A 55,486-nucleotide genomic window follows, 5' to 3' on the forward strand; every position below is an offset into this window, starting at 1 on the left:
GCGCGTCTCGTAGTACAGGGTGGCGCCAGGGACGGCGAGCGTGCTCATGGTGGTTCTCCTTCTCTCGGTGTCAGCCTCTAGTCGGAGCTGACCCGGAGTTCTTGACATCGCCACTTGGTCGTCGGGCCTGAGTCGCTCGGGGCGACTAACCTGGATGGCATGACGGATCCTTCCATTCACCCTGACCGGCCGCCCGAATCGCAGCGCGGGCCCGTCGTGATGCGGCGTAACCAGGTCCAGAACTCCACCTCGGAGCAGCGGCTGCTGGACAGTCGCGGGCCGTCGGACTGGGTCCACACCGACCCGTGGCGGGTGCTGCGGATCCAGTCGGAGTTCGTGGAGGGTTTCGGCATGCTGGCCGAGCTCGGCCCGGCGATCAGCGTGTTCGGCTCGGCACGGACCAAACCGACCGACCCGATGTACGCCGCGGCGGAGGAGACCGGCCGGAAGCTGGTCAACGCCGGCTACGCGGTCATCACCGGCGGCGGTCCGGGCGTGATGGAGGCGGCGAACAAGGGTGCCTCCGAGGCCGGCGGCATCTCGGTCGGCCTCGGCATCGAGCTGCCCTTCGAGAACGGCCTGAACGAGTGGGTCGACATCGGGATGAACTTCCGCTACTTCTTCACCCGCAAGACGATGTTCGTGAAGTACGCGCAGGGGTTTGTGGTGATGCCTGGAGGGTTCGGCACGCTGGACGAGCTGTTCGAGGCGCTCACGCTGGCGCAGACCCGCAAGGTCACGTCGTTCCCGGTGGTGCTGTTCGGGTCGTCGTACTGGGGTGGTCTGGTCGACTGGCTGCGCGAGACGATGCTGGCCGACGGCAAGATCGCGCCGCCGGACCTCGACATGTTCACTGTCACGGATGACGTCGACGAGGCGATCAGCTACATCGTGAAGTCCGGCGAGATGGCCGACGCCGCCGCCGAGGCCGCTGCCGCCGCTGCTGCCGCGGACGTCGCAGAGGGCGACAGCGAGGAAGCGCGAGCCCGGCGCGAGGCCCACCGCCTCGGCTCCGACGGCAGCTGACCCCCGCTCCGCAGGCCGTTCCCACGCTCGGCCGATGGTGCTCACGGACCGCGTGTGGGCCGGTTCCGGAACCGGGTGTGGGGCGGTTCGGCCGCGCCGGTTGTGCGACTGACCGGCCCGGCGTGGCACGATCGGGGCGTGATGTGGTTCTTCGCCCTCGTAATCGTCGTGCTGATCGGTGCTGTCGCCGTGGTCGCCTCCGGGCGCTGGGGTGGCATGGCCGAGGTCTACGACGACCGCCCCGACGTGCTCGTCCCGGCCCGCCGTGCCCTGACCGCCGATGACATCGAGTCTTCGCGCTTCGCGGTCGGCGTTCGCGGTTACCGGATGGACGAGGTCGACACGCTACTCGAACGCGTCGCCCGCGAAGTCGCCGAGCGCGACCGCCGCATCGCCGCCCTCGAACGCGCCCAGACCGTCCCGGCCTTCACCTACGCCGACGAGCCGGTAGCCGAGACCGCCCCGGCCGAGACCCCGCCCGCGGAGGCGGCCGAACCGGCCGAGCCCACGGCACCCCTCCCGACGTACCACGAGACCCCTGAGGTGGCTGAGGCCGCTCAGACGGCCGAGGTTGCCGAGACGCCGTACGAGACGCCGTACGAGGCTGCAGCGGTCGCCGAGGAGGAGCAGGGCCCGGCGACGGTCACACCCGAGGCGGACGACGCTGGCACGGTGTCCACCGAGGTGTACGACGCGGGCAGCATCTTCGCCCCCGAACCGTCCCCGGAGCCCAAGCCGGCGCCCGAGCCCGTCGTGGAGCTCCCGGTCGCGGAGCCCAAGCCGGTCGCGGGGACCAAGCCGGCCGCGGAGCCGGAGACGACAGAGTTCGACGCAATCGGGGAGCCGGATGCGGCCGAGGTCGACGACGCATCCGTGACCCGGCGGCACTGACCCCATGCCGAACTCGCCGGAGCCGAAACCCCCGTGTCACGCGGAGGCTTCCGTCGAGGTCGCCGTCGGTGCGCACAAAGTCTGGAACGCGGTCGTCGATTGGGACATCCAGTCCACCTGGATGCTCTTCACCAAGGTCCGTGGGACCGCGAACGACGGCCAGGGCATCGGCGGCGGGGTCGCGGCCCGCACAAGTGTCGGTCCCTTCGGATTCACTGACAACATGGTCATCACCCACTGGGAACCACCCCTGCGCTGCAGCGTGAAACACCTCGGCAAGCTCGTCCGCGGTACCGGCGACTTCATCGTCACGCCCATGGCCTCCGGCACCCGCTTCACCTGGGCCGAGGACGTCATCCCGCCCTTCGGCAAGTACGGCATCGCCGCCTGGCCGTTCATCCGCCCCTTCTTCGAGCTGATGATGCGAATCTCGCTCTCCCGCCTCGTCTCCGTGGTCACGGCCCGATGACCGTGGCCGGCCCTGACGGTCTGCCGCGCTGCACCTGGGCCTCCTCGTCACCCGACTACGTCGCCTACCACGACAACGAGTGGGGCAAGCCGATCCGCGACGACCAGGGCCTGTACGAACGAGTCAGCCTCGAGTCGTTCCAATCCGGCCTCTCGTGGATCACCATCCTCCGCAAACGCCCCGCCTTCCGTACGGCCTTCGCCAACTTCAACCCACAAGTGGTCGCCGAATACGGCCCAGCGGACTTCGACCGCCTAATGGCCGACGTCGGAATCGTGCGCAACCGAGCCAAGATCAACGCCGCCATCACCAACGCCAAAGCCCTACTGGCCTTGGACCCGGGCGAGTTCACCGAATTGCTCTGGTCTTTCGCCCCACCGGAGCGACCGGCCCCCCTCACCAGCGAGGACATCCCCGCGATCACCCCAGAATCGATCGCGATGTCCAAAACCCTAAAGAAAAACGGCTTCGTCTTCGTAGGCCCAACCACCTGCTACGCCCTGATGCAAGCCACCGGCATGGTCAACGACCACCTAGCCACCTGCATCTCCCGCTAGCCAACCGAGCCCACGGAGCGCCCCCGTGCGCTGCCTGTGGACAGCGAGCCCACGGCGCTGCGAGGCGAGCGTGTGCGGGGAGGTGTTATTTGCCGGTGAACGTCGGGGGTTGTTTGGCTACGAAGGAGGCGACGGCGTTTTGGTGGTCTTGGGTGTCGCCGGTTAGGCGCATCATGTCGCCTTCGAAGGCCAGGGCTTCGTCCAACGTGTGGGTGGCGGAGTAGGCGAGGGAGAGGCGTACGGCGCCGTAGGCGGCGGTCGGGCCGGACGCCAGCTTCCCGGCCAACGCGGCCACCTCGTCAGCGAAATCCGCGGCCGGGACCACTCGCGTCGCCAGGCCGAGCTCAAGCGCCTCGGCGGCAGGCACGGTCCGCGGGAAGTACAGGAGCTCGGTTGCCTTGGCCTGGCCGATCAGACGCGGCAGGGTCCACGAGATGCCCGTGTCGCAAGACAACGCAATCCCAGTGAAGGCCAGGTTGAACCCGGCCGTATCAGCCAAAACCCGGAAGTCGCACGCGAAGGCCAACGACGCGCCGGCCCCGGCGGCCACACCGTTCACCGCGGCGATGACCGGCTTCGGCATCTCCGCCAAAGCCTTCGCGATGGGCGCGAAGTGGTCCGGCACGGTGTTCCAGAGGGCGTCCATGTCGTTAGCCGCCAACAGCTGGATGTGCTCCTTGAGGTCCTGCCCCACGCAGAACGCCCGCCCGGTGCCGGTAAGCACGACACACCGCACCGACTCGTCCTCGGCCGCGAGTTGGACGGCCGCCTTGAGCTGCTCCTTGGTGGGCGTGTTCAGCGAGTTCATCGCGTCCGGCCGGTCCAGGGTGATGGTGCCGATGCCGTCGGCGACCTCGTACCGGACAGTGATGTCACTCATCGTGGCAGATCCTCAGCTCTCAGTGATCGATGGACAGGCAGGCGTCGACGAAACGCCCGGCCGCGGGAAGAAGTCGATTCGCGTGGAAGTCGAAGAACTCCGCCGCGCGTGTCCCGGCCCAATCGGCCGGCAACAGCTCGGGTGGTAGCCCCGGGTCGCGGAAGAGGAATTTACGCCACTCGTGCACCAGCTTCGACCGGGCCGCGAAGGCTTGCTCGTCGTCGGCATCGGGGCCGGCGGCATCGACCAGGGCCTTGGCCTCGTTCAGCCAGGTGTCGTACGACGCGCCGAGGTCGTCGAGTTTCCAGACCCGGCGGGCGAACGCCACGGCATCACCGTCGACGGGCGCGCGGAAGCGGTCCGCTGGCAGGCCTTCGACCTCGAGCACCTGGTCGACCTCGCTGTCGTGGCGCAGGCCGACCCAGGCGCCGTCGGACAGCGGAGCCCAACCCAGGAAGGAGAGTTGCGATTCGAGCTGGTCGAGCCGGCGCCGGTTCGGGATCTCGCGCAGGATGCCGAGGTGCCAGTGCCGATCCCAGTCGCCGTCGCCGGTTCGGTAGATCCGGGCGGCCGCGTCGTCGAGGCGGCGGCGCGCCCGGGCGGTCAGGCCGTATCCCGGCTGGCCGTCGATCCGGACCGGTTCCAGCCAGCCCTGGCGGACCATTCGGGACACGGCGGTACGGACGGCCGGCGGGTGCACTCCCAAGGGCGCGAGCAGCCGGACGAGGGCGGCCACAGGGGCTCGCGCACCACGCGCGCGCAGGTGGTCGCCGTACAGGTCGAAGAGGGCTGAACGGGCGTGCACGTGCCCGAGTCTGCCGTATGGTGCACGGCTCTGGCCCGTGTTCGGGGATAATGGGTGTCGACACACACTGCGATACGCGCCCACGGCGCATCACCGCACGGCGCCTGCACCCGGGAGGCCGAGTGGTGTCGTCGCTTTATGGATGAGGCTCTACCCGATGAAGAAAGGGGTGCGCGCATGGCGGCCATGAAGCCGCGGACGGGCGATGGTCCGCTCGAGGTGACCAAGGAGGGTCGGGGCATCGTGATGCGGGTTCCGCTCGAGGGCGGCGGTCGGCTCGTCGTCGAGTTGAACGCCGATGAGGCGACCGAGCTCGGGAACGCGCTGAAGGCCGTTGTCGGCTGACGCGACCGCGTCGGGGCGCACCCCCTGTACTGGTGACTTTGTTGTACCTGTGAACGTTTCGGCGACCCCGGTGGGTGCTATCCGGCACCTGTCGGGGTCGTTACGGTTGGCTGCACCCGTTTCGTGACAGCTCTGGACATGTGAGGTTTCTGGTGGCTCGTCGTACCCCTGCACGCACCATCGCACCGGCCGGCCCGGTCGTCGTCTGGCAGCCCGGTCTGCCCGTGCACGGCTCCGCGAGCTGGGTGGTCCTGGTCACCGAAGACGGCCTGCCCGATGCGGCGAAGGACGCCGGCGAGCGGCTCGGGGTGGACCTGGAAAGGTTGCTCGAGGCCCTCACCGGGAGCGGTTTCAGCCCGGCCGCCGGACGCACCGCGACGTACCCCTTGCTGGCCGGTGACGCGGCCGAGGTGATGCTGGTCGGAGCGGGCGAAAGCACCCCGCGGGACCTGCGACACGCCGGAGCGGCGATCGCGCGTTTCGGCCGTGGCCGGGATGAGCTGACCACCGTCGTTGCCGAGGGCATCGACGACGCCGGGCTGCAGGCCTTCACCGAGGGTCTCGTGCTCGGTTCGTTCACGTTCCACCGCAAGACCGTGGACCCGGGCAAGCCGATCGTCGAGCGCGTCGTCATCACTGACGGCACGGACAGCACCCGCGACGAGGTGGTCGAGCGCGGCCTGGTGATCGGCCGGACCGGCTGCCTCGCCCGCGAGCTCGCCACCACGCCGTCCAACGAGAAGGACCCGGCCTGGCTGGCCGCGCGGGCCACCGAACTGGCCAAGGCGAACGGCCTCGAGGTCACCGTCTGGGACGAGAAGCAGCTCGCCGCCGACGGTTTCGGCGGCATCCTCGCGGTCGGGCAGGGCTCGATCCGGCCGCCGCGGTTCATCCGGCTCGACTACACCCCGCCCGGCGCGAACAAGAAGACGCCGTACGTCGTGCTCGTCGGCAAGGGCATCACGTATGACACCGGCGGCCTGTCGCTGAAGCCGCGCGAGTCGATGGTCTCGATGAAGCGCGACATGACCGGTGGCGGTTCCGTCATCGCGACGATGGCGGCGCTGCGCGACCTCGGTGCGAAGGTCCGCGTCACCGGCCTGATCTGTGCCGCCGAGAACATGCCGTCCGGTACGGCGTACCGCCCGGACGACATCGTGCGGCACTACGGCGGCCGGACCACCGAGGTGAAGAACACCGACGCCGAAGGCCGGATGGTGCTCGCGGACGGCCTGGCCTACGCCGTCGACGAACTCAAGCCCGACGTACTCGTGGATATCGCCACCCTGACCGGTGCGATCAAGATGGCCCTCGGTTCGATGCTGTACGGCGGTCTGTTCGCGACCGACGACGCGCTCGCGGACAACCTGGTCGAGGCCGGGTTCATCGCCGGCGAGCAGCTCTGGCGGATGCCGTTGCCCGCGGCGTACGAGGACTACATCTCCACCCCGGTCGCCGACGCGGTGAACTCGTCGAAGGGCCCTGGCTCGATCACGGCCGCGCTCTTCCTGAAGAACTTCAGCGGCGGTCTGCCCTGGGCCCACCTCGACCTGTCGAGCATCGCGGAATCGCCGCGCGACGAGTTCGAGTACTCCCTCGGCGCAACCGGCGCGGGCGCCCGCCTACTCACCACCTGGCTCACCTCCGAACACCCCACCGCCGGGATCTGATGCCCGACGACCTGGCCCTGCTCGTCGCCGAAGTGGACCTGATCTGGGGCGTGGCGAACCTCGGCCGCGAGCCCGACGCGCCGTACGTCGTGGTCGCCGACACCGGCGTCGAGCAGCAGCTCGTGGCGAACCCGGACTACCCGGTCGAGCCTGCCGAGCTGGCCGCCATGGTGATGACGAGCAGCCCGGCGTATGCGATCGAACCGCCGCTTGTCTACGAGACGTCCGCCGAGGTGGTGCTCTCGGGCGGTCCGGTCGAGCGTCTCCGCGACCTCAGGCCCGACGAGTGGAAGCCGGAGCACTGGACCAGCCTGCTTGCCGGGCGCCATGGCCCTTGGGCAATGCTGCTGAAGGACGGCCGACTGGTGGCGACCTGCCACGCGGCCCGCTTCCAGGCCACGGCGGCGGAGGCCGGTGTGTGGACGGCCCCGGCCTACCGAGGCCAGGGGTTCGCCGCGGCCGTCACGGCAGCCTGGGCCAAGCACCCGGTCCTCCGCGGGCGGAATCTCTACTACAGCACCACCGAGGACAACATCTCCTCCCAGCGCGTCGCCGCCCGCCTCGGCCTACGCCCGCTCGGCCACCTTCGCAAATACGCTCAGGTTTAGGCGTACTTGGCCCAGACCCGCGCGATCTTGGGGTAGGCGGCGCGGGCGGTTCCACTGTGGTCGACGTCGCCCATCGAGTGGATCCGGACCTCGGCGCCACGGCGGATGAACGTCGTCGCGCAGGCGGTGGCATTGGCCGGTACGACGTCCGCGTCGGCCGTACCGGTGTAGAGGTTGACCGGCACGCGCGGGGTCCAGTCGCGGCAGATCCGATCGGCCTCGCGCAGACCACGCAGGAGCGCGCCGGACGGGTTCACCAGTTTCGCCTTGAACTCCGGCGTGAAGAGCTCGTCCGGCGTCGGCGGGAGGGCTCGAGCGATGTCCTCGACCTCGTGGTAGCCGTCGAACAGGTCCTCGACCCCGTCCACGGTGAAGGCCTCGCGCGGGTCGTCGTACAGGCCGACCGTGCGATCCCACGCCGTCACGAAGTACGCCAGGTAGAGCACCGCGACCTGCGGGTTCACCGAACCGTCGAAGACCGCGGGCATCTCGACGTTCTCGATGTCGAACGGCCCGGCGACGGCCTCCAGCGCGCCCAGCCGGAAGCCCGGAACCTCCTTGTTCTGCAACGCGCGTCCGACGCTGAGGGTCGCCCGGCCGCCCTGCGAGAAGCCGGTGACGAGCACATCCCGCTTCAGCTGTACGCCGTATCGCCGGGCGAAGGTCCTTGCCGCCAGCAACAAGTCGGTCGAGGCCGTGGTCTCGGTCCGGGTATCGAGGTACGGGTGCCGCCCGGGCCCGACGCCAAGCCCGAGGTAATCCGGCGCGACCACCACCAGGCCGGTGCCCGCGAGCATCTGGGCAGCCGCCCGATCCGGCCCGGCCGTCATCGAGGCGACGAACCGCTTCGTGCCGTTGGTGCCGTGCAGGTACTCCGCCACGGTCAGCCTGCCGCGCCGCCCATCCGGCAACGCGACCAGCCCGCTCGCCGTGGTCGGACGGCCCGACGGATCGATGGTGCGATAGACGACCCGGTACGTCGTTACGCCGAACCGGGCATCGGGTGCGTCGGTGAAGCCGTACGCCTTCGCGGCCTCGGTGACGGCGCGCGCCGACAGTTGGTCAAGCTTCACCGCGGAGACGAACTGGCCTCGTATGCCTTGAATCTGGCTGATCGAGACGTCGGCGACCGGTGGAGCCGACGTGGTGGCGAAGGCGGCGAGGGGGCTGAGGGCCAACGTCGCGATCAGCGCGGTGGCGGTGGTCTTGGCGAGGAAATTGGTCATGCCCCAACCCAAGCCGCGCCACGCTTTCGCCGCGATCGGCTCAACTCCCCAACAGTGGTGGGGATAACTCCCTTCCTTCTTTGCGTTCATCGGTCCCAAATCGCCCTCTCAGCCCAGCGGACCTGTGCAGGTCAGCGGCGGGTGAGGGCGATTTGCGACCGATGAACGCAAAGAAGGCGCGCGTCAGCGGAGGGAGTTGTAGAGGGCGACGGTTTGCTCGGCGACGGCCTGCCAGGCGAAGTGGGTGACGGCGCGCTCGCGGCCCGCGCGGCCCATCGCCTCGGCCTTGGCGGGATCGGCTACCAGGGCGTTGATCGCGTCGGCGAGATCCCGCTCGAAGCCGGGGATGTCGTTCTCGTCGTACGTCACCAGCGTGCCGGTCTCGCCGTCCGCGACCACCTCGGGAATACCGCCGACCGCGCTCGCGACCACGGCCGTTTCGCAGGCCATCGCCTCCAGGTTCACGATGCCGAGTGGCTCGTAGACCGACGGGCAGCAAAAGGCCAGCGCGTGCGTGAGCACCTGCCGGACCTCCTCGCGCGGCAGCATCTCCGACACCACGAACACGCCGTCGCGAGTGGCCTTCAGCTCGGCGATCGCGGCGTCGGTCTCGGCCTTCAGGTCTGCGGTGTCGGCCGCGCCCGCCAGCAACACCAGCTGAACCGACGGGTCGAGCCGCAGACCCGCGCGGAGCAGATGCGGCACACCCTTCTGGCGGGTGATCCGCCCGACGAAGGTGACGTACGGCCGGTTGAGGTTGACGCCGAGCCGTTCCAGCACATGGGTCGCCGGATCCGGGTGATAGAACTCCGCGTCGATGCCGTTGTAGATGACCTTGACCTTGTCCGGGTCGATGCCCGGATAGCAGTCGAGCACGTCTTCGCGCATGCCGTTGCTCACCGCGATGACCGCATCGGCCGACTCGTACGCCGTCTGCTCGGCCCACGACGACAACGCGTAACCGCCACCGAGCTGCTCCGCCTTCCACGGCCGGCGCGGCTCGAGCGAATGCGCCGTCACCACGTGCGGTACGCCGTACAGCAGCTTGGCCCAATGGCCGGCCATGTTCGCGTACCAGGTGTGGGAGTGCGCGAGCTCGGTGCCCGCGATCGCGCCGGTCATGTCGAGATCCGTGGACAGCACGCGCAGCGCCGGGTTCGCACCGACCAGGCGCGCGTCGTCCTCGGAGTGCGCGACCGCACCGAGACGTGGTTCACCCATGCAATGCACGTTCACCGTCAAGAGTTTGCGCAACTCGCGCACCAGAAAGTCGACATGCACCCCCGCCCCGCCGTACACGTCCGGTGGGTACTCACGCGTCAGGATCGAGACATGCATAGCCCCGACCCTAACGCCAGCCGCCCGCTCGAGTGTCGCCATCTCGTCCACCAGTCGTCACATCTCAGGTAGCTTTCCGGCATGGGCGCCTGCCCGTCGTCGTGGCGTCAGGTTGTGCGGGTTGGGACCCAGTAGCGGAGTTTGCCGTGCCGGTTGTCCTCGAACTCGCCGCCGCACGCCTCGATCACCTTGCGGGAGGCGTCGTTGTCCTCGTCGCAGGTGACCAGGGCCGGGTCGATGCCGAGTTTGGCCGCGAACGGCAGAGACTGCTCGAGCATCTGGGTGGCGTAGCCCTGGCGTCGGGCGGACGGCCGTACGACGTACCCGATGTGGCCGCCCAGTTCGTGGAGTTGGGGTGTCAGTTCGTGCCGGATCGACAGCCGCCCGAGCCATTCGTCGCCCTCGACGAACCAAAGCGACGTCATCGGCACCAGATGTGGCAGCCGGGCCCGGAACGGATCGGCTTGGGCCTTCAGCTCTTCCACCAGCTGCGCGAATCCCTCCGGCGTACTGACTTGTGAGCGGGGGATTTGCTCCTCGGTGAAGCTGTACGCACCCATCCAGCGCTCGTCCCCGGGCTCCAACTCGTCCCACGCGGCCAGGTACGACCGGTGGACGGCGACGGTGGGAAGAACGAGACGGGCCATCCGCCCATTATGGTGCCCGGGGTTTTCCACAGACACTCTGAAGTGGGTTATGGAATCCGGCTTGCGCGGCTAATGTCTGGGCATGGCGAAGGCACCCAGAGTTCTCGGAATCGTGCTGGCCGGCGGCGAGGGCAAGCGGCTGATGCCGCTGACGGTCGACCGGGCCAAACCTGCTGTGCCCTTCGGAGGTAGTTATCGGCTGATCGACTTCGTCTTGTCGAACCTGGTCAACGCGGGCTATCGCAACCTGTGCGTGCTGACGCAGTACAAGTCGCACTCGCTGGACCGGCACGTCACGCTGACCTGGCGGATGTCGACGTTCCTCGGCAACTTCGTCACCTGTGTGCCGGCGCAGCAGCGGCTCGGCCCGCAGTGGTATCAGGGCAGCGCGGACGCGATCTACCAGTCGATGAACCTGATCAACGACCACAAACCCGACATCATCGTGGTGTTCGGCGCGGATCACGTCTACCGGATGGACGCCTCGCAGATGGTCGCCGCGCATATCGAGCACGGCGCCGGCGTGACCGTGGCCGGGATCCGGGTGCCGCGGGCGACCGCCTCGGAGTTCGGCGTGATCAAGACGGCGGACGACGGCGTGACGATCGCGGAATTCCTCGAAAAGCCTGCCGAACCGCCGGGTCTGCCGGACTCGCCGGACGAGACGTTCGCCTCGATGGGCAACTACGTGTTCAGCGCCGACGTGCTGGTCGACGCCCTGCGCAGGGACGCGGAGAACCCGGCCTCCCGGCATGACATGGGCGGCGACATCGTGCCGATGCTTGTTGCCGAGGGCAAGGCCAATGTGTACGACTTCAAGGACAACGACGTGCCCGGCGCGCTCGACCGGGATCGCTCGTACTGGCGGGACGTCGGTTCGCTCGACTCGTACCACGAGGCGCATATGGATCTGGTCTCGATCCAGCCCGTCTTCAACCTCTACAACTCGGACTGGCCGATTTTCACGTCACATCCGCAGTTGCCGGGTGCGAAGTTCACCGACGACGCGACCGTGGGCGAGTCGATCACCTGCGCGGGCTCGATCATCTCCGGCGCGGTCGTCGACCATTCGGTGCTCGGCGCGAACGTGCTGGTCAGCTCCGGGGCCAGGATCGAGCGCTCGGTGATCATGGACAACTGCCGGATCGGCGCGAACGCGGTGTTGCGGAACGTCATTCTGGACAAGAACATCGTCATCCCCGACGGCTTCCAGATCGGGGTGGATCCCGAGCTGGATCGCGCTCGCGGCTTCGTCGTGAGCGCCGGGGGAGTGACGGTGCTCGGCAAGGACCAAGTCGTCACGCTGGACCCGACATGACCGACGAACCCGGGGCAGCCAAGGACGCCGGCAAAGCCGAAGGCGCCAGCACGACCGAAGGCGTTGGGTCGAGTGAGGCCGAGGCGCGGAAGCTTGACGCGGGCGATCCGGGGCACCGGGAGCTCTTCCACATCCCGGCGGCGGACGGCGGCGATCACCCGGAGGTGGCGTACTTCGCGGGCAACTCGCTGGGGCTCCAGCCGAAGGCCACTCGCGACGAGCTCTTGGCAGACGTCGACGCCTGGGCACGACTCGGCGTGGAGGGACACCTGGAGGCCGCGCGACCCTGGTTGTCGTACCACGAGTTGCTGACCGGATCGGCGGCGCGGCTCGTCGGCGGGCTGCCCAGCGAGACGATCGTGATGAACTCGCTGACGGTCAACCTGCACCTGCTGATGGTGTCGTTCTACCGGCCGTCGGGACTGCGGCGACGGATCCTGATCGAGGACTCCGCCTTCCCGTCCGACAGCTACGCGGTTCGCAGCCAGGTCCGCCTGCACGGGCGCGATCCGGACGACTCGGTGGTGCGGTTGCGTCCGCGCGAGGGCGAGAACACCCTGCGCACCGAGGACGTGATCGATCAGCTGACACCCGATATCGCGTTGGTGCTGCTCGGAGGCGTCAACTACCTCACCGGCGAGCTGATGGACATCCCGGCGATCACCGCCGCGGGCCATGCCGCGGGCGCGATCGTCGGCTGGGATCTGGCCCATGCTGCCGGGAACGTTCCGTTGTCCCTGCACGACTGGAACGTCGACTTCGCCGCGTGGTGCTCCTACAAGTACCTCAACTCCGGTCCGGGTTCCTTGGCTGGAGCGTTCGTCCACGAGCGGCACCTGGCCGATCCGACGTTGCAGCGTTTCGAAGGCTGGTGGAGCACCGAGGCGGCGACCCGGTTCGAGATGGCCGCGGTATCGCGCCCGCCCGCGACCGCCGAGGCGTGGCAGGTCTCGAACCCGCCGATCTTCTCGATGAGCCCGGTCCGTACGTCGCTGGAGCTCTTCGACAAGGTCGGCATGCCCACTCTTCGCGAGCGCAGCGTCCGGCTCACGGCGTACCTCGAGAAGTTGCTCGACGAGATCGTCCCGACCCGGCCGCTCGAGGTCATCACCCCGCGTGCGGCGGACCAGCGCGGTGCGCAACTGTCCCTGCGCATCGGTTCCGGCAAGGCGGGCGAATTGGCCCACAGGTTGCGCCACGAGCATGGCGTGATCGCCGATGCCCGCGAGCCGGACGTGCTCCGACTGGCGCCGGTCCCGCTCTACTCGTCGTACCACGACTGCTGGCGCGCTGCCGTGGCGCTGGCCCAGGCCGTGCCGGAGGACGCATGACCGTCGCGATCGTCGGAGCGGGCCTGGCCGGGAGTCTGCTGACGTGTTTCCTCGCTCGCCGCGGGGTTCCCGTCACGCTGTACGAGCGCCGGCCGGATCCCCGCGAGCAGCAGGCCGAGCGCGGTCGTTCGATCAACCTGGCGATCTCCGAGCGGGGTCTCGACGCGCTGCGGCGGATCGGTCTCGCCGACAAGGTGATGGCTGACGCGTTGCCGATGAAGGGCCGGATGATCCACCCGGTCGAGGGGCCGCTCGACTTCCAGCAGTACAGCGTCTCCGGCGACCGGGCGATCAACTCGATCAGCCGTGGTGCGCTCAACAACGCGCTGCTCGACGCTGCCGCGGCCGCGCCGGGCGTGGAGATCCGCTTCGAGCACCGCCTGGTCGGGCTCGACCCGAAGACGGCCCGGATGACCTTCGAGACACCCGACAGAACGGTCGAGGCGGAGTCCGACGTGGTGCTGGGGACCGACGGCGCGGGCTCGGCGGTTCGTGGCCGGCTGGTCGCGGACCACCTGGTGGACGAAGCGGTCGACTTCCTCGACTACGGCTACAAGGAACTCACGATTCCACCAGCGGCCGGGGCTTTTGCGTTGGACCCGGGCGCCTTGCACATCTGGCCGCGCGGTACGTCGATGATGATCGCCCTGCCGAACCCGGACCGCTCTTTCACCTGCACGCTGTTCTGGCCCAACGGCAGCTTTCCGGCGCTGGACACTCCGGCCGCGATCGAGGACCACTTCCGCACGCACTACCCGGACGTCGTGCCGCTCGCACCCGACCTCGTCGACGACTACCAGCAGAACCCGATCGGCGTGCTCGGCACGGTCCACACCGCGCCTTGGCAGGCCTTCGGGCGGGTCGGGTTACTCGGCGACGCCGCACACGCGATCGTGCCGTTCTACGGTCAGGGCGCGAACTGCGCGTTCGAGGACGTCGTCGAGCTGGACCGCTGTCTCGAGGACTCGGACGGCGAGTGGGCTCGGGCGCTGCCGCTGTTCGAGCTGCGCCGCCGTGAGAACACCGAGGCGATCGCGGAGATGGCACTGGCCAACTTCGTGGAGATGCGCGACAAGGTGGCGTCGCCGGTCTTCCGGCTCGGCAAGCGGATCGAGCATGCGCTGGAGCGCGCGCTGCCGGGCCATTACGCCTCCCGGTACGAGTTGGTGTCGTTCTCCACCACGCCGTACGCCGAAGTGCAGCAGCGTGTGCGTCGCCAGCACCAGGCCCTCGCTGGAGTGGTCCTGCTCGCCGGCCTGGGGCTGGTCGGTCTGACGAGGAGGCTCCTCCGTTGACGCTTTGGCATCCGGATCTGCTCGTAGGGCGGCCAGGTGGTTCGCCTGGTCTGTTGCAGAACTACGTCGGCGGCTCGTTCGTCGGCGGCAAGACGTTCCCGAAACTCAGCCCGGTCACCGGCGAGACGATCGCCGAGGTGGCGGAGGCCGACGAGGCGACCGTGGACGCGGCGGTGTCGGCGGCCCGGCAGGCGTTGAACGGGCCCTGGGGCCGGATGAGCGAGCAGGAGCGCGCCGTCGTACTCCGGAGGGTCGCCGACGAGCTCGAGCGGCGTTTCGACGACCTGGTCGCGGCCGAGGTCGGCGACACCGGCAAGTCGGTATCGCAGGCGCGCACGTTGGACATCCCGCGCGGCGCGGCCAACTTCCGCGCGTTCGCCGACATCGTGGCCAGCGCCTCGACGGAGTCCTTCAGTACGTCGCTGCCGGACGGCCGACGGGCGCTCAACTACGCCGTCCGCAAGCCCGTCGGCGTGGTGGCGATCATCGTCCCGTGGAACCTTCCGCTCCTGCTGCTGACCTGGAAGGTCGCGCCGGCCCTTGCCTGCGGCAACAGTGTCGTCGTCAAACCGTCCGAGGAGACGCCGTCGTCCGCGACGGTGCTGGCCGAGGTGATGGCGGCGGCCGGTGTGCCCGAGGGCGTGTTCAACCTCGTGCACGGCTTCGGCCCGTCCTCGGCAGGCGAGTTCCTGACCCGGCACCCGGGGGTTGACGCGATCACCTTCACGGGCGAATCCGCGACTGGCAGCACGATCGCCAAAGCGGCCGCGGACGGGGTTAAGGCCGTCTCCTTCGAGCTCGGCGGTAAGAACGCCGGCCTGATCTTCGCCGACGCGGACCTCGACGCCGCCGTGGAGGGATCCGTCCGCTCGACCTTCACCAACGGCGGCCAGGTCTGCCTCTGCACCGAACGCCTGTACGTCGAGCGCAGCGTGTACGACGAATTCTGCGCGCGCCTCGCCCAACGGGCCACCGAACTCCCGTACGGCTGGCCAGCGGACGAGTCGACCGCCAACATGCCGCTCATCTCGTCGCAACATCGGGAGAAGGTCCTCGGCTACTACGACCTGGCCCGGGCGGAAGGCGCGACCGTGTTGGCCGGTGGCGGCGTACCGTCATTCGACGACGCGCGGGATGGCGGCTGGTACGTCCAACCGACGGTGCTGACCGGCCTGGCCGCCGATGCGCGGACCGCCACCGAGGAGATCTTCGGCCCGGTCTGCCATATCGCGCCGTTCGACACCGAGGACGAGGCCTTCGCGTTGGCCAACGACAGCCAATACGGGCTCGCGGCAACAGTCTGGACCCGGGACGTAGGTCGCGCCCACCGCGCCGGCGCCCGCCTCGACACCGGCATCGTCTGGGTCAACACCTGGTTCCTCCGGGACCTCCGCACCCCCTTCGGCGGCATGAAAGCCTCCGGCGTAGGCCGCGAAGGCGGCACCCACTCCCTAGCCTTCTACTCCGAACTAACCAACGTCTGCGTAAACCTCGACTAACCACCCGCGCCTTTCCCTGCGTCGATTGGTCTGGATTTGCCCGCTACAGCGGCGGGTCAGTTTGGTCGCGGACGGTCTGCGGGCAAATCCTGACGAATCGTCGCTAATGCCGGTCCACGAAGAACGTCCGCCGGGGCTTCTGGCGGGTAAGACTCCGGGGGGAAGTAGTGCGTGGTGCTGGATTAGCGTCGATTGGTCAGGATTTGCCCGCCTCAGGTTGGTGACCGGACGACCCGCCGCTCCAGCGGGCAAATCCAGACCAATCGACGCAGAGTGAAGGCGCGGGCGTCGGCGCAAGGGGAGGCGCGCGGGCGTCGGCGCAGTGGGGCACGTGGGGGAGTGGTGCGTGGTGGCGGGTTTTCGGGGGCTGAGGGAGGATGCTGGGGTGACGGATGCGCGGGTGGTGGCGGGGAAGGCGGTGCCGCGGGGGCGGTTTCCGCATGTGAAGGTTGCGGGCGGGTTTGCGTATGTGTCCGGGACGAGTAGTCGGCGGCCCGACAACACGATCGCGGGGGCCGAGGTCGACGCGTTGGGGACGACCACGCTCGATATTCGCGCGCAGACCCAGGCGGTGATCGAGAACATTCGCGACATCCTGCAGGCGGTGGGCGCGGACCTCGGCGACCTCGTGTCCCTCACGACGTACTTGGTGAACATGAACGACTTCGGCGGCTATAACGAGGTCTACGCGGAGTTCTTCGACGAGACCGGGCCGGCGCGCACCACGGTCGCCGTACATCAGTTGCCACATCCGCATTTGCTGCTTGAGATCCAGGCAGTCGCGGTAGTTCCCCCCGACAAGGAGAGGTGATCGCAGATGGCAGAGGTCAACTTGGACGCCACCAGCTTCCCCGGCTGGATCGAGGAGAACAAGCACCTGCTGAAGCCGCCGGTCGGCAACAAGCAGATGTTCCCCACCGGCGACGACTTCATCACGATGGTGGTCGGCGGACCGAACCAGCGCACGGACTACCACGTCGACCCGTACGAGGAGTTCTTCTACCAGGTCAAGGGCACGATGCACGTCAACGTGATGACCGACGACGGTCCGGCCAAGGTGGAGATCAGCGAGGGGCAGATGTGGGTGCTGCCGCGGAACATGCCGCACTCCCCGCAACGGCCCGAGCCGGGGTCGATCGGACTCGTGATCGAGCGGGTGCGCGAGGAAGGCACGCTGGAGAAGTTCCGGTGGTACTGCGAGAACTGCAACGCCATCGTCCATGAGGTCGAGCTGCAGGTGCGCGACATCGTCGAGGACCTGCCGCCGGTGTTCAAGGCGTTCTACGACAGCGAGGACGCGCGGACGTGTCCCAGCTGCGGCACCGTCCATCCAGGCAAGGGCTAAGGAGTGGCGGTCGACGTACACACTCACCTCGTCCCGAAAGGCTGGCCCGATCTCGCGGCCGCTTGTGGTGCGGGGGAGTGGCCGTGGTTGCGGATCGACTCCGAACGCGCGGCGATGATCATGGTCGGCGAGACGGAGTTCCGGCCGGTCGGCGCGCAGGCGTGGGATCCGGCGACCAGGCTTGCCGATATGGATGCCGACGGCATCGAGCTGCAGGTGGTGTCGCCGACGCCGGTGTTCTTCTCGTACGACAAACCCGCGGACCAGGCCGGCAAGGTGGCCCGGATCTTCAACGACCGGACGCTGGAAGTCCTGGCCGGTACGACGGACCGGCTGATCCCGTTCTGCCAGGTGCCGCTGCAGGACCCGAATGCCGCGTGCGCCGAGCTCGACCGGTCCCTCGCGGCTGGGCACGTGGGCGTGGAGATCGGGAACCACGTCGGTGATCGGGATCTCGACGACGAGGGCGTGGTGATGTTCCTGCAGCACTGCGCGGAGGTCGGCGCGCCCGTGCTGGTGCATCCCTGGGACATGCCGGGCGGGCCGCGGCTCGATCGGTGGATGGCGCGGTGGCTGACCGGGATGCCGGCCGAGACGCATCTGTCCGTGCTGGCGATGATCCTCGGTGGGGTCTTCGACAAAGTGCCCGAGTCGTTGCGGATCTGCTTCGCGCACGGTGGTGGCAGTTTCGCGTTCTGGTTGGGCCGGGTGGACAACGCCTGGCATCGGCGCGGGGATTTGGTACGCGGTCAGTCGTTGAACCCACCGAGCCAGTACGTCGACCGGTTCTTCGTGGACTCCGTGGTGTTCGAGGAGCCGGCGCTGCGGTTGCTCGTCGACACGCTGGGGGAGGACCAGGTGATGGTGGGCAGCGACTACCCGTACCCGCTCGGCGAACGCCCGGTCGGCAAAGTCGTGCGCGAGGCGTCTTTCCTTTCCGACGTACAGCGCGAGAAACTCCTCTCCACCAACGCCTTCCGCTTCCTCGGCAGGTCGGATGGCTGAGGATCGCTCGGTGCTGTCGCGTCCGGCAGCGCCGCCTGACAGCGTGCAGCGTTACGGCGCTGAGGCGGATCACCTGGTGGACCTCTGGACCGGCGACGAGCGTGCCACCGACCGCCCCCTCGTCGTACTGGTGCATGGCGGATTCTGGCGTCCCGAGTACGACCGGACGCACCTCCACCCACTGGCCGGAGCCATAGCCGCTGCAGGCTGGTCGGTCGCGTCGATCGAGTACCGCCGCGACCCCGGCCGCCCGGACCACACAGTCGACGACGTACGAACCGCACTGGCCAACCTGCCCGCACTCGCGACCGGTCTCAACACAGACGGGACAATCCTGCTGTCCGGCCACTCCGCAGGCGGCCATCTCGCCCTATGGGCCGCCTCCTGCTGCACCGGACTCCGCGGCACAGTCGCCCTAGCGCCAGTAGCCGATCTAGGACTGGCAGAACGTCTGAACCTCGACGACGGCGCCGTGAGCGACTTCCTAGGCGTTGCCGCGGCCACCCGCCCCGACCTCGACCCGGTCCACCTGCAGGATCCACTGGCACCGGTGACGATCCTGCACGGCACGGAAGACACCCTCGTCCCGCTCGACCTATCCGCCGCGTACGCCGCCGCCCACCCGGCCACCCGCCTTGTGCCCGTAAAGGGCGGAGCCCACTACGAGGTGATCGACCCAGAGAGCATCGCCTGGCCGCTACTCCTCGCCGCCCTGACCGAGCTGGTCTAGTCGGGGCGTTTGACGGCCGCAAGTAGGCCGTCGCCGACCGGAAGAAGAGCCGAGACGAGGTCGTCGTCTTCCCGGATGGCGCGGATCAGGTCGCGGATGGCGGTGGTGTCGGGGTCGCGCTGGGCCGGGTCGGCGACTCGGTCGTGCCAGAGGGCGTTGTCGAAGGCGACGACGCCGCCGGGGCGCAGTAGGCGGAGGGCCTCGGAGAGGTAGCCCGTGTACTCCCGCTTGTCCGCGTCGCAGAAGACCAGGTCGTAGTGCCCGTCGGTCAGGCGCGGCACGACATCCAGCGCCGAGCCGGCGATCAACCGGAAGCGCTGCGACGGGATGCCCGCGTCCAGGAAGGTCTTGCGGGCGAGGCGCTGGTTCTCCGCGTCGATGTCGACGGTCGTGAGCGTGCCGTCCGCGCGCATTCCGCGCAGCAGCGCCAGCCCGGAGACGCCCGTGCCGGTACCGATCTCGACCACTGCTTTTGCGCCGACCGCGGCGGCCAGCAGGGTCAGCGCGGCGGCAGCACCCGGGCCGATCGAGGACACGCCACTGTCCTCGGCGGCCGCCCGGGCGCCGGCGACGACCTCGTCCTCACCGACGTACCCCTCGGCGTACGCCCAGGATTCTGGCTTGATCCCCGTGATGATGCTGCCCTCCTCGAAACCCCGCGCCTCCCGCGGTCGATGGTGTCCGTGGTGCTGCTGATACTCCCCGAAACCTACGGGGAAACCTACGGCGAAGCCTAGTGCCCTGTTAGTAATGGGCGTTCCACTCCCGCACTACCTGTTCATTCTTGTTCGTAGCCTCTTATACTGAGCAGATATGATCGGCTTTTCGGAGAGATCCCCACAAGATCCGAAGAGATCCGGAGAGATCTCAGGGAGAGGAGGCTGCGCGTGACTTCGCCGACCGCGGTCTCATGCCCTGATGACGTCGATACCTGCCTCCTTGAAGACGGTCAGCTGGGACTCGTCGGCCTGACCGTCGGTGACGAGCGTGTCGATCTCGGTCAGTTCACAGATGCGCGCAAATGCGCGTTGGCCGAGTTTCGAGCTGTCCGCGACCACGACCACCTTGGCCGCCCGGCTGACGATCAGCTGGTTGATGTTGGCCTCACCCTCGTGATGAGCGGTGGCACCGGTCTCGTCGATCCCGTCGACACCGATGAACGCGATGTCCAGCGACAGGTCGGCCAGGATGCGATGCGACAGCGGCCCGATCATCTCGTACGACTGCGGTCGCGCGACGCCTCCGGTCAGCACCATCTTCACGTGCGGACGAACGATCAGCTCGTTGGCGATGTTCAGCGCGTTGGTCACCAGCGTGAAAGCCGGTTCGCCGTGTTCGGCGGACAGCTCCGGCCGGGTCGCCAGCGTGCGCGCCACCTCGGAAATCGTCGTACCACCGTTCATGCCGATCACCATGCCGCGGCGAACCAGCGTGGACGCGGCCTGCGCGATCCGCTGCTTCTCCGAGGCGAACCGCGCGGTCTTGTAGCGCAGCGGCAAGTCGTACGACACCGCGTTCGCGACCGCGCCACCCCGGGTCCGGGTGAGGAGCTGCTGTTTACCGAGATGGTCGAGGTCCCGCCGGATCGTGGCCGCGGAGACATGCAGCTGCTCGGCCAGTTCGTCGACGTCGATGGCGCCCTTCTCGGCGAGCGCTTCGAGCAAGGTGTTCAGGCGTTCATAACGCTTCACCCAGGCTCCTCCTTCACACGTTCGGTCAGTCGGATGACTGCCGGTTCGCACCATTCGATCATGTTCGAGCAGTTTCGACCATCACCATCAGTGGAGATCTCATGACTGACACCTCTTATGTGAGCGCGGAGATCCGCACTCAGCCCGATTTGTGGCGGCAAATGAACGACTCGATTGCGCAATACGCAGCGATCCTGCCCGGTGCGGGACAGCGCGTAGCCGTCGTCGGCTGCGGTACGTCCTGGTTCATGGGCATGGCCTACGCCTGCCTGCGGGAGGACAGCGGTCAGGGCCTGACCGACGCGTTCGCAGGCTCGGAATTCCCCTTCGGCCGGCCGTACGACGCGATCGTGGTGATCAGCCGTTCGGGTACGACGACCGAGGTGCTCGACCTGATCCGCCGGACCGAGCTGCCCACGATCGCGATCACCGCCACCCCGGGCTCACCGATCGTCGAGCTGGCCGATCAGACGATCATGCTCGACTTCGCGGATGAGCAGTCGGTTGTGCAGACCAGGTTCGCCACCACGACGCTTGCACTCTTGCGCGCGTCCCTCGGTTTCGGCGAGGACCTGGTGCAGGCGGCCAAGGACGCCGAGCACGCGCTGACCGTCGACGTGACTGAACTGGCCGCGCTCGAGCAGGTGACGTACGTCGGTACGCGCTGGACCGTCGGCCTGGCCCACGAAGCGGGTCTCAAGCAGCGCGAGGCCGCCGCCGCGTGGACCGAGGCCTACCCGGCGATGGACTACCGCCACGGCCCGATCGCCATCGCCCAGCCCGGCCGTGGCGTCTGGATCTTCGGCGAGGCGCCCGCGGGTCTGCTCGACGACGTCGCCGCGACCGGCGCCACGATCGTGCACCACCCGGACCTCGACCCGATGGCGTCCCTCGTGATCGCCCAGCGCGTAGCCGTCGCCAAGGCCCTCTCCCTCGGCCTCAACCCCGACCAGCCCCGCAGCCTCACCCGCTCAGTAATCCTCGCCTGACCCGCTGTTCAGACCCGAACAGCGGCCGTGACGGGGGAGTCGAGCGCCCACCCGAGCGACCCGTAGAGCCCGAGCCCGTCCTCGGTCGCCACCAGCACGCCCCGGTCCACACCCCGCTCGACGGCGGCCCGCTCGAGCGCCGCCATCACCGTCCGCCCGAGCCCGCGCCGCCGATGCGCGGGCTCGGTCACGACCTGGTCGACGGTCATCGCGCCCCTCGCGAACGCCCCCTGCCCCCGCGCGGCGACCTCCCCATCCGCGGCGACGACCCGGACCTCGACCAACGGCCCATCACCCGCCACCTCCACGCCGTACGTCGTCTGCTGAGGCTCTGGTACGACGCTGAGGCTCTTGCTCATCAAGAATTCGGGCGGCTCGACCCGCCATCCGGCCGGCAACGCCTCGCGAACGACCTCGGGTTCGGCGCACACCTTCAGCCAGCTCCCGGTCTGCTCGAGCCTTTTCGCGAGCTCCGGCACCACGCGTACGTCGTACCGCGGCAGCACATAGCGAACGACCTGGCCGGGCCGCCCCACGTCGACCCGCAGCCCCTCCACCACCTCGACCGGCATCGCCGTACCGCGCGAAACCGCCCACCCGAACGCCCATTCCCGCACCAGTTCGTCAAGATCCATGGCGCCACTGTTCCCCATGGCACCGACAACCGGGATTAGGATCGGGCCGACCCTGGGGTCCGGGGCGAACCGGCGTGGAATGGGAGTGCGTGTGAGTCACACCGTGGTTGCCGAGCTGGTGGCGAACGTCTGGAAGGTGACCGCCAAGGCCGGGGATACCGTTGGACCCGAGGACACGCTGGTGATCCTGGAATCGATGAAGATGGAGATACCGGTGCTGGCCGAGGTGGCCGGCACAATCGTCGAGATGAAGGTCGTCGAGGGCGAGGTTGTCAACGACGGCGACCCGATAGCCGTCATAGAAGAAGACTGAACTTCGGCTGAGAAGCCGGACCGCCGGGAACTTCGCCGTGGAACGCGACGTTCACCACCCGTACAGCCGTACAAGACATTCAGGGTAAAGCCCGGGTGTCCCCGACGTGCGCAGAGGACGGTGAACGCGGCACCATGGTGGTCACGCTCATTGCACCGCAGATCGCGGATCGCAGGACGGGAACACAGGGAGGCAGCGTCGTGACAACACCCGACACCGCCTCTGCCGGGCTGCCCCAGCCCGCTCAGGCGCTGCCGAGCTGGGACGAGATCGTTCGCGATCACTCGGCCCGGGTCTATCGGCTGGCTTACCGGCTGACCGGTAACAAGCACGACGCGGAGGACCTCACCCAGGAGGTCTTCGTCCGGGTTTTCCGGTCGCTGTCGTCGTACACGCCGGGCACGTTCGAGGGCTGGCTGTACCGGATCACCACGAACCTGTTCCTCGACGGCGCCCGCCGCAAGCAGCGGATCCGCTTCGACGGTCTGCCCGAGGACGCGCACGACCGGCTGCCGGCCCGCGGGCACGGCCCGGCGGAGAAGTACGACCACGACTCGTTCGACCACGACGTGCAGAGCGCGCTGGACTCCCTTCCGGAGGACTTCCGCGCCGCCGTGGTGCTCTGCGACATCGAGGGCATGACCTATGACGAGATCGCCGACGTCCTGGACGTGAAGCTCGGAACCGTGCGTAGCCGCATCCACCGCGGCCGTTCGATGCTGCGCAAGCACCTCGAGCACCGGGCGCCGCGCGACGGACAGACCCGGGTCAGCGGCCCGCCGGCGGACGGCGCCCGCGACCCCCTCACCGCCGGAGGTGACGGCCGATGACCAGTCAGCACCCGCTCGACAAGCTCAGCGCGGCGGTCGACGGTGGGCTCGACCACGAGACCCGGGAGAAGGTGCTCAGCCATCTGGTCGGCTGTGACGCCTGCCGGGCCGAGGTGGACGAGCAGCGCCGGCTCAAGGCCCGCATGCTCGAGCTCGATACGCCAGGCCCCTCCGAGGACCTGATGCAGCGGTTGCTCGGCGTGCCCGCGTTCTCTACCGAGCCCCGCGAGGAGGTCCGGTCCGTGCTCACGCCCGCGGTCAGCCTCAGCCCGCAGCGTTCCGTCTTTCCGGCCGCGAGAACCGGTCAGACCCGCCCCGGCGGTCAGCGCCCGGCCCGCACCACCAGGCGTCGTACGACGGTGCTCGGTGCCGCTGGTTCGGCCGCCGCGGTCGCAACCCTGCTCGGTACGGCGTTCGTCATCGGTGATCCCGCTCGCGAGCAGCAGCCGCCGTTGCTGCAGCCGCCGGTGAGCAGCTTCTCCGCGGACTACGCGAGCACGATGACCGGTTATCCCTTCGGCGACCCGGCCGTTCTGCTCACCTCGCTGAACGGTCCCGCCTTCGCGAATCAGGGGTCGGTACTGCTCCAGCCGGCGGCTTCCTCCGGCCGGTAGTGATGGCCACCTCCACCAGGAACCTGTCCCGCGTCGCCGTTCTGGTCAGTACGGCGCTGCTCTCGTTCGGCCTGCCCTTGCCGCAGGCCCGGGCCGAGCAGTTGCCGCCGAGCGAGCGGGCGGATTCGCCGAGCGCGATCAAGTGGCTCGAGCGGGCCGCCTCCGCGCCGGACCGGGTCTCCTTCCACGCCACCCAGCAGGTCACCTCGTGGGGGCCGCAGGGCGCGAGTTCGGCGATGCTCGACGTGGTGCATGCCGCGCAACAGGGCTCGCAGATCACCGTGCTCGGGACGGGCGAGTCCGACGGGGTGAAGGCGTTCATCCAGCGCACCGGGCATGCCCTCGGGCCGACGGTCGACGGTGGACCGCTGTCGTTGCTCAAAGCGACGTACGAGCTGGTCCTCGCGGGTGAGGCGAGCACGATCGGGCGGGCCGCCGTGCTGGTCGAGGCCCGGCGCGACGACCAGACCCTGGCTGCACGCTTCTGGATCGACAAGGCGACGGGCCTACTGCTGCAGCGCCAGCTCTACACGGTCGACGGCTCGAAGGTGGTCCGCGCGACCGTCTTCACCGCGCTGGATGTCGGGCCCAAGCAGGAGTTCATGAGTCACCTGCCGCCGATGCTGCCCGATGGCGACGAGCCGCCGCTCGGCACCGGCGAGGCGGGCCGGCTGCGCAACGAAGGCTGGAACTGCGCCGACCAACTGCCCGCCTCGCTGCGGTTGTACGACGTGCACACCGACGAGGCGGCCGGGTCGATCCAGTTCGCGTACTCCGACGGCCTGTTCAACGTGTCGGTCTTCGAGCAGCGCGGAGGCCTCGATCCGGCCGCGCTGACGGGCTACACGGCCGCCACGACCCACGATGGCGCTCCGGTCTACGTCCGCTACGGAATGCCGTCGTACGCCGTGTGGGAGTCGCGCGGCATCGTCTACACCTTGGTCGGCGATATCCCGTTCGACGTGATGGATCAGGTCGTCGCGGCCTTCCCGCACGAGCTGCCGGAACAGCCTCGCGCCATCGACCGGATGGGCAAGGGACTGGCCAAGATGGCGTTGTGGCTCACGCCGATGGGTGCACTGTCGTCAAAGCTGGGATAATCGTAAAGAACGGGTGCTGGACAGACCCGCGACCAGATGAGACGACGACGTGAGGTGGGCCCGATGAGCTGGCACGATTCGGAGCCGACGACGCCCATCCCCACCAATCCCGACCCGAATTTGCGGCACCGCCCTGAGCCGAGGCCCTACCTGCACGCCCAGCAACAGGGCGCGCAACAGGGCCCACCACAAGGCCCGCCACAGGATCCGACCTTCAGGCCGGTCTACCAGGGACAGGCGTGGCCGACGGAGCGTCGAGGCATGTACGGCCCGCCGCCACCGCCGCTCCAGCCGATCCAGCCATGGCACCAGCAGCAGGCCATCCCGTTCGGCCCGCCGCCTTCGAGCGGCAAGAAGAACGGCCGGGTCATCGCCCTGGCAGCCGTCGTCGCACTCCTGGTCGGCCTGATCGGCGGAGCCGCCGCCGCTCTCGCCGTGGTCGCGCTCGACGACAACGTGGCCGTGGAGCCGCCCGCGATCGGTAATGGCGCCGCCCCCAGGCTGCGCACCGGTTCCGTCTCGGCCGTGGCCGCCAGCCTGTTGCCGAGCGTCGTTCAGCTCAAGGTGCAGGGCGGTGAGGACGGCGCCACCGGTTCGGGCTTCGTCATCGACGGCGAGGGCCACGTCCTCACCAACAACCACGTCGTCTCCGCCGCGGCCCAGGCCGGCGGCAAGATCCAGGTGGTCACGGACAAGGGCACGACGGCGACCGCGCGGCTCATCGGCCGCTCCCCGGCGTACGACCTGGCCGTCGTGCAGGTGACCGGCCTGTCCGCGCCGGCGGTCCAGTTCGGCCGCTCCGACAACGCCGTGGTCGGTCAGGACGTGCTGGCCATCGGTTCCCCGCTCGGCCTCGCCGGCACGGTCACGGCCGGCATCGTCTCCGCCAAGAACCGGCCCGTCACCGCGGGTGGCGAAGGCGAGATCTCGTACATCAACGCCCTCCAGACCGATGCCGCGATCAACCCGGGCAACTCCGGCGGCCCGCTGGTCGATATGACCGGCCGCGTCATCGGCGTGAACTCGGCCATCGCCACCGTGCGCGGCAGCACCGCCGGGACCAGCGGCAATATCGGTCTCGGCTTCGCCATTCCGATCGACCAGGCCCGCCGGACCGCGCAGCAGCTGATCGCGACCGGCAAGGCGTCGTACCCGGTGATCGGGGCCAACGTCGACATGCAGTTCGAGGGCGGTGCCAAGGTCACCGGCGTGAGCGCCAGTTCGCCCGCACAACGGGCCGGGCTGCGGGCGGGCGACATCATCACCGCGATCGAAGGTCAGGGCGTCACCAGCGCGGAGGCCCTGATCGTCGCCATCCGTGCCCACCAGCCCGGCGAGAACGTGCGATTGAGCTACCAGCGAGACGGTCAGGCGAGGCAGGTTTCGGTCAAGTTGGGCCAGCAGACGGGCTGACCCCCGTTCGGCCTTTGTCAGCGGCTACCCTGGCTGCGGTCCGCCCGCACGGCGCGGCCGATCGGGAGTGAGTGAGGAGCGGACATGTTCGGCATCGGGGTTCCCGAGATGATGGTGATCGGTGTCGTCGCCATTCTCGTGTTCGGCCCGGACCGGCTACCGGAGTTCGCCCGGACGGCCGGCCGCCTGCTGCGCCAGATGCGGCAGATGGTCAGCAACGCCCAGAACGATCTGCGCAACGAGCTCGGCCCCGAGTTCGCGGACCTGGACGTGCGCGATCTCAACCCGCGCAGCTTCGTCCGCAAGCACCTGCTCGAAGGTATCGACGATGACGACAACGACGCGCTGGACAAGCCCGTCGCGTCGTCCGTCGACATGATGAACGGCCGGCCGCGGCTGCCCGCCGGCCAGCCCGCGCCGTACGACTCGGAAGCTACTTGATCCGGTCGTAGACGACCTTGTCGTCGATCGTGCCGTCGCCCAACGGGAAAGCCGCCCGCTCGGTGCCGGCCAGCTCGAACCCGGCCGACTCGGCAACCCGCCGGGCGGCCTTGTTCGTCGCGGCGGTCGCGATGACCAGCCTGCGACCGCCGAAACCGCCCGCCTGGGCCGACGTGAAGTACCACTCGGCGATCCGTCGGATGGCGGCGGACATCAGCCCGCGGCCCGCTCCTTCGGGATGACCCCAGTAGCCGAGCTCGCCCTCGCCCACGAAGGTGCCCTCGGCAGGTGGCGCCGCCTCGGATAGGCGGAACAGCGTGACGTTGCCCAGGGCAACATCCGTCGCCGGATCGGCCACGCACCAGTTGAACCGCAATCCCTGCGCGGCCTGCAACCGGACGTGGCCGAGCAGCCAACGAGCCGCGCCCGCGTCGAAGGGCTGCCGGATGAACGGCAGGAAGTGCTTGGTCGCGTCGTTCGTCCGGGCCTCGCTCATCCGGGGCAGTTCGTCCTCACGCCACTCCCGCAGCCGTACGGCGGAAGACTCCAGCACCGGTACGTCGAACCAGGGCGTCTGCGGCTCGCGAGCGTCATCCCGGCCGAGCCACCCGGTCCAGGCGTCCTTCCGCACCCCTCGCTGCACGAGCAGGTTCGGAATTGTCGCGCCGAACTGGAAACCCGTCGCCCAGGCCACTCGCCGCGAGCCCCAGTTGCCGACGTGCGCCCGCCACTGCACGACGGCGAAGCCCCGACTGGTGAATCCCCACTCCAGCAGCAGCGCGACCGCGCGCTGGGCGACACCGGCACCCCGGGCCCAGCCGTCGAGCCCGTACGCGAGCTCGGCGGTGTTGCCACCCTCTGGCCGGAGTTCGACCGAACCGGCGAAGCGGCCGTCGTACTCGACGGCGAAGATGAACGCGGTCTCGGTCTGCCAGGCGGCCGGAACCCCCTTGGTGAGCCGCTCCAGCGCCTGCTGCTCGCCGTACGACAGAGGCACGCTGGTCCAGCGCACGCTCTCGGGGTCATTGCACTGGGCAACGAGCCCGGCGGCGTCGTCGGCCCGAGGCGCTCGCAGAGTGACTACACCATCGGTCAGAACCGGTACGTCCGCAGGAAATTCCACCCGCAGAGTCTCGCCCGGCCTGACCCGCCGGGCAAACCGATTAGCGGCCGGCGGGGGAGAGGCCAAGCTGGCGGCCGAGCAGGCCGCGGGGTTTGCCGCCGAGGCGGTCCGCGATCTGCGCGAGCTCCATCGCGGCCGGGGTCTCGGGATCGGCCATCGCCAGCGGCTGGCCGTTGTCGCCGCCACTGCGGAGGCGCTCGTCCAGCGGGACCTGACCCAGCAGCGGGATCGGGTAACCGAGGCGCGTCGACAGGGTCTCCGCGACCCGGGCGCCACCGCCGGAGCCGAAGATCTCGATCCGGTGCTCGGGGCCACAGTGCGGGCAGGGCAGGAACGACATGTTCTCGATCACACCGGCGACCCGCTGGTGCACCATCTGCGCCATCGTGCCGGCGCGCTCGGCCACCTCGGCGGCGGCCTCCTGCGGCGTGGTCACGACGATCACCTCGGCGCTGGTCAGCCGCTGGCCGACCGAGATCGCGATGTCTCCGGTGCCCGGCGGCAGGTCGAGCAGCAGCACGTCCAGGTCGCCCCAGTAGACGTCCGCGAGCATCTGCACCAGCGCGCGGTCCAGAATCGGGCCACGCCAAGCGACGACCTGCTCACGCTTCGGCTTCAGCATGCCGATCGAGATCACCTTCACGCCGTGCGCGGGCACCGGCATGATCATGTCCTCGACGGAAGTGGGCCGCTCGTCCGCGACGCCGAACATGGCGGGGATCGAGTGACCGTAGATGTCCGCGTCCAGCACACCGACGGACAGGCCGCGGCGGGCCATCGCGACGGCCAGGTTCACCGTTACCGAGGACTTGCCGACGCCACCCTTGCCGGAGGCGATCGCGAACACCTTGGTGAGCGAATCCGGCCGGGAGAACGGGATCTCCTTCTCCGCGTGGCCACCGCGGAGCTGGGTCTGCAGGGCCGCTCGCTGCTCGGCCGACATCACGCCGAGCTCGATCTCGACCCCGGTCACGCCCTCGACCTTGTTGACGGCGGCAGTGGTATCGCGGCGCAGCGTGTCCTTCATCGGACAGCCGGACACGGTCAGCAGGATTTTGACCGCGACAACGCCATCGGTCCGCACGACAACGGACTCGACCATGCCTAGATCGGTGATCGGTTTCTTGATCTCGGGGTCGAGCACATTCCCGAGCGCCGCGGTCACCTGGTCAACAGTGGGGGACATGTCCACCAGGCTACGCGCTGTCTCCTACTCACCCCACCACGGTCCATGTGACGTTCGTCGGCACCCGGTACCGTGACCGCTGTGCCTGTCGTCGCCGTAACGGTCTGCCCGCATCCCCCGATCCTGGTGCCGCAGGTCGCGGCCGGCGCGGCTCACGAGACCGCTGACCTTCGGATGGCCGCGATCGGGGCGGTCAAGAGCCTGGCCAACCTGGACGTCGTACTGATGATCGGCTCCGGCCCGGCCACCGGCGCGGAGTTCGGCCCGGGCCAGACCGATATGAGCGCGTACGGCGCGCGCGAGGTCGAACTCGGCATCGAGCCCAACGCGCCCCTCTCGCTACTCATCGGCGCCTGGCTGCTGCGCGAGGCAGGCGTTTCCGCGTGGTCGGGTCTGACCGTCGCCGGCGACGCGGCCCCGGCGGACTGCCTGGCCCTCGGCCGGGAGCTGGCGGCGGACCCACGCCGGATCGGCCTGCTGGTGATGGGCGACGGCTCGGCTCGGCAGAGTGAGCATGCTCCCGCGCATCTGCATCCACGCGCGGTCGCGTTCGACGACGTGGTCGCCGCGGCGCTCGCGACGGCCGATACCGCCGTACTGGTCGCGCTCGACCCGTTCATCGCCGCCGAGGTCCAGGCGGCTGGGCGGGCGCCGTGGCAGGTCCTGGCCGGAGCCGCCGAGGGGCGCGACTGGAACGCGCACCTCGACTACTCCGCGGCGCCGTACGGCGTGGCCTATTTCGTCGCGCGCTGGACCTGAACCTCAGGCAAGGCTTGAGAGGCTTCGGCCTCGGTTTCGAACGGCCCGGCCCAGCGGCAGGCGGCATCGCCGACAACCCAACCGTCCGGCGCCTCCCACACCACCAGCGCGGGCCCGCCTTCGAGATACACCGCGTCAGTTCGCACGAACCGGTAGCCCTCGGGCGCCTGCGCCTGGAGCCACTCGAACGCCTTCTCGGCCGTCGCCGCCAGCAACTCGGCATTCGCGGGATCGGCGAGCGTATGCACGCCGCACAACCGGGTGTGGGTCGGCCGCAACTCGTTCTGCCAGAGCCGCACCTGCAGCTCCTCCGGCCCGGACAGGCGACGGCCGAGGATGCGGGCGAGGCCGACGATGTCGAAGTTCAGCTCGTCGGGCGTACGGCGTCGACCGGGCTGGAGCGGTTCGCCCGGCGCGGTGCCGCGGGCGGTCCACGGACCGACGTGCCAGCGGGTGAGCGTCACACCAACCCCCGGCGGATCCCGGCCGGCTGGGCGCTTCCACGCAGTACGGCGACCATATCGAGGGTCTGCCGGGCCGCGGCCACGTCGTGCACCCGGAACACGCGGGCGCCGAGCCAAGCCGAAACCGTCAACGCCGTCAGGGTGCCGACGGCACGTTGCGACGGCGGCCGGTCCAGCGTTTCGCCGATGAAGTCCTTGTTCGAGACGGCGACCAGCACCGGCCAGCCCGTCTCCACCAACTCGTCCAGCCGGCGGGTCAGCTCGAGCGAGTGCAGGCTGTTCTTGCCGAAGTCGTGGGTCGGATCGATCACGATGCCATCGCGCCGAACGCCCAGGGCGACGGCTCGCTCGGCCAGACGGCTGACGGTCTCGACCACATCCGCGACGACGTCCGCATACGCGACGCGATGTGGATCCGTCCGCGGCACGGCACCACCCGTGTGACTGCAGACGAGGCCCGCGCCGTACTCAGCGGCCGCCTCGGCGAGCTCGGGATCGGCGCCGGACCAGGTGTCGTTGAGCAGGTCCGCGCCGGCAGCGCAGACCCGGCGGGCCACCCCGGCTCGCCAGGTGTCGACCGAGATCACCAGGTCGGGATGCCGCTCGCGCACGGCCGCGACGAAGTCCACCGTCCGGCGGATCTCCTCCTCCTCGCTGACCGGCTCGCCGTATCCCGCCTTGACCCCGCCGATATCGATCAGGTCGGCGCCATCGGCAACAGCGCGATCGACGGCCTCGAGCGCGGCGTTGTCGGCGAAGGTCGCCCCACGGTCGTAGAACGAATCGGGCGTGCGGTTCACGATCGCCATCAACGCGAACTGCTCCGGGGCGAACGTCCGTTGTCCCAGCCTGAGAGTCACTTCTTGTACTCCGGTCGCTTTCCGTCGGTCGGGGCTTCCAGGTCGTGGAGCAGGGTTTTGAGTTCGGAGCGCAGGAAGTCGCGGGTGGCGACCTCGCCGACGGACATGCGCAGCGCGGCGACCTCGCGGGCCAGGAATTCCATGTCGGCGCGGGTGCGGGCGTCCACGTCGCGATCGCGTTCGTACTGGACCCGGTCGCGAGCCTCTTGCCGGTTCTGCGCGAGGAGGATCAGGGGTGCGGCGTACGACGCTTGCAGGCTGAGCGCCAGCGTCAGGAAGATGAACGGATACTCGTCGAAGCGCAGGCTCTCCGGCCCGACGATGTTCCAGGTGACCCAGAAGAGGACCGTCGCGGTCATGTAGACCAGGAACTGGCCCGTGCCCAGGAATCGCGCGATCCGCTCGGACAACCGGCCGAACGCGTCCGCGTCGTACGCCCGGCGCCGGACCAGCGTGCGGCGTAGCTCGCGCGGAATGTCGAGCCGGTCGGCCGCACGGGTCAGCCGGCGATCCCGCTGCTCATCGGTATTCCGCTCGTCACGCGCCATCATCGCGCCCCCTCCTCGCCCAGCGACTGCTCCCGCCAGTCCTCAGGGAGCAGATGGTCCAGTACGTCGTCGACGGTCACCGCCCCCAGCAACCGTCCCTCCTCGTCGACCACCGGCGCCGCCACCAGGTTGTACGTCGCGAGGTACTTGCTCACCGCCTGCAGGCTGTCATCCGCGCGCAAGCCGTCGAGATCGGTGTCGAGCACGCCCGAGACCAGGGCGGACGGCGGTTCGCGCAGCAGGCGCTGGATGTGCCCGACGCCGATGAACCGGCCGGTCGGCGTCTCCAGCGGTGGACGGCAGACGTAGATCATGGCGGCGAGTGCCGGACTGAGATCCGCGTTCCGTACATGCGCGAGGGCGTCCGCCACGGTGGCGTCGGCGGCGAGGATGACCGGCTCGGACGTCATCAGACCACCCGCGGTCCGTTCCGAGTACGTCAGCAAACGTCGTACGTCTTCGGCCTCGTCGGGCTCCATCAACGTCAGCAGGCGCTCGGCCGTATCGCTAGGCAGCTCCGCGATCAGGTCGGCCGCGTCATCCGGGGACATCTCCTCGAGCACGTCGGCGGCGCGCTCGGTGTCCAGGCTCGCGAGGATCTCGACCTGGTCGTCCTCAGGCAGCTCTTCCAGTACGTCGGCCAGCCGCCCGTCGTCCAGGGCGCCCGCGATCTCGCTGCGCCGCTTGGACGACAGCTCGTGCAGTACGGCGGCGAGGTCGGCCGGCTTCATCGTCTCGAACGCGGCGAGCAGATGCGTCGCGCCCTGGCCCTCCTCGATCACCGCGAACCCGGTCACCTCCGACCAGTCCAGCACGTGCGTCTGGCCGCGGCGGCGGAACCGCTTCGCGCTCTCGGTGACGGCGACCTTGGACAACACCCAATCCCTGGTCCGCCACTGCTCCATCGCGGCGTCGAACACCACGGCCGACGTACCGGTCTCGCGAATGGTGACGGTCTTGTCGAGCAGTTCGCCGAGGACCAGCACCTCGGTCGGCCGCTGCTCGAAGCGGCGCATGTTGACCAGGCCGGTGGTGGTCACATGCCCGGCGTCGACCGAGGTGACCCGCGTCATCGGCAGGAAGATCCGCCGCCGGGTCGTGGTGTACACCTCCAGCACCAGGCCGAGCACTCGCGGCGGCTGCGTGTCGTGCCGGAGCATGACGACGACGTCGCGAACCTTGCCGACCTGGTCCCCGTTCGGGTCGTAAACGGGAAGACCGGCCAGCCGGGCGACATAGACGCGCGACGGGGCTCCGCTCATAAGCGAAGGCTAACCCCTCACGCCGAACCGGACCGGCCCACGCGCCCGTGCGGCGGTGGACCGGCCAGTGCCGACGGGACCTCAGTCGAGGGTCATCGCCGGGTCGGTGGCGGCGGCGATCAGCTGGGCTTCGGTGACGTCAGGCTTGGTCAGGGGCGGACGGGTGAGCTTCTCACCCGCGGCGTTGCTCCCCGTGGCGAAAACCGCGACGGTGACCGTCTGGCCGTCAGGACGAACGTAGTAGGCGACCCGACTCTGGACGTTCTTGTACGAAACACCGTTGTAGACGGTGTCCTCTGTCGTCTCGCCGACCTGGACCTTCGTACCGTCGGACAGTGTCTTCCAGGTGCAGCCGAACTTGAGGATGCTCGGTGCTTTAGCCTCTGGGGCGCAGTAGACGTTCAGCCCCTTGGTCTTGGTCACCTCGATCTGCAGGCTTCCGGTACCACCGCCTTGCTTCCAGGGCCCGAGGGTCGTGATCCCGACCAGCGGTTTGCCGGCAACATTGGGGTCGTTCTCACTGGCGCCAAGACGTGTCGAGCTGTACTTGTGCTGCGGGTCGACATGCTCGCGTACCGCCGCGCCGTGGGCGGCCGACAGCTCCTCTGGCGTGGCAGTCGCTCCGGACGTGAGTGGGGAGCCTGCGGCCCCCGCATCATCACCGAGCTGGCCGACGATGGTGTTGACTCCGATCGCCGCCATAGCGACCGCCGACATCGCGGTGAGCCCGACGCCGAGCCGACGTCGCCGAAGCCGGGAGCGACCGCGTTGGATGTCACCGGCCGCGTCGAGGCTGGTGAGCTCGGTCCAAGCCGTGCTGCCGGCCATCCGGTCCTGCAGATCTTGTTCGTTCATGCTGATTCCTCCGCCAGTTCTTCGATTCGGGTGTCGGTCAACTGACGCCGGAGGTTGTCGAGTGCCTTGGAGGATTGGCTCTTCACCGTGCCGCTGCTGATCTGCAGGTCAGCAGCGACCTCCTCGATGGTCAGCCCAAGCCAGTACCGCAGAACGAGAATCCTGCGCTGCCGGGGACCGAGGGTGGCCAGTGCCTGAACAAGCTCGTCCCGGTCTTCGCTGCCGAAGGGGGATTCCGCCGGAGTGTCCGGTAGTTCCGCGGCGGGTCGCTCCTCCCGCCGCCACGGCCGGCGGTGGGCGTCGATGCTCGCGTTCACCAGAATGCGGCGTACGTAGGCGTCCTCATTGCCACTACGCCGGATTCGCGGCCAAGCCACGTAGAGCTTGGCAAGAGCGGTCTGCACCAGGTCCTCCGCGGCGTGCCGGTCTCCGCACAGTAGGTAGGCCGTCCCCACCAGACGTGACCTGCGTATCTGCACGTACTCGGAGAACTCCCGGTCCCTCTTGCCACTTCCCAGCATCGGCAGGCCTCACCCTCGGTAGATCAGTTGACGACCGTGAATACGGAGCCCCTACCGAGAATGTTGCCTAGAACGCTAAGAAAGTTTGGGACGGCGCTTAGACCGTCGGTGCAGCGTGAACGGCCTCTTGCCCTTGGTGGTCGCCGAACTCCCGGGAGGCGTCTCCGCCCGCTCCTGTTCGTCGTACCGCCCGACGGCCTCGGTGATCTCTCCAGTCGGTTCAAGCACCAGGAGATCCGCCGAGGCCTTCCAGCGTTCGAGCTGGTTGTCGAGGTCTGAGGCGTTCAGACGTTCCGTACGCAACACCTGTGCGGCAGCGATCCACTCGTCCGACCCGGGCTCCAGGCGCCGTACTGACGCCTTCCAGCTGGCGAGGCGGCTAGTGGCGGGCTTGGCCGGTACGACGACCTCAGCGGATCCGGCAGCCGCCAACCCCGGCAGCGGCTGCTCATCCCCGTCCGAGCCCTCATCCCCGTCAGAGGCCTCTGAGGCGTCTGAGCCATCAGCGAGTACGACGTACGTGCCGTTAACCGTGGCGAACCAGGCCGGCGCCGGCCGACGTCCGTCCCAGGACAACCAGACCAGCCCGGCCTTCTTCATCACCCCGGCGATCTCCGCCTCGACCTCGCTCACCCGGCCAGCCTAGACCCCCGCAGTCTCGCGAACCGGCTCAGCCGCGGCAGGCGACTCGTCCGGCTGGAGGGCTGGACGGGTCGGCCACCAGAAGCGCTCGCCGACGTCGATGGCCAGCATCGGCACCAGCAACGGCCGTACGACGAAGGTGTCGAGCAGTACGCCGAGGGCGATCAGGATGCCCATCTCCGTCATCGACACCAGCGGCAGCACCGCCAACGCCAGGAACGTCGCGGCGAGCACGATGCCCGCGCTGGTGATCACCCCACCCGTGACCGCCAAGCCGTTGATCACACCCTCGCGATGACCGTGTTTGGCGACCTCCTCCCGGGTTCGATGGGCCAGGAAGATGTTGTAGTCGACCCCGAGCGCCACCAGCAGTACGAACCCGAGCAACATCCACGAGTCGTCCACCCCGGCGAATCCCATCGGCCCGGAGAACAGCAGCCACGAAGCACCTACGGCAGCGCCGAACGACAGCACAACGGTTGCCACCAGCAACAAGGGTGCGACCAGGGAACGCAGCAGCAGGACCAGCACGATGACGATCACACCCAGCACCAACGGCGGCACCCAGGTCCGGTCATGGTCGGAGGCCGTGGCGATGTCGTACGCCGAGGCGGGTTCGCCGCCGATCTTCGCGTCCGCGCCGGGTACGGCGTGTACGGCCGCGCGCAGACGCTCCACGATCGGCCCGGTCTTCTCGGGATCGGACTCGGTCAGTACGGCGGAGATCTTCACCAACTGGCCATCCGTCGACTTCACGGGCGGCGCGACCTGGCCGACGCCGTCGGTAGCCGTTGCGGCCGCGGTCACCGCTGATGCCGACGAGGCGTTCGCGACGATCTCGGCCGGGGCCGCCTGGCCGGACGGGAAGTGCTTCTCCATCATCTGCTGGCCGACGACCGCGTCAGGGGTGTTGCGGAACTGGTCGGCGAATCCGAGGCCCGTGTCCACCGTGAACGCGGCTACGCCGAAGGACGCCAGCACGGCCGCCGTACCGACCCAGACCAGACGCGGACGACGGGCCGCACGACGGCCGACGGCACCCCAGGCAGTGCGGGTCTCGTTGACCTCGGTGTGCGGGTGCGGGCGCTTCGGCCAGAAGACCCAGCGGCCGAAGACGACCATCAGTGCCGGCAGCAGGGTCGTGATGGCGAGGAGGGCGCAGACCACGCCGACGGCAGCGACCGGGCCGAGACCGGCGTTCGAGGACAGGTCGGCGATCAGCAGGCAGAGCATGCCCAGGGCAACGGTCGCGGACGACGCGATGATCGCGGGACCACTGCGGTGCAAGGCGACGGCCATCGCGTGATGCCGATCCTCGTGTATGTGCAGCTCTTCCCGGTAACGGGCCAAGAGCAACAATGCGTAGTCCGTGCCGGCCCCGAAGACCAATACTGGAAGGATTCCCGCGGTCTGCCCGTTGACCGTCAGGCCGGCGTTGTCGGCCAGCAGATAGACGACCGACATCGCCGTGACGGTGGCGATCGCGGCCGAGATCAGCGGCAACATCCAGAGCACGGGACTGCGGTAGATCAGCAACAGCAGGATCGCGACCACGATCGCGGCGGCCGCGAACAACGTGGTGTCCGTGCCTTCGAACGAGCTGACAAAGGCCTCCATACCACCGGCCGGACCGGAGACCTTCGCCTCGAGACCAGGTGGCGCGCGGTCGGTCAGCTTCTGCAGCTCCTTCACCTGGTCGAGCGCGTGCTCGTCGCTCAACGGCACGGTCAGCAGCATCGCCTTGCCGTCCTCGGACGGGATCGCCGGCGGCATCGCGCCGACCGCCATCGGCGTGACCTCCTGGCGGTTCTGCTCGATGACGGCCTTGTCGGCGGCGGTCAGACCCGACTCGCGCTGATAGACGATGACGGCCGGGACCAGGTCGGAACCCTCGAACCGGGCCAGCAACTCCGTCGCGGCGGTCGACTCGGCGCTGGCCGGCAACCAGGCCGCCGCGTCGTTCTTCTCGACCTCGCCCATCTTGCCCGCAAGGGGGCCTAGGGCAACTATTGCGACGATCCAGGCGACCAGTACGAGCCACTTGGTCCGGCGGCCGGCGATGAACGACGCGACCCTTCCCGGTGGTGCGAGATGGGCGGCATCCACTGTGGTGGGCGCGGCACTGGGCGACTCGCTGGGCACACGGGTATCCATGGCAGTACTCCTCGAGGGCAGGGCGACTCGGACCCGTCGAGCGTCTCGCCCGCGCGGCCGCCACCCCATCCGGTAACACCCCTGCCATCCCCGGGCGTGACCCCGGCCACATCCCAGGCCTCGGGTGAGGGATGTCACCGGGTCGAGGCGGGGTCTTTCGCCGTACGCTGCCGGACAGAGACAGATCGCGACGATGGAAGGTACGGCGATGGCTGAGCAGATTCCGGCCGGTAAGGCGTTGCGGTCCAGGCGTTCCTGCCTGGCCACACCCGGATCGAACCCGCGCTTCCTGGAGAAGGCCAAGGGGCTGGACGCCGACCAGGTGTTCCTCGACCTGGAGGACTCGGTCGCGCCGATCGCCAAGGTGGACGCGCGCAAGAACATCGTCGCCGCGCTGAACGAAGGCGGCTGGGGTTCGAAGATCCGGGTCGTGCGGGTGAACGACTGGACCACCGAGTGGACCTACGCCGACGTGATCGAGATCGTCTCCGGCGCCGGCGCGAACCTCGACTGCATCATGCTGCCGAAGGTGCAGACCGCCGAGCAGGTGGTCGCCCTCGACCTGCTGCTCACCCAGATCGAGCGCGTGCACGGTCTCGAGGTCGGCCGGATCGGCATCGAGGCCCAGATCGAGAACGCGCTCGGCCTCACCAACGTCAACGCCATCGCGCAGGCCTCGCCCCGGGTCGAGACGATCATCTTCGGCCCGGCCGACTTCATGGCCAGTATCAACATGAAGTCCCTGGTCGTCGGCGAGCAGCCCCCGGGGTACGACGTGGGCGACGCCTACCACTACATCCTGATGCAGATCCTGATGGCGGCGCGGGCGCACGGTAAGCAGGCGATCGACGGCCCGTACCTGCAGATCAAGGAGCTCGAGGGCTTCCGCCGGGTGGCAGGGCGGTCCGCGGCCCTCGGTTTCGACGGCAAGTGGGTGCTGCACCCGGACCAGATCGCCGCCGCGAACGAGGTCTACTCGCCCCGGCAGGACGACTACGACCACGCGGAGAACATCCTCGACGCGTACGACCACTTCACCTCGGCCGCCGGTGGCGCGCGCGGTGCGGTGATGCTGGGCGACGAGATGATCGACGAGGCCTCGCGCAAGATGGCCCTGGTGGTCTCGGCCAAGGGTCGCGCGGCGGGGATGGCCCGTACGAACGTCTGGCAGCCGCCGGCCTAGTTAGGGGGCGGTCAGGTCCTCGGCGGGTCCGTCGGGGGCCTGGTTGCCCTTTTCATCGCGAGGTACGACCGCGGCGGCTTCGGCGATGGCTCCGATCGTGAAGAGCAGCCCGATCGCGATCGCCCCAAGTAGCAGCCAGTTGGCGCCATGAGTCGCACGCTGGATCAGCAACTCCGCCAGGATCACCAGCCAGGTGATGGCGAACGCCAGGCCGCGACGATCACGGCCGACGATCGGATGGTCCTTGGACGCACCGCGGAACTGGCCGCGCGACCACCACAGCATCCCCGCGAAGGCGGCCAAGAGCAGCAGCGGCCCGATCCACCACCACCGCGGCTGGTCGTACTCCCCGATCGACACGATCATGAGGAACACGGCGAATCCGGTCAAGAACACCCAGACCGCGCGCATGGCCCGTTGCCAGAGCGGGATTCCTGGAGCTGCCATGTCGGCATGTTGCCAGAGTTGAGGCCGTTTGTCGGGCACGCCACTTCGGCCGGGTGGTGCCGGTCACTGCGCGTTGGGTAGACCACCGGCCATGCTGGACCGCGATACTCGGCAGTAAGGGTTCTAGCGGTACGACGCGACGAGAAGGCGAGCAGCGATGAGCAGGTTGCAGCAAACCGAGGGGCTGACCGATATCCAGGAGGAGATCCTGAAGACGGTCCGGGCCTTCGTCGAGTCCGAGATCATGCCGGTCGCGACCGAGCTGGAACACAAGGACGAGTACCCGACCGAGATCGTCGAGGGCCTCAAGGAGCTCGGGCTGTTCGGCCTGATGATTCCGGAGGAGTACGGCGGACTGGGTGAATCCCTGCTGACGTATGCCCTCTGCGTCGAGGAGATCGCGCGTGGGTGGATGAGCGTCTCCGGGATCATCAACACGCATTTCATCGTGGCGTACATGCTGTTGCAGCACGGGACTGATGAGCAGAAGCAGAAGTACTTGCCGCGCATGGCGACTGGTGATGTGCGTGGCGCGTTCTCGATGTCCGAGCCGGGGTGTGGGTCGGATGTTGCGGCGATCAAGACGAAGGCTGTCCGGTCGGGCGAGGGGTATGTCGTCAACGGGCAGAAGATGTGGCTGACCAATGGTGGGTCGGCGAACCTCGTGGCCGTGTTGGTGAAGACCGATGAGGGCGCGGAGTCGGTCTACAAGAACATGACGACGTTCTTGGTGGAGAAGGAGCCTGGGTTTGGTGAGGTCCGTCCGGGGCTCACGGTGCCGGGGAAGATCGAGAAGATGGGCTACAAGGGGGTTGATACCACCGAGCTGATCTTCGACGGCTTCGAGATCGAGGCTGAGCAGATTCTTGGTGGGGTGCCGGGTAAGGGCTTCTACCAGATGATGGACGGCGTCGAGGTCGGGCGCGTGAACGTGGCCGCTCGCGGTTGCGGTGTTGCTCGGCGGGCTTTCGAACTCGGCATTTCGTATGCCCAGCAACGCGAAACCTTCGGCAAGAAGATCGCCGAACACCAGGCCGTCCTGTTCCGCCTGGCAGACATGGCAGTAAAGGTCGAGGCGGCCCACGAGCTGATGGTGAAGGCCGCCCGCAAGAAGGACTCCGGCCTCCGCAACGACTTCGAAGCCGGCGTGGCCAAGTACTTGGCCAGCGAATACTGCAGCCAAGTGGTCGAGGACTCATTCCGAATCCACGGCGGCTACGGCTTCTCCAAGGAGTACGAAATCGAACGCCTCTACCGAGAAGCCCCCATGCTCCTCATCGGCGAAGGCACCGCCGACATCCAACGCATGATCATAGGCCGCCGCCTCCTAGAAGACTACAAACTCTGACCCCCACCACCACTCCAGCCACCAAAGGGCGACCAACCGGTGAAGGTGGTGTCACTGGACCGGCGACGATTGGGCGCATCTCGCGCCCTACTCCCAGCAGGGTGGGCGTGACTTATAGGAAGGCTTTGAACGGATGGGGCGCGAGATGCGCCCAATCGTCGCAACATCAGCATCCGGATCTTCGAAGACTGCCGATCAGAAATGGTCCTGTATTGCGGCGATTCGGCGCATCTTGTACCCCCAACCATCCAAAGACATCGCGTCAGATGACGAGCCCAACCACACGACACTAGGGGGCACAAGATGCGCCCAATCGCCGCCGTGCAGTGGCTCCACCCTCATCATGATCCGCCCTTGCTGGCCGGCGCCGTGGCGGCACCCGCCTCATGATCCGTCCGTTTGGTGGCCCCTGGGGGTTAGCCGGTTAGGCGTTGGGGTGGGGGGAGGGTTCGGGGGGTGCCGGAGCCGTGGCCGGAGAGGAGCCAGATGCCTAGTTGGGTTACTTCGTGGAGGACGGAGGCGCCTGCGCGGCGGGTGGTGATGAGGCCGGCTTCGCGGAGGACGGTTGCCTGGTGGGATGCGGCGGCGGGGGAGATTTTGCAGCGGCGGGCCAGTTCGGTCGTCGTACAACCCGAAACGGCAGCTTCAAGAGCAGCCGCACGTGTCGAGCCGAGGAGCGATCCGAGAGCATCCGAGCCACTGGTCGTCTCGATGCCAGAAGGGCGCAGGATGCCGGGAGCGTGCTGGATCGGGTAGACCAAGATCGGCCGTAGCTCAGGGTCCTGCAGCTTCGTGGGTGCCCGCCAGCAGAAGGCCGACGGCTGCAGCTCGATGCCTCGCCCATCCAAATAAAGATCCCGGTCGTTCATATCGAGCACCTGCAACACAGGCGGTGCCCAGCGCACGCGCGGATGCAGCGTGGACAGCAGCTGATCCACCCCATGCCGCGCCAACGACTCGCCCCGATGGCTGTGATCGGCACTCACATGCGTCCCGATCGACTTCCAATAAGGCGCGATCGCCGCGTCGTGGTACGTCCGCAAGGCCCGCCCCAGCCGGTTCATCGCCACGCGATCGCCAGTGGCAAGCTCACGCGTCCAAGGCGACACCGGCCGGTACTTACTAAGCAACGCAAGCTGATTCCGCACCGTCTGCCGCGGCGTCGACAGCGTCATCTCCAGCGCGGTTTCGAAGTCCGACGGAGCCTCCGCCGGCGTCAGAAAGTCCGGCGAATATCCCCACGCCGGAGTGAGCTCCAGCAGCAGCCGCATCTGATCCGGCGCCACCGTGGCGCGCACGTGCCGACGCCAGTCCTCGAAGACGAGCCGGCCGTCCTGGTGCTGCAGCATGTGCAGGCTGAGCAGAATTTCCCATAGTGGTGCTGGACTCGTCGAGACCGTCGTCCGTGCGAGGTCCCGAGGAGTGAAGTGAATGCGAAGCACGACGCTCTCCTCCCGGCTACCGGCTCTTTGCCATGCCCCCATGCCGGTCGGTCGCTGACCGTGAAGACCCGCTGACCGAACGCGATGATGAAGGCATTCAAGCAAAGCGCCGGGAGCATTCACAAGCACGGATGCCCAGAGCGGCCCTAGCAGTGCTGGCCATGGCACGCTGTTGCCAAGAACAGAAAGTTGTGGCAAGTACCTGCCATGACCTGAACCCGCGCCGGGTTAGACCACTTTCAGAGCCAGCGGTTCCGCTTGAACAACACGTACAACGTTGCACAAGCCACCGCCATCACGGCCAGGACGACGAAATATCCGTACTCCGTACGGGTCTCCGGCATGTTCTCGAAGTTCATCCCGTAGACACCCGCGATCATGGTCGGAACGGCCAGGATCGCAACCCAGGCGGAGATCCGGCGCATGTCCTCGTTCTCCGCGACCTGCACCTGGGCCAGCCCGGCCTGCAGGATCGACGTGAGCAGTTCGTCGAACGCGGTGACCTGTTCCTTCACCCGCAACAGGTGATCGTCCACATCGCGGAAATAGGTCCGGGTCTCGTCCGTGATCAGCGGGTGCCGCCGGAAGGCCAGCACCCGCATCGGCGCGGTCAGCGGTGCCACCGCCCGTTTGAGCTCGAGGACCTCGCGTTTGAGCTGGTAAACCCGCTCGATATTGCGCCAGCCGCGCGGGGAGAACATCTCGGCCTCGATCAGGTCGATATCGGCCTGGACCCGCTCGGCCACGTCCAGATACGTGTCGACTACATGGTCGGCGATCGCGTGCAGCACGCCGCCGGGGCCGGAGCCGAGGCGCTCGGGATCGGCCTCGAGCTGCTGGCGCAGGCCCTTCAACTCACTGTGATCGCCGTGCCGGATGGTGACCACGAAGCCGGGGCCGCAGAAGACCAGCACCTCGCCGCTCTCGACCACCTCGGAGGTATCGGTCAACGTCGTATGCGGCACATACCGAACGGTTTTGAGTACGGCGAAGATCGTCTCGCCACGGTCGCCGTACAACTCGAGTTTGGGGCGTTGGTGCGCCTCGGCGGCATCCTCGAGCGCCAGTTTGTGCAGGCCGAACTCGGCGCCGACGGCCGCCAGCTGGTGCGCGTTCGGCTGGAAGAGGCCGATCCAGACGAAGCCGTCGCCCCGCCGGGCCCGGGTCAGCGCGTCGACGTACGAGCCGACGCCGCTGTCCCGATGGCCCTCGCGGTAGTAGGCCCAGTCGACCAGCGCGCCGTCGAGCTTGCCGTTGGCGACGATGTCCACCGGTACGCCGTTGCCGCGACGGGATGGGCGCATGAAGACACGTCCGACCCGGCGTGTCGCGTCCATCTCTCCCACCTCCGTCGATGTCTAGGCGCGAGGCTACAACGTGTCGTAACCACGTGTCGGGGATGATGGGGGAGAGAGCTTGATGAGAGGAACGACGATGACCACGCAGGGCATGCCCGGGATGGACCCCAGGCCGAGCGGATTCACGATCGGCACGTACGACACGTACCTGGAGGCGCAGCGAGCGGTCGACTACTTGTCCGACGAGAAGTTCCCGGTCGAGCACACCACCATCGTCGGCAACAACCTGCGCCAGGTGGAGAAGATCACCGGCCGGCTGACCTGGGGCAAGGCGCTCAGTGCCGGTGCGGCCAGTGGTGCCTGGTTCGGTCTGTTCGTCGGTTGTTTGCTCGCGATCTTCGCTCCGGCCGGCTCCAGCGCACTCGCCGCCCTCGTCACCGGCTTGTTCCTGGGCGCGCTGTTCGGCACCACCTTCGGCGCGATCGGCTACGGCCAGCTCCGGGGCCGCCGCGACTTCACCTCCCGCACCTCGGTCGTCGCCACGACGTACGACGTGCTGTGCGACCACCGGTTCGCCGAGGAGGCCCGCAACCACCTGGCCAAACTCGCCCTCAAGGGTGAGGTCTCGCCCCGCCTGCCCGATCTCCAGCAGCCCCAGGGCCAGCCGGGCCAGGCGCAGGGACAGCCGGGCCAAGCGCAGGGCCAGTGACCAAGGCAACACCGCAGGGGTGAGCGGCCCCACTCCGCTATCGGGCCCGCTCCGGCAGCATGGTCTACCCAGCGGTAACGGACCAGGAGGACGCATGCAGTTCGGACGTAGCTACGAGGAGTTCGAGGTCGGCGCCGTCTACAAGCACTGGCCCGGCAAGACGGTCACCGAGTACGACGACCACCTGTTCTGCCTGCTCACGATGAACCACCACCCGCTGCACCTCGACTCGAACTACGCCGAGCAGACCACCCAGTTCAAGCAGAACGTGGTGGTCGGCAACTACATCTACTCGCTGCTGCTCGGGATGTCCGTGCCCGATGTGAGCGGCAAGGCGATCGCCAACCTGGAGATCGAGTCGTTGCGCCATGTCGCGCCGACCTTCCACGGCGACACCATCTACGGCGAGACGACCGTCCTGGACAAGTGGGAGTCCAAGTCCAAGGACGATCGTGGCGTCGTCTACGTCGAGACCAAGGGCTACAAGCAGGACGGCACTCTCGTCTGCGTCTTCAAGCGCAAGGTGATGGTCCCGAAGGACTCCTACCTCGAAGCCCGCGGCGGCGAGCAGCCCGGCCGCCCCACCCTGATCGAGCCCACGAGCTAGTCCAGGAACAGCTCGATCACCGGTACGGCGACGTCCGGGCGCTGGATCGGCAAGTGGAGCGTGAGCGTCCCGGCGGGCTGGCCTCCCATGGTCGTGTTCTGCGCCGCCTGATTCGGATCCGCCACCGTGCACTTGATCTCGGACGCGTCGTGCAGGAGTTGCGCGTACCGGACCTTGCCGGCCATGCCAGGCAGGTGCACGTGCTGCATCGGCCACGCGAATAGGTGCAGATAAAGGCGGTCCCCGCGCTGCGTGTAGCGGCAGTCCGGCGGCGGCGTGAATTCGCTCGGGCCACAGCCGCGCACCGACCGCTCGTGCTGCCGGAACCACGCGCCGATCTGGTCCAGCGTGCCGACCGCGCGCGGGTCGAACTCGCCTCGCCCGGTCGGTCCGACGTTCAGCAACAGGTTGCCGCCCTTGGAAACCGAGTCGATCAGCATGCGCACCAGCAGATCCGGTGACTTCCAGTTCAAGTTGTCCCGGTCGTAACCCCAGCTCCCGTTGAGGGTCTGGCACGCCTCCCACACCACCGGTACGCCGTCACGCGTCATCGGCCCGGCCGGCTGGTACTGCTCGGGCGTGGTGAAGTCGCCCGGGATGTCCAGCCGGTCGTTGATCAGGATGTCCGGCTGGAGCTCCCGCACCATGGCCATCAGTTCCTCGGAACGCCAGTCGTCCTTGCCCTTACCGAACCCGGGCCGCCCGTCCTCGAAGTCGCGCCCGGGGTAGGAGAAGTCGAACCACATGATGTCGATCTGCCCGTACCGCGTGAGCAGCTCGCGCACCTGCGCGTGCAGGTAGTCGGTGTACGCCGTGATGTCCCGCTCCGGCCACTCCGGCTCGTCCCGCTGCGGATGGTTCAGGTCGTACGGGAACGACGGGTGATGCCAGTCGATCAGCGAGTGGTAGAACCCGATCCCAAGCCCCTCGGCCCGGCAGGCGTCGACGAACGGCCCGACCAGATCCTTGCCGTACGGCGTTTTCGCGACCGTGTAGTCCGATACCTCCGAGTCCCACAGGCAGAAGCCATCGTGGTGCTTCGTCGTGAGTACGGCGTACTTCATCCCGGCCGCGCGAGCCGTCCGGGCCCAGGCGACCGGGTCGTACAGGTCCGGGTCGAAATGGTCGAAGTAGACCTGGTACTCCTCATCGGTCAGGCGTTCGCGGTTCTTGACCCATTCGTGCCGCGCGGGTAGTGCGTACAACCCGAAGTGCACGAAGAGACCGAATCGCCAGTCGGTGAAGCTCACGCATTTCCTCCTTATCGGCCGCCGAGGCCGGTTACGAGCAGTCCTCGGACGAGGTGCTTTTGCAGCGCGATGACGAGTAGCACCGTCGGCAACATGGCCAGTACGGATGCCGCCATCATCAGGTTCCAGTGGGTGCCCTGCTGGCCGATGAACTGGGCTAGTCCGAGCGGCACCGTGCCCTTGGTATCGACGCTGTTGGTGATGATCAACGGCCAGAGGAAACTGCCCCAGAAGCCGATGAACGTGAAGACAGTCAGTACGGCGATCGCCGGCCGCGCCAACGGCACCATGATGCGCAAGAACGAACCGAAAGGCCCGCAGCCGTCGACCCGCGCCGCCTCCTCCAGCTCGGCCGGGACGGTGAGGAAGAACTGCCGCAGCAGGAACGTGCCGAACGCGGTGAACGCCCACGGCAGGATCAGCGCCCGGAAGCTGTCCACCCAGCCGAAGGCCTGCATCAACCAGTACATCGGCACGATCAGCACTTCCTGCGGCACCATCAGCGTGCCCAGGAACACCACGAACAGGCTCTCGCGGCCCTTGAACCGCAACCGCGCGAACGCGTACGCCGACAGGCTCGACGCGACGACGACCACCAGCGTGCCGATCACGGCGACCAGCAGGCTGTTCAGGAAGTACGTCGCGAACGGTGCGAAGGTGAACGCGTCCACGTAGTTCTGCCAACGCACCTCCGAGCCGATCAGGTCGGGCTTCGGCGTGAACACCTCATCCGCCGGCTTGAGCGAGGTCGCGACGGCGTACACGAGCGGTCCCATGAAGAGCAGCGCCACCAGGACGAGCAATACGTGCGAGACGATCCGCCTAGGCGTCATAGTGCACCCACTTCTTCTGGCCGAGGAACTGGATCGCCGTGATGCCCATGATGATGACGAAGAGCACCCAGCCGGCGGCCGAGGCCAGTCCCATGTTGAGGAACTGCCAGCCCTGGTCGTAGATGTACATCACCAGGGTCTGAGTGGCGACGCCCGGCCCGCCTTGGGTCAGGATGAACGGCTGCGCGAACACCTGGAACGACGTGATCAGCGTCATCGTCGTCGCGAAGAAGATCGACGGCGTGATCATCGGCAAGGTGATGTACCGGAACCGGGCGAAGGTGCTTGCGCCATCGATCTGCGCGGACTCCAGCTGCGAGTGCGGCACTTGGTCGAGCGCGGCCGAGAAGACCAGGAAGTTGTACCCGAACCCCTGCCAGACCGACATCGCCACGATGGCCGGCATCGCCCACGCGGTCGAGCCGAGGAAGTTCGGCGCGTGCACCCCGAACAGGCTCTGCGAACTCGTGTCCAGCAGGCCACCGGGCTGGAACAGCAGCCGCCAGACCATCGCGTTCGCGACCATCGGCGTCATCACCGGGATGAAGAACAGCACCCGGAAGGCCTGGCGACCCATGATGTGCGGGCCGAGCCAGACGGCCAGCCCCAGCGAGATGACGACGTTCAGCGGCACGTACAGCACCACGAACAAGCAGGTGTTGAGAATGACCCGGCGAAAGATCGGATCGTTCAGCAGCTCGGCGTAATTGCCCAACCCGCGGAACGTCCGTTCGCCGAACACCGGCCAGTCGAACAGGCTGATTCCCAAGGCCATCGCGGTCGGGAACAGGGTGAAGATCGCCAGCCCGGCCAGGCTCGGCCCGACGAACACCCACGCTCTTCGCGCCTCGGCTCGTCCGAGTGCTGCCGCCATCAGCCGGCCTGGTCCTGCACGGTTTTCAGCACCTGTTCGGCCGTCTGCTCGCCATTCAGGGCCTGTACGCCGAATCGGTTGAGCAGGTCGGACGCCTTGACCCAGTTCTTGGTGGTGACCAGCGGAATCGAGTTCGCGGAAGCGAAGTCGAGCGTCTCGCGGGCGCCCTGGATGTCGGCCGCCTGGTACCAGGCGTCGTGCACCTTCGGCCGCGACGGATACGCCCGCCCGGCGGTGGCGAGTTCCTTGAGCGGCTGGTCCGCGGTCATCGACGCGATCGCCTGGAACGCGGCGTCCGGCGTCTTGCACGACCGGGAGATGCCGAAGCCCGAACCGGCCGTGAAGGTCTTCGAGCCACCCGGCCCGGCCGGTATCGGCGCGATGCCGAGATCGAACTTGGACTGGCTCTTCGTACTGAGCACGGACCAGGGCCCGTCGATCATCATCGCGGCCTTGCCCGAGGTGAACTGGGTCGACTGGAACTCCGTGTTCTCAGCCGGCACTTGCGGTGCGACCTTGTCGGTCCGGACCAGGTCGGTGAACTGCTGGAAGCCCTGCACGAACCCCGGTTCGGTGAGCGCGAGCTTGCCGTCCTTGATCGGTTCGGCGCCGGTGGCGGACAGCACGAAGGAGGTCACGCCGAGATCGCCCGGGGTGACGACGATCCCGTACCGGTTGTTGGTGGTGAGCTTCTTCGCCGCCGCGCGGAACTCGTCCATCGTCCAGCCCGGCTTGGGATCGGCCAGACCCGCCTGCTTGAACAGCGTGCGGTTGTAGAACACAACCATCGGCCCCGAGTCGTAGGGGATGGCGACCTGTTTGCCGTCGGACTTGAGCCCGTCGAGGATCGGCTTGTCGAAGTCCTCGGCCTTCACGCCGTACTTGGCCATCAGGTCGTCCAGCGGCAGCATCGCGTTGCCGTACGACGTGAGGCGCAGGCTCTGCATGCCGATGATGCAAGGCGCCTTGCCGCTGGCGAGCAGCGTGCCGATCTTCGACCAGTAGCTGTCCCAGCTGGTGCCCTGAAGTTTGACGGTGATGCCCGGGTGATCGGTGTGCGCGTGGTCCGCCACCTTCTGCCACGCGGTCTGGTCCTCGGTCCCGCTGACCCAGAACTGCCAGGTCAGATCCGCCTTGTCCGAGGCGGCGGGTTCGCTGCCGCCACCACAGGCGGCCACGGCGGTGAGGGAGACGGCGGTAAGAGTGCTGACCAGCATGCGCCGGATGGAGAGGGTCATCCTGACCTCCAGTGGAGCGATCGATTCATCCGATCTTTGAGGGGCGCGCCCGGTAGAGTCAATGGTTCAGCCAGCAAAAAGTCCGATCATATTCGGGGGTCATAGGCGGCAGATAGGGCTTGTGGACATCAGAAGCGGCCAGGACATCGGATGAATGATAGTCCACGCTGCTCTGATAGATCGGATGTATCTGACCGGGAGGGCCAATGCGTGTCACCGATGAGGCGATCGAGCAGATCAAGCGGATGATCGTGACGGGAAAGCTGCGGCCCGGTGACCGGCTGCCCCGGGAGGCGGATCTGGCGGCCCGGCTCGGGCTGTCCCGCAGCTCGCTGCGTGAGGCGGTCAAGGCGCTCGCCCTGATCCGGGTGCTGGACGTTCGCCAAGGGGACGGCACCTATGTCACCAGCCTGGAGCCGGCGATGCTGTTGGAGACGATGGGCTTCGTCGTAGACCTCCACCAGGACACCTCGGTGCTGGAATTCTTCGAGGTCCGCCGCATCCTTGAACCGGCGGCCGCCGCACGGGCCGCCGTTCAGATGACCGACGAGCAGATCGGGGTCGCCCGCAAGCTGCTGGACGAGCTCGGCCCGGAGCCGTCCGTGGGGGAACTACTCTCCTCCGACGTCGAGTTCCACCGGCTGATCGCGTTCGGTAGCGGCAATCGCGCGCTCGCCTCGATCATCGACAGCCTGCGCCAGCCGACCTTCCGGGCGCGGGTCTGGCGCGGTCTGACCGAGACCGACGCCATCGCCCGCACCCTGGCCGAGCACCGCGCGATCCTGGACGCGATCGCCGACCGCCAGCCCGAGGTCGCCCGCTCCTGGGCGACGGTCCACATCGCCGGCGTCGAACACTGGCTCCAACACGCAACCTAGGCCCTATGCCTTTCACTTACGGTTTGAACTCCAGCAGGACGGCGGACGGCATCGGCAGCGTGAGTTCGACCGTGTTGCCGTCGGCAACGATCGGCCGGGTGGTGAGCGCGCTGCGTTCCGCGAGCGCCTTCCACTGATCGTCCGAAGGCCAAACGCCAACCCCGAGATCAGCCGCGGCGGCCGCGACGTCGCCCACACCGGTCGCGAGAGTCGTCGCGGTCACCTGCCAGGACTCGTCGAGCCCGGCCACGTCGAGCCGGATCGTGCGGGCCAGTTCCGCCGCACCATCGGCCTTGGTCTGGTCGAGCGTCAGGTTCCACACCAGTACGGCGACGCGGTCGCGATCGCGCGAGGCCCACGCCTCGATCAGGCTGCCGCCACCATCACCGCTCATCGCCACCGGAAGCTCGACCGGGCCGAGCCGATCAAGCAACGACAACGCGTGGAACCGCGGTTTCGCGAGCCCGCCAACGGTCAACAGGCCGAATCCGCCATGCAAAAGCTTCGGCGGCCGCCCCAGTTCCTCGAAGTGGTCGGACGCCACCCAATAGGCGAGCGCCTCGACCCGCCCGGCCGCCGATCGCATCCCGCGCAGCAGGAAGATCCCGGCGAACACCGAATCGCTGATCGGGTTGAAGTGCGTCGGCGTGACACCCCATTCGGTCCACAGGATGCGGGCATCGCCAAAGCCGTGCCGGTCGAGAGAGGCCCGTACGTCCAAGGGCGGCGACCCGTACGTGTGAGTCGTGACGAAGTCCACCGGCGAACCGCTCGAGGCTGCGTGCGCAAGCAGGTCGTCCACCCAGCCGGCCGCGGCGGAGGACGGCCCGCCCACCGACAGCCCGTCGTCGACCGAACGAACGGCGGCCGCGGTCACGTCGTACAGGCGCAGCCATTCGGCCTTGGTGCCGGACCAGAAGACCTCGAGATTGGCCTCGTTCCACACCTCGAAGTCCCAGTGCCGGACCTCGTCCAGGCCGTACCGATCGACCAGGTGCTGGACGAGTTTCTTGATCAGCAGACCCCACCGGTCGTAGTCCTTCGGCGGCGAGATGATCGCGCCGTACGCGAAGACGGTCTTCGACGGATCGCTAGCCAGGTCGCGTGGCATGAACCCGAGCTCCACCACGGGCCGCATCCCGATCGCCAGGACTTTGTCGTAGATCGCGTCAACCACGGAGAAGTCGTACGCCGCCGGGCCCTCGGTCTCGATCCGCGTGTCGTCGTGGAAGATCGCGTGCGCGCGGACCGTCCGTACGCCGAGCTCGTCGTGCATCCGTCTTAGCGCGCTCTCGAGTTCGGCGCCGATCCGCTTGCCGCCGGTGAGGTCCTCGCAGAGCAACTGGCTGAGCCGTTCGCTGCCGACCATCGGGACCCAGGGCCGGTGCAACTCGATGCCCTCGGCAACGGCATCCACGTGAATCGTGACCACCGGAGTTTCGTTGCTGAGGGCAAGTGGCGTCGCCTCGACCTGGTGGCTGGGACGACCGCGTGTGGTCACCTCCGGCACGCTCGCCACGGCATACCTGTACGTCGTACCGGGGGTGCAGGTGGTGTCGACGTACGGGCCGGATGGGACCGAGAGCACGTCCCCGCTGTGGTGGTCCACCGGCATGAGCTCGCCATCCGGCGCCACGCATCGGAGGATCAGATAGCCCACCGCGCCTGGGACCGGCGACCAGTCGATCGTCACCTGACCGACGCCGCCGACCGCTGCCACGCTTGCCGGCGGATCCAGGTCAGGCAGTTCGAGGCTGCTCTGGTCGCTGCGCAGGGCGATCCGCTGCTCCCAATCCGTACGGGCGTCTGACGTCATCAGCGCTCCAGTCCGGCGGCAAACACCTCTTGCCCGATCAACGGCCGGATCCGCCGTTCGACCTGGCCCTGGCTGAAGTTGCGCCGGATCACGTTGTTCGCGAAGACGTTGCCCAGGGCACCCATCACCATGGCCTGGTCCAGGGACAGATAGCGCTTCGCGATCCGGCCGGACTTCACCGCGACCGAATCGTAGAACCCGCCTTCGCCGTACGCCTTGAGGTTCCGCTCGATCCGCCGCAGGTTGTCGAACGCCTGGCGCGGTGCGTACGGCATGGCCAGGAACGCCGCGTGCGGGGTCACCACGCCGTCGCCGAAGGTGGGGTTCGGGTTGGTGCCCTCGCGGCAGCCCTCGAAGCCGCGGTCGAAGTTGGTCGCCTCCACGTCCGACGGGTACCCACCCGGATCCATGCCGATCGCGTCCACCCCGTAAACGGCGTACCCACCGAGCGGGTTCGAGGCGGGGGAGAAGCCCCAGTAGCCGTACCTCGCCTCGTCCAGGCCGTGCTCGATGTGGGCTCGCACGGTGAGTGGGTGGTTGACGCCCCAACTGCGCGGCGCCCAACTGGCCTCGGGTACGAACAGGTCCGGCATCAACGCCTCGAACATGTCGCCACCCCAGGACGGGACGATTCGCATCCCTCGGTACGAGTAGGCGCCTTCGAACACGTCGATCCCGTGATACGTCCGGTGCACCCCGGTCGCCTTCTGCTCCAGCCAGGCCCAGTCGCATGAGTCCGGGAAGACGCGCTGGGTTGCGAAGTAGTGCGCGGGCGGAATCTGGCCGCGAGCAATGCCGATATAGCTGGCGATCCGTGGCTCGGTGACCGCGATGTCGTAGTGGAACTTGCGGTAGTACACGTCCGGCCCGACGCCGGCGTGATTGCCCTTGTCGGTCTCCTCGTCCGGCGGCGACGTCTCGAAGAACCCACCACGCAAGAGTCCGGCCGCCACCCCGGGCCGGGCCGCCGGGTTGTAATAGTAGGCGAAGTTCATCTTGTCCAGGAGGGATTCCGCCAGCTGCCGCACCCGTGGTTCCGCGTTACGCACAACCATCAACGCGGCCGCGAACCACCCGTTGTCCACGCTCGACACGAACGGCGTGATCGGCCGCGTCCCGTCCGGATCGACGTACAGCACCTCACCCGTCGCCTCGTCATACCAGTTGAAGAACATCCCACTGGCCTCGTGATGATCCACCCTCGCCATCGTCCTGAGCGTCTTCGCCATCCGGCCATACGCCTCATCCCGCGAGATGATCCCCAACTCCCGCGCCACCACCGCACTCCACAAATACCCACCAATGTTCGTCGGCGACGTATACCCGCTGCGGACGGGACTGGTCACCGAGGCGCCAATATTGTCAGCCGGCAACCCAGTGGCCTCATCCGTCATCGCCACCAAACTCCGCCACGTATCCCTCGCCCACCTCTTCCAATCATCGGGCCCTTGTGACGCGGCGTGTCGTGCTTCATCGGTCCCTTGTGACCAGGCCTGCTGCGTCGTGAGGGCGCTGGCGGCGGTGCCGGCGAGCAGGGTACGGCGGTTGATGATGGCGGTCATCTCTCACTCCAAACGGGTTATTTGAGACCGGTGATCGCGATGCCCTTGGTGATGTGCCGCTGGAAGGCGATGTAGATCAGCAGCACCGGTACGACGACCACGACGGCGCCGGCCATCAGCAGTCCGTACCGCTGGGCGTTCTGGCCGGTCGAGTAGAGGGCCAGCGCGACGGGCAGCGTGTACTTGTCCTCGGTCTGGGCGATCACCAGTGGCCAGAGGAAGTTGTTCCAGGAGCCGAGGAAGGTGAGGATGCCGAGTGTGGCCAGGGCCGGCCGGCACAACGGCAACATGATCCGTACGAAGATGCCCAGTTCGCTCGTGCCGTCGACCCGGCCCGCGTCCATCAGGTCGTCCGGCAGCCCGGCGAAGAACTGCCGCATCAGGAACACGCCGAATGGCGAGACCAGGAACGGCAGGATCAGACCGGGATAGCTGTTCTGCAGACCCGCGTTGGTGACGAGCACGAACAGCGGTACGAACGTCACCATGCCCGGCACCATCAACGTCGCCAACACCAGGACGAACAGCGCGTTCCGGCCGCCGAATCGCAGTTTGGCCAGGGCATAACCGAGCATCGAGCAGAAGGTCAGATTGCCCGCGGTGACGAACAGCGCGACCACGGTCGAGTTGAGGAAGTACCGCGGGAAGTTCGCCTTACTCAGCAGCTCGCTGTAGTTGCCGATGGTCGGTGCCTCCGGCAACCAAGTCGGCGGCACCCGGAGCAGCTCGCCGTCGGTCTTGAATGAGCCGAACAACATCCAAGCAAACGGCGCGACCACTACGACGAGGCCCGCGAAACCGATCAGGTAGATCCACCAGCGGCGCATCTACTTCTCCCTCAGCAGCCGGAACTGGATGAAGGTGCAGACCGCGATCACCACGAACAGGATGTAGCTCATCGAAGCGGCCAGCGAGTAGTTGCCGAAGCCGAACTGCTGGTAGGTGTACATCGACACGGAGATCGTGCTGTTCAGCGGACCACCTTGAGTCATCACCAGCGGCTCCTCGAAGAACTGCAGATAGCCGATCCCGGTGGTGACCGAGGTGAACAGGATCGTTGGCCTGAGCAACGGAATGGTCAGATGCCGGAATCGTTGCCAAGGGCCCGCACCATCGATCTGCCCGGCCTCCTCGACGGTCTGCGGGATGCCCTGCAGACCGGCGAGGAAGATGATCATGGCCGAGCCGAAGTTGCGCCAGACGGCCATCATGATCAGCGACGGCATCGCCCAGGTCTTCGAGGCGAGCCAGTTCGGCCCGTCGATCCCGACCCAGGACAGCACCGTGTTGAGCAGACCCGAATCCGGATGCAGCACGAACCGCCAGACCACCGCGACGGCCACGATCGACGTCACCACCGGCAGGTAGTAGCCGACCCGGAACAGGCCTTGGAACCGCTTGACGCCCTTGTCCAGCAGCACCGCCGCGGCCAGCGCGGCGACCAGGGTGAGCGGCACCCCGATCACCACGAAGTACGCCGTGTTGAACGCGGCCTTGCGGAACGTCTCGTCGGACAGCGCCTTCAGATAGTTGTCGAACCCGACCCCGTTGACCGCGAACGGCGTCCGCAGATCACGTTGTTTGAGATCGGTGAAACTCATCCCGAGCGAGCCCAGCACCGGGCCTGCCGTGAAGGCGCAGAAGAGCGCGAGAAACGGCAGCGCCAGGACCCAGGCCGCGAAGGTCTCGCGGCGAAGGCGCATCAGCTACCGGTTCCGATCGCGGTGGCCTTGGCCTGGATCGCCTTCGCGGTTTCGGCGGGGGACAGGCCGGACTTCGTCAGCTTCTCCACCTCGGTGTCGAAGGCGCTCGCGACCTGCTCCCAGTTCACGATCGCGGGCGGCGCCTTGGCGTCCTCGAGCTGCTTGCCGAAGACGGGTAGCAGCGGGTCGGACGCGATGCTCGGGTCCTGCCAGCTCGACTTCACCGCGGGCAGGTCGGTCGACAACTTGAACCACTCGGTCTGGGTCTTGGCGTCGCTGAGGAATTTCACCAGCTTCCAGGCGCTGTCCTTGTTCTGGCTGTTCTTGAACACGACGAAGTTGCTGCCACCGACGAACGACGTGGCGGTCTTCTTCTTCGGGATCTGGAACACGCCGATCTTCTCCTTCATACCGGCGCCGCCGAGCTTGCTGACCGAGCCCGCCATCCACGGACCCGAGATGAACATCGGCACGCTGCCGTTGACGAACTGCGACTCGGTGGCGTTGGCCGGCAGATCGGTTCCAGCCAGCTTCTCGGTGAAGAAGCTCTGGTAGTACGCCAGCGCCTCCTGCATCTCCGGGGTGTCCAGCGTGAACTCCTTGTCACCCTCAGCCGTTATGGAAGCTCCTGCCGACCAGGCGAACGGCATGACCGTCTGCCACGACCCCTGTCCACCCGGTTGAAGGTTGATCCCGTACTTCGCGCCCTGCGCCTTCATGGCCTTCGCCATCGCCTTGAGCCCGTCCCAGTCGGTAGGCGGGGCGTTGATTCCAGCCTTGGCTGCAAGGTCTTTCCGGTAGTACACGAGCCGGGTCTCGACGTCCAGGGCACGCCGTAGCTAGTGCCTCCGACCTCTGTGGTCTCCTGTGCGCCGGGGAAGAACGCACCGGTGTCTATGCCGGTTGGAGTCGG

General features: G+C 67.8%; 58 protein-coding genes and 1 pseudogene (2 of these 59 only partly in view). 28 read left to right on the top strand and 31 right to left on the bottom strand.

Going from position 1 to position 55,486, the window contains the following annotated elements; genetic code table 11:
- Positions 1-48, bottom strand: partial view of an alpha/beta fold hydrolase gene (locus OG394_RS35745; RefSeq protein ID WP_328991664.1) — the beginning only. 744 nt of this gene lie to the left of the window's left edge; the window shows 48 of its 792 coding nt (coding positions 1-48); the start codon lies at positions 46-48; the stop codon falls past the left edge of the window.
- Between the two features lie 111 nt (positions 49-159).
- Between OG394_RS35745 and OG394_RS35750 the strand changes: the two genes are divergently transcribed.
- From OG394_RS35750 to OG394_RS35765, 4 genes are read left to right on the top strand one after another with little or no spacing between them, the layout of a single operon-like run.
- Positions 160-1,026 (top strand): TIGR00730 family Rossman fold protein, encoded by an 867-nt coding sequence (locus OG394_RS35750; RefSeq protein ID WP_328991665.1) that lies wholly within the window; start codon positions 160-162, stop codon positions 1,024-1,026.
- 54 nt (positions 1,027-1,080) lie between these two features.
- Complete coding sequence (locus OG394_RS35755) at positions 1,081-1,917, top strand: DivIVA domain-containing protein (protein WP_328991666.1); 837 nt, start codon at positions 1,081-1,083, stop codon at positions 1,915-1,917.
- Positions 1,918-1,921: 4 nt separating this feature from the next.
- Positions 1,922-2,386, top strand: a complete 465-nt coding sequence (locus OG394_RS35760; RefSeq protein WP_328991667.1) for an SRPBCC family protein — start codon at positions 1,922-1,924, stop codon at positions 2,384-2,386.
- Positions 2,383-2,943 carry a DNA-3-methyladenine glycosylase I gene (locus tag OG394_RS35765; RefSeq protein WP_328991668.1) on the top strand — a complete coding sequence of 187 codons (561 nt, stop codon included), beginning with the start codon at positions 2,383-2,385 and terminating at the stop codon, positions 2,941-2,943. Before OG394_RS35760 ends, OG394_RS35765 begins: the two co-directional genes overlap by 4 nt.
- Positions 2,944-3,028: 85 nt before the next feature.
- Here the strand turns inward: OG394_RS35765 and OG394_RS35770 are convergent, their stop codons facing one another.
- Both OG394_RS35770 and OG394_RS35775 read right to left on the bottom strand, forming a co-directional pair.
- A complete protein-coding gene (locus OG394_RS35770; RefSeq protein WP_328991669.1) occupies positions 3,029-3,823 on the bottom strand; it encodes an enoyl-CoA hydratase/isomerase family protein in 795 nt (264 codons plus the stop codon).
- Between the two features lie 19 nt (positions 3,824-3,842).
- Positions 3,843-4,628, bottom strand: coding sequence for a PaaX family transcriptional regulator (locus OG394_RS35775; protein ID WP_328991670.1), 786 nt, complete (start codon positions 4,626-4,628; stop codon positions 3,843-3,845).
- A gap of 177 nt (positions 4,629-4,805) precedes the next feature.
- On the opposite strand from OG394_RS35775, the gene OG394_RS35780 reads away from it, so the two are divergent.
- The 3 genes from OG394_RS35780 to OG394_RS35790 all read left to right on the top strand — a co-directional run bounded on the left by OG394_RS35780 (position 4,806) and on the right by OG394_RS35790 (position 7,251).
- Complete coding sequence (locus OG394_RS35780) at positions 4,806-4,973, top strand: DUF3117 domain-containing protein (RefSeq protein ID WP_012923066.1); 168 nt, start codon at positions 4,806-4,808, stop codon at positions 4,971-4,973.
- A gap of 152 nt (positions 4,974-5,125) precedes the next feature.
- Positions 5,126-6,643: a leucyl aminopeptidase family protein gene (locus OG394_RS35785; RefSeq protein ID WP_328991677.1), complete on the top strand. Its 1,518-nt coding sequence runs from the start codon at positions 5,126-5,128 to the stop codon at positions 6,641-6,643.
- On the top strand, positions 6,643-7,251 hold the full coding sequence (locus OG394_RS35790) for a GNAT family N-acetyltransferase (protein WP_328991678.1): 609 nt from the start codon (positions 6,643-6,645) through the stop codon (positions 7,249-7,251). The genes OG394_RS35785 and OG394_RS35790 overlap by 1 nt, the downstream gene beginning before the upstream one ends.
- On the opposite strand, the gene OG394_RS35795 is transcribed toward OG394_RS35790, so the two are convergent.
- The 3 genes from OG394_RS35795 to OG394_RS35805 all read right to left on the bottom strand — a co-directional run bounded on the left by OG394_RS35795 (position 7,248) and on the right by OG394_RS35805 (position 10,462).
- Positions 7,248-8,477 (bottom strand): alpha/beta hydrolase family protein, encoded by a 1,230-nt coding sequence (locus OG394_RS35795; RefSeq protein ID WP_328991679.1) that lies wholly within the window; start codon positions 8,475-8,477, stop codon positions 7,248-7,250. The genes OG394_RS35790 and OG394_RS35795 overlap by 4 nt on opposite strands.
- Positions 8,478-8,660: 183 nt before the next feature.
- Positions 8,661-9,815, bottom strand: coding sequence for a glycogen synthase (gene glgA / locus OG394_RS35800; protein WP_328991680.1), 1,155 nt, complete (start codon positions 9,813-9,815; stop codon positions 8,661-8,663).
- 107 nt (positions 9,816-9,922) lie between these two features.
- Positions 9,923-10,462, bottom strand: a complete 540-nt coding sequence (locus tag OG394_RS35805; RefSeq protein WP_328991681.1) for a GNAT family N-acetyltransferase — start codon at positions 10,460-10,462, stop codon at positions 9,923-9,925.
- A gap of 82 nt (positions 10,463-10,544) precedes the next feature.
- Between OG394_RS35805 and glgC the strand changes: the two genes are divergently transcribed.
- The 8 genes from glgC to OG394_RS35845 all read left to right on the top strand — a co-directional run bounded on the left by glgC (position 10,545) and on the right by OG394_RS35845 (position 18,985).
- The gene (gene glgC, locus OG394_RS35810; RefSeq protein ID WP_328991683.1) at positions 10,545-11,780 is read left to right on the top strand and encodes a glucose-1-phosphate adenylyltransferase; all 1,236 of its coding nucleotides are present in this window, start codon (positions 10,545-10,547) and stop codon (positions 11,778-11,780) included.
- Complete coding sequence (kynU, locus tag OG394_RS35815) at positions 11,777-13,111, top strand: kynureninase (protein ID WP_328991685.1); 1,335 nt, start codon at positions 11,777-11,779, stop codon at positions 13,109-13,111. Before glgC ends, kynU begins: the two co-directional genes overlap by 4 nt.
- Positions 13,108-14,406, top strand: coding sequence for an FAD-dependent oxidoreductase (locus tag OG394_RS35820; protein ID WP_328991686.1), 1,299 nt, complete (start codon positions 13,108-13,110; stop codon positions 14,404-14,406). Before kynU ends, OG394_RS35820 begins: the two co-directional genes overlap by 4 nt.
- Entirely contained in the window at positions 14,403-15,905 is a 1,503-nt protein-coding gene (locus tag OG394_RS35825) for a 2-hydroxymuconic semialdehyde dehydrogenase (protein ID WP_328991688.1), read from the top strand. The genes OG394_RS35820 and OG394_RS35825 overlap by 4 nt, the downstream gene beginning before the upstream one ends.
- A gap of 385 nt (positions 15,906-16,290) precedes the next feature.
- The gene (locus OG394_RS35830) at positions 16,291-16,716 is read left to right on the top strand and encodes a RidA family protein (protein WP_328991689.1); all 426 of its coding nucleotides are present in this window, start codon (positions 16,291-16,293) and stop codon (positions 16,714-16,716) included.
- Between the two features lie 6 nt (positions 16,717-16,722).
- Complete coding sequence (locus OG394_RS35835) at positions 16,723-17,250, top strand: 3-hydroxyanthranilate 3,4-dioxygenase (protein ID WP_328991690.1); 528 nt, start codon at positions 16,723-16,725, stop codon at positions 17,248-17,250.
- A 3-nt stretch (positions 17,251-17,253) separates the two neighbouring features.
- Complete coding sequence (locus tag OG394_RS35840) at positions 17,254-18,255, top strand: amidohydrolase family protein (protein WP_328991691.1); 1,002 nt, start codon at positions 17,254-17,256, stop codon at positions 18,253-18,255.
- Positions 18,248-18,985, top strand: a complete 738-nt coding sequence (locus tag OG394_RS35845; protein ID WP_328991692.1) for an alpha/beta hydrolase — start codon at positions 18,248-18,250, stop codon at positions 18,983-18,985. Before OG394_RS35840 ends, OG394_RS35845 begins: the two co-directional genes overlap by 8 nt.
- Here the strand turns inward: OG394_RS35845 and OG394_RS35850 are convergent.
- Together OG394_RS35850 and OG394_RS35855 are read right to left on the bottom strand one after the other, a co-directional pair.
- The gene (locus OG394_RS35850) at positions 18,982-19,521 is read right to left on the bottom strand and encodes an O-methyltransferase (protein WP_442914252.1); all 540 of its coding nucleotides are present in this window, start codon (positions 19,519-19,521) and stop codon (positions 18,982-18,984) included. The genes OG394_RS35845 and OG394_RS35850 overlap by 4 nt on opposite strands.
- Before the next feature lie 372 nt (positions 19,522-19,893).
- Positions 19,894-20,676, bottom strand: a complete 783-nt coding sequence (locus OG394_RS35855; protein ID WP_328991693.1) for a DeoR/GlpR family DNA-binding transcription regulator — start codon at positions 20,674-20,676, stop codon at positions 19,894-19,896.
- A 101-nt stretch (positions 20,677-20,777) separates the two neighbouring features.
- Between OG394_RS35855 and OG394_RS35860 the strand changes: the two genes are divergently transcribed.
- Positions 20,778-21,665 (top strand): SIS domain-containing protein, encoded by an 888-nt coding sequence (locus OG394_RS35860; protein ID WP_328991695.1) that lies wholly within the window; start codon positions 20,778-20,780, stop codon positions 21,663-21,665.
- Between the two features lie 8 nt (positions 21,666-21,673).
- Here the strand turns inward: OG394_RS35860 and OG394_RS35865 are convergent, their stop codons facing one another.
- Positions 21,674-22,300 (bottom strand): GNAT family N-acetyltransferase, encoded by a 627-nt coding sequence (locus OG394_RS35865; RefSeq protein ID WP_328991696.1) that lies wholly within the window; start codon positions 22,298-22,300, stop codon positions 21,674-21,676.
- 91 nt (positions 22,301-22,391) lie between these two features.
- Between OG394_RS35865 and OG394_RS35870 the strand changes: the two genes are divergently transcribed.
- From OG394_RS35870 to OG394_RS35895, 6 genes are all read left to right on the top strand, one after another.
- The gene (locus OG394_RS35870) at positions 22,392-22,613 is read left to right on the top strand and encodes a biotin/lipoyl-binding carrier protein (RefSeq protein WP_328991697.1); all 222 of its coding nucleotides are present in this window, start codon (positions 22,392-22,394) and stop codon (positions 22,611-22,613) included.
- A 134-nt stretch (positions 22,614-22,747) separates the two neighbouring features.
- On the top strand, positions 22,748-23,443 hold the full coding sequence (gene sigE, locus OG394_RS35875; protein ID WP_442914253.1) for an RNA polymerase sigma factor SigE: 696 nt from the start codon (positions 22,748-22,750) through the stop codon (positions 23,441-23,443).
- Positions 23,440-24,057 carry an anti-sigma factor family protein gene (locus tag OG394_RS35880; protein ID WP_328991699.1) on the top strand — a complete coding sequence of 206 codons (618 nt, stop codon included), beginning with the start codon at positions 23,440-23,442 and terminating at the stop codon, positions 24,055-24,057. Before sigE ends, OG394_RS35880 begins: the two co-directional genes overlap by 4 nt.
- 2 nt (positions 24,058-24,059) lie before the next feature.
- Complete coding sequence (locus OG394_RS35885; protein WP_328991701.1) at positions 24,060-25,157, top strand: sigma-E factor regulatory protein RseB domain-containing protein; 1,098 nt, start codon at positions 24,060-24,062, stop codon at positions 25,155-25,157.
- A gap of 63 nt (positions 25,158-25,220) precedes the next feature.
- Positions 25,221-26,570, top strand: coding sequence for a S1C family serine protease (locus OG394_RS35890; RefSeq protein ID WP_328991702.1), 1,350 nt, complete (start codon positions 25,221-25,223; stop codon positions 26,568-26,570).
- Positions 26,571-26,654: 84 nt separating this feature from the next.
- The gene (locus tag OG394_RS35895; RefSeq protein ID WP_328991703.1) at positions 26,655-27,011 is read left to right on the top strand and encodes a sec-independent translocase; all 357 of its coding nucleotides are present in this window, start codon (positions 26,655-26,657) and stop codon (positions 27,009-27,011) included.
- Here OG394_RS35895 and OG394_RS35900 read toward each other — a convergent pair.
- Together OG394_RS35900 and OG394_RS35905 are read right to left on the bottom strand one after the other, a co-directional pair.
- Positions 27,004-28,134 (bottom strand): GNAT family N-acetyltransferase, encoded by a 1,131-nt coding sequence (locus tag OG394_RS35900; RefSeq protein ID WP_328991704.1) that lies wholly within the window; start codon positions 28,132-28,134, stop codon positions 27,004-27,006. The two genes, OG394_RS35895 and OG394_RS35900, sit on opposite strands and share 8 nt — an antisense overlap.
- Before the next feature lie 40 nt (positions 28,135-28,174).
- A complete protein-coding gene (locus tag OG394_RS35905; RefSeq protein WP_328991705.1) occupies positions 28,175-29,320 on the bottom strand; it encodes an Mrp/NBP35 family ATP-binding protein in 1,146 nt (381 codons plus the stop codon).
- An 81-nt stretch (positions 29,321-29,401) separates the two neighbouring features.
- Between OG394_RS35905 and OG394_RS35910 the strand changes: the two genes are divergently transcribed.
- Positions 29,402-30,079, top strand: coding sequence for a class III extradiol dioxygenase subunit B-like domain-containing protein (locus tag OG394_RS35910; RefSeq protein WP_328991706.1), 678 nt, complete (start codon positions 29,402-29,404; stop codon positions 30,077-30,079).
- On the opposite strand, the gene OG394_RS35915 is transcribed toward OG394_RS35910, so the two are convergent.
- The 8 genes from OG394_RS35915 to OG394_RS35950 all read right to left on the bottom strand — a co-directional run bounded on the left by OG394_RS35915 (position 30,055) and on the right by OG394_RS35950 (position 37,385).
- Positions 30,055-30,543 carry a hypothetical protein gene (locus tag OG394_RS35915; RefSeq protein WP_328991708.1) on the bottom strand — a complete coding sequence of 163 codons (489 nt, stop codon included), beginning with the start codon at positions 30,541-30,543 and terminating at the stop codon, positions 30,055-30,057. The two genes, OG394_RS35910 and OG394_RS35915, sit on opposite strands and share 25 nt — an antisense overlap.
- Positions 30,540-31,403, bottom strand: a complete 864-nt coding sequence (gene folP, locus OG394_RS35920) for a dihydropteroate synthase (RefSeq protein ID WP_328991709.1) — start codon at positions 31,401-31,403, stop codon at positions 30,540-30,542. The genes OG394_RS35915 and folP overlap by 4 nt, the downstream gene beginning before the upstream one ends.
- Positions 31,400-31,951 (bottom strand): DUF1003 domain-containing protein, encoded by a 552-nt coding sequence (locus OG394_RS35925; RefSeq protein ID WP_328996902.1) that lies wholly within the window; start codon positions 31,949-31,951, stop codon positions 31,400-31,402. Before OG394_RS35925 ends, folP begins: the two co-directional genes overlap by 4 nt.
- A complete protein-coding gene (locus OG394_RS35930) occupies positions 31,951-33,213 on the bottom strand; it encodes a magnesium transporter MgtE N-terminal domain-containing protein (protein ID WP_328991710.1) in 1,263 nt (420 codons plus the stop codon). Before OG394_RS35930 ends, OG394_RS35925 begins: the two co-directional genes overlap by 1 nt.
- Positions 33,214-33,294: 81 nt before the next feature.
- On the bottom strand, positions 33,295-34,068 hold the full coding sequence (locus tag OG394_RS35935) for a hypothetical protein (RefSeq protein WP_328991711.1): 774 nt from the start codon (positions 34,066-34,068) through the stop codon (positions 33,295-33,297).
- Positions 34,065-34,589 carry a SigE family RNA polymerase sigma factor gene (locus tag OG394_RS35940; protein ID WP_328991712.1) on the bottom strand — a complete coding sequence of 175 codons (525 nt, stop codon included), beginning with the start codon at positions 34,587-34,589 and terminating at the stop codon, positions 34,065-34,067. Before OG394_RS35940 ends, OG394_RS35935 begins: the two co-directional genes overlap by 4 nt.
- A gap of 75 nt (positions 34,590-34,664) precedes the next feature.
- On the bottom strand, positions 34,665-35,222 hold the full coding sequence (locus OG394_RS35945) for a hypothetical protein (protein ID WP_328991713.1): 558 nt from the start codon (positions 35,220-35,222) through the stop codon (positions 34,665-34,667).
- A 9-nt stretch (positions 35,223-35,231) separates the two neighbouring features.
- Positions 35,232-37,385 (bottom strand): MMPL family transporter, encoded by a 2,154-nt coding sequence (locus tag OG394_RS35950; RefSeq protein ID WP_328991715.1) that lies wholly within the window; start codon positions 37,383-37,385, stop codon positions 35,232-35,234.
- A gap of 208 nt (positions 37,386-37,593) precedes the next feature.
- On the opposite strand from OG394_RS35950, the gene OG394_RS35955 reads away from it, so the two are divergent.
- Positions 37,594-38,568, top strand: coding sequence for an HpcH/HpaI aldolase/citrate lyase family protein (locus OG394_RS35955; RefSeq protein ID WP_328991716.1), 975 nt, complete (start codon positions 37,594-37,596; stop codon positions 38,566-38,568).
- Here OG394_RS35955 and OG394_RS35960 read toward each other — a convergent pair whose 3' ends face one another.
- Positions 38,569-39,015, bottom strand: coding sequence for a hypothetical protein (locus OG394_RS35960; RefSeq protein ID WP_328991717.1), 447 nt, complete (start codon positions 39,013-39,015; stop codon positions 38,569-38,571).
- Positions 39,016-39,172: 157 nt separating this feature from the next.
- On the opposite strand from OG394_RS35960, the gene OG394_RS35965 reads away from it, so the two are divergent.
- On the top strand, positions 39,173-40,363 hold the full coding sequence (locus tag OG394_RS35965; protein WP_328991718.1) for an acyl-CoA dehydrogenase family protein: 1,191 nt from the start codon (positions 39,173-39,175) through the stop codon (positions 40,361-40,363).
- A 416-nt stretch (positions 40,364-40,779) separates the two neighbouring features.
- Here OG394_RS35965 and OG394_RS35970 read toward each other — a convergent pair whose 3' ends face one another.
- Positions 40,780-41,805, bottom strand: coding sequence for an ArsR/SmtB family transcription factor (locus OG394_RS35970; protein WP_328991719.1), 1,026 nt, complete (start codon positions 41,803-41,805; stop codon positions 40,780-40,782).
- A 239-nt stretch (positions 41,806-42,044) separates the two neighbouring features.
- Positions 42,045-43,142: a magnesium and cobalt transport protein CorA gene (locus OG394_RS35975; protein ID WP_328991720.1), complete on the bottom strand. Its 1,098-nt coding sequence runs from the start codon at positions 43,140-43,142 to the stop codon at positions 42,045-42,047.
- An 82-nt stretch (positions 43,143-43,224) separates the two neighbouring features.
- On the opposite strand from OG394_RS35975, the gene OG394_RS35980 reads away from it, so the two are divergent.
- Together OG394_RS35980 and OG394_RS35985 are read left to right on the top strand one after the other, a co-directional pair.
- Entirely contained in the window at positions 43,225-43,812 is a 588-nt protein-coding gene (locus OG394_RS35980; RefSeq protein ID WP_328991721.1) for a general stress protein, read from the top strand.
- 94 nt (positions 43,813-43,906) lie between these two features.
- Positions 43,907-44,419, top strand: coding sequence for a MaoC family dehydratase (locus tag OG394_RS35985; protein WP_328991722.1), 513 nt, complete (start codon positions 43,907-43,909; stop codon positions 44,417-44,419).
- Here OG394_RS35985 and OG394_RS35990 read toward each other — a convergent pair.
- Genes OG394_RS35990 through OG394_RS36005 form a run of 4 tightly spaced genes read right to left on the bottom strand, consistent with a single transcriptional unit; the run spans position 44,416 to position 48,614 of the window.
- A complete protein-coding gene (locus OG394_RS35990) occupies positions 44,416-45,669 on the bottom strand; it encodes an alpha-L-fucosidase (protein WP_328991723.1) in 1,254 nt (417 codons plus the stop codon). The two genes, OG394_RS35985 and OG394_RS35990, sit on opposite strands and share 4 nt — an antisense overlap.
- A gap of 11 nt (positions 45,670-45,680) precedes the next feature.
- The gene (locus OG394_RS35995) at positions 45,681-46,502 is read right to left on the bottom strand and encodes a carbohydrate ABC transporter permease (protein ID WP_328991724.1); all 822 of its coding nucleotides are present in this window, start codon (positions 46,500-46,502) and stop codon (positions 45,681-45,683) included.
- On the bottom strand, positions 46,492-47,376 hold the full coding sequence (locus OG394_RS36000; RefSeq protein WP_328991725.1) for a carbohydrate ABC transporter permease: 885 nt from the start codon (positions 47,374-47,376) through the stop codon (positions 46,492-46,494). Before OG394_RS36000 ends, OG394_RS35995 begins: the two co-directional genes overlap by 11 nt.
- Positions 47,376-48,614: an ABC transporter substrate-binding protein gene (locus OG394_RS36005; RefSeq protein WP_328991726.1), complete on the bottom strand. Its 1,239-nt coding sequence runs from the start codon at positions 48,612-48,614 to the stop codon at positions 47,376-47,378. Before OG394_RS36005 ends, OG394_RS36000 begins: the two co-directional genes overlap by 1 nt.
- Before the next feature lie 206 nt (positions 48,615-48,820).
- Here OG394_RS36005 and OG394_RS36010 point away from each other — a divergent pair, with 206 nt between their 5' ends.
- Positions 48,821-49,492 (top strand): FadR/GntR family transcriptional regulator, encoded by a 672-nt coding sequence (locus OG394_RS36010; protein WP_328991727.1) that lies wholly within the window; start codon positions 48,821-48,823, stop codon positions 49,490-49,492.
- Between the two features lie 16 nt (positions 49,493-49,508).
- Here the strand turns inward: OG394_RS36010 and OG394_RS36015 are convergent, their stop codons facing one another.
- From OG394_RS36015 to OG394_RS40180, 5 genes and pseudogenes are all read right to left on the bottom strand, one after another.
- The gene (locus tag OG394_RS36015) at positions 49,509-51,308 is read right to left on the bottom strand and encodes a GH39 family glycosyl hydrolase (RefSeq protein WP_328991728.1); all 1,800 of its coding nucleotides are present in this window, start codon (positions 51,306-51,308) and stop codon (positions 49,509-49,511) included.
- Positions 51,308-52,870 (bottom strand): glucoamylase family protein, encoded by a 1,563-nt coding sequence (locus tag OG394_RS36020; RefSeq protein WP_328991730.1) that lies wholly within the window; start codon positions 52,868-52,870, stop codon positions 51,308-51,310. Before OG394_RS36020 ends, OG394_RS36015 begins: the two co-directional genes overlap by 1 nt.
- Before the next feature lie 17 nt (positions 52,871-52,887).
- Positions 52,888-53,697, bottom strand: a complete 810-nt coding sequence (locus OG394_RS36025; RefSeq protein WP_328991731.1) for a carbohydrate ABC transporter permease — start codon at positions 53,695-53,697, stop codon at positions 52,888-52,890.
- Complete coding sequence (locus tag OG394_RS36030) at positions 53,698-54,573, bottom strand: carbohydrate ABC transporter permease (protein WP_328991732.1); 876 nt, start codon at positions 54,571-54,573, stop codon at positions 53,698-53,700.
- A pseudogene (locus OG394_RS40180) lies at positions 54,573-55,486 on the bottom strand (sugar ABC transporter substrate-binding protein) (it continues 360 nt past the right edge of the window). The gene OG394_RS36030 and the pseudogene OG394_RS40180 overlap by 1 nt, the downstream one beginning before the upstream one ends.

The sequence above is a fragment of the Kribbella sp. NBC_01245 genome (genome assembly GCF_036226525.1).
Classification (GTDB): Bacteria; Actinomycetota; Actinomycetes; order Propionibacteriales; family Kribbellaceae; genus Kribbella.

What these genes read in the sequence shown, in the direction of transcription:
- OG394_RS35965 (WP_328991718.1), top strand. Translation starts at nt 39,173, where the DNA reads ATGAGCAGGTTGCAGCAAACCGAGGGGCTGACCGATATCCAGGAGGAG.
- OG394_RS35885 (WP_328991701.1), top strand. Translation starts at nt 24,060, where the DNA reads ATGGCCACCTCCACCAGGAACCTGTCCCGCGTCGCCGTTCTGGTCAGT.
- OG394_RS35905 (WP_328991705.1), bottom strand. Translation starts at nt 29,320, where the DNA reads ATGTCCCCCACTGTTGACCAGGTGACCGCGGCGCTCGGGAATGTGCTC.
- OG394_RS36030 (WP_328991732.1), bottom strand. Translation starts at nt 54,573, where the DNA reads ATGCGCCTTCGCCGCGAGACCTTCGCGGCCTGGGTCCTGGCGCTGCCG.
- OG394_RS35955 (WP_328991716.1), top strand. Translation starts at nt 37,594, where the DNA reads ATGGCTGAGCAGATTCCGGCCGGTAAGGCGTTGCGGTCCAGGCGTTCC.
- OG394_RS35950 (WP_328991715.1), bottom strand. Translation starts at nt 37,385, where the DNA reads ATGGATACCCGTGTGCCCAGCGAGTCGCCCAGTGCCGCGCCCACCACA.
- glgC (WP_328991683.1), top strand. Translation starts at nt 10,545, where the DNA reads ATGGCGAAGGCACCCAGAGTTCTCGGAATCGTGCTGGCCGGCGGCGAG.
- OG394_RS35760 (WP_328991667.1), top strand. Translation starts at nt 1,922, where the DNA reads ATGCCGAACTCGCCGGAGCCGAAACCCCCGTGTCACGCGGAGGCTTCC.
- OG394_RS35935 (WP_328991711.1), bottom strand. Translation starts at nt 34,068, where the DNA reads ATGAACGAACAAGATCTGCAGGACCGGATGGCCGGCAGCACGGCTTGG.
- OG394_RS35980 (WP_328991721.1), top strand. Translation starts at nt 43,225, where the DNA reads ATGAGAGGAACGACGATGACCACGCAGGGCATGCCCGGGATGGACCCC.
- OG394_RS36000 (WP_328991725.1), bottom strand. Translation starts at nt 47,376, where the DNA reads ATGGCGGCAGCACTCGGACGAGCCGAGGCGCGAAGAGCGTGGGTGTTC.
- OG394_RS35880 (WP_328991699.1), top strand. Translation starts at nt 23,440, where the DNA reads ATGACCAGTCAGCACCCGCTCGACAAGCTCAGCGCGGCGGTCGACGGT.
- OG394_RS35960 (WP_328991717.1), bottom strand. Translation starts at nt 39,015, where the DNA reads ATGGCAGCTCCAGGAATCCCGCTCTGGCAACGGGCCATGCGCGCGGTC.
- OG394_RS35765 (WP_328991668.1), top strand. Translation starts at nt 2,383, where the DNA reads ATGACCGTGGCCGGCCCTGACGGTCTGCCGCGCTGCACCTGGGCCTCC.
- OG394_RS35890 (WP_328991702.1), top strand. Translation starts at nt 25,221, where the DNA reads ATGAGCTGGCACGATTCGGAGCCGACGACGCCCATCCCCACCAATCCC.
- OG394_RS36025 (WP_328991731.1), bottom strand. Translation starts at nt 53,697, where the DNA reads ATGCGCCGCTGGTGGATCTACCTGATCGGTTTCGCGGGCCTCGTCGTA.
- sigE (WP_442914253.1), top strand. Translation starts at nt 22,748, where the DNA reads ATGGTGGTCACGCTCATTGCACCGCAGATCGCGGATCGCAGGACGGGA.
- kynU (WP_328991685.1), top strand. Translation starts at nt 11,777, where the DNA reads ATGACCGACGAACCCGGGGCAGCCAAGGACGCCGGCAAAGCCGAAGGC.
- OG394_RS35845 (WP_328991692.1), top strand. Translation starts at nt 18,248, where the DNA reads ATGGCTGAGGATCGCTCGGTGCTGTCGCGTCCGGCAGCGCCGCCTGAC.
- OG394_RS35940 (WP_328991712.1), bottom strand. Translation starts at nt 34,589, where the DNA reads ATGCTGGGAAGTGGCAAGAGGGACCGGGAGTTCTCCGAGTACGTGCAG.
- OG394_RS35835 (WP_328991690.1), top strand. Translation starts at nt 16,723, where the DNA reads ATGGCAGAGGTCAACTTGGACGCCACCAGCTTCCCCGGCTGGATCGAG.
- OG394_RS35925 (WP_328996902.1), bottom strand. Translation starts at nt 31,951, where the DNA reads ATGGCGCGTGACGAGCGGAATACCGATGAGCAGCGGGATCGCCGGCTG.
- OG394_RS35805 (WP_328991681.1), bottom strand. Translation starts at nt 10,462, where the DNA reads ATGGCCCGTCTCGTTCTTCCCACCGTCGCCGTCCACCGGTCGTACCTG.
- OG394_RS35865 (WP_328991696.1), bottom strand. Translation starts at nt 22,300, where the DNA reads ATGGATCTTGACGAACTGGTGCGGGAATGGGCGTTCGGGTGGGCGGTT.
- OG394_RS35820 (WP_328991686.1), top strand. Translation starts at nt 13,108, where the DNA reads ATGACCGTCGCGATCGTCGGAGCGGGCCTGGCCGGGAGTCTGCTGACG.
- OG394_RS35930 (WP_328991710.1), bottom strand. Translation starts at nt 33,213, where the DNA reads ATGAGCGGAGCCCCGTCGCGCGTCTATGTCGCCCGGCTGGCCGGTCTT.
- OG394_RS35750 (WP_328991665.1), top strand. Translation starts at nt 160, where the DNA reads ATGACGGATCCTTCCATTCACCCTGACCGGCCGCCCGAATCGCAGCGC.
- OG394_RS35860 (WP_328991695.1), top strand. Translation starts at nt 20,778, where the DNA reads ATGACTGACACCTCTTATGTGAGCGCGGAGATCCGCACTCAGCCCGAT.
- OG394_RS36010 (WP_328991727.1), top strand. Translation starts at nt 48,821, where the DNA reads ATGCGTGTCACCGATGAGGCGATCGAGCAGATCAAGCGGATGATCGTG.
- glgA (WP_328991680.1), bottom strand. Translation starts at nt 9,815, where the DNA reads ATGCATGTCTCGATCCTGACGCGTGAGTACCCACCGGACGTGTACGGC.
- OG394_RS35780 (WP_012923066.1), top strand. Translation starts at nt 4,806, where the DNA reads ATGGCGGCCATGAAGCCGCGGACGGGCGATGGTCCGCTCGAGGTGACC.
- OG394_RS36020 (WP_328991730.1), bottom strand. Translation starts at nt 52,870, where the DNA reads ATGACCGCCATCATCAACCGCCGTACCCTGCTCGCCGGCACCGCCGCC.
- OG394_RS35895 (WP_328991703.1), top strand. Translation starts at nt 26,655, where the DNA reads ATGTTCGGCATCGGGGTTCCCGAGATGATGGTGATCGGTGTCGTCGCC.
- OG394_RS35795 (WP_328991679.1), bottom strand. Translation starts at nt 8,477, where the DNA reads ATGACCAATTTCCTCGCCAAGACCACCGCCACCGCGCTGATCGCGACG.
- OG394_RS35985 (WP_328991722.1), top strand. Translation starts at nt 43,907, where the DNA reads ATGCAGTTCGGACGTAGCTACGAGGAGTTCGAGGTCGGCGCCGTCTAC.
- OG394_RS35770 (WP_328991669.1), bottom strand. Translation starts at nt 3,823, where the DNA reads ATGAGTGACATCACTGTCCGGTACGAGGTCGCCGACGGCATCGGCACC.
- OG394_RS35975 (WP_328991720.1), bottom strand. Translation starts at nt 43,142, where the DNA reads ATGGACGCGACACGCCGGGTCGGACGTGTCTTCATGCGCCCATCCCGT.
- OG394_RS35995 (WP_328991724.1), bottom strand. Translation starts at nt 46,502, where the DNA reads ATGACGCCTAGGCGGATCGTCTCGCACGTATTGCTCGTCCTGGTGGCG.
- OG394_RS36005 (WP_328991726.1), bottom strand. Translation starts at nt 48,614, where the DNA reads ATGACCCTCTCCATCCGGCGCATGCTGGTCAGCACTCTTACCGCCGTC.
- OG394_RS36015 (WP_328991728.1), bottom strand. Translation starts at nt 51,308, where the DNA reads ATGACGTCAGACGCCCGTACGGATTGGGAGCAGCGGATCGCCCTGCGC.
- OG394_RS35790 (WP_328991678.1), top strand. Translation starts at nt 6,643, where the DNA reads ATGCCCGACGACCTGGCCCTGCTCGTCGCCGAAGTGGACCTGATCTGG.